This is a genomic window from Variovorax sp. BGA-UO-ETr-C22 (genome assembly GCF_059567965.1).
In genome coordinates this window covers 885807-936256 of the sequence record NZ_JCAQPA010000011.1, presented here as the reverse complement: position 1 = coordinate 936256, position 50450 = coordinate 885807, and the positions used below count along the sequence as shown (strand labels likewise).

The 50450-nt window shown below is 64.9% G+C and carries 72 protein-coding genes, 1 tRNA gene and 1 pseudogene (2 of these 74 cut by a window edge); 26 read left to right on the top strand and 48 right to left on the bottom strand.

Features of this window, described 5'->3' with window-relative positions; genetic code table 11:
- The 35 genes from AC57B8_RS24445 to AC57B8_RS24275 all read right to left on the bottom strand — a co-directional run.
- Positions 1 to 513 carry the 5' portion of a hypothetical protein gene (locus AC57B8_RS24445; RefSeq protein WP_496481020.1) on the bottom strand. 93 nt of this gene lie to the left of the window's left edge, so only the first 513 of its 606 coding nucleotides appear in the window; the start codon lies at positions 511 to 513; the stop codon falls past the left edge of the window.
- A 1-nt stretch (position 514) separates the two neighbouring features.
- Positions 515 to 997, bottom strand: a complete 483-nt coding sequence (locus tag AC57B8_RS24440; RefSeq protein ID WP_496481019.1) for a glycoside hydrolase family 108 protein — start codon at positions 995 to 997, stop codon at positions 515 to 517.
- Entirely contained in the window at positions 994 to 1335 is a 342-nt protein-coding gene (locus AC57B8_RS24435; protein ID WP_496481018.1) for a hypothetical protein, read from the bottom strand. The genes AC57B8_RS24440 and AC57B8_RS24435 overlap by 4 nt, the downstream gene beginning before the upstream one ends.
- 2 nt (positions 1336 to 1337) lie before the next feature.
- Positions 1338 to 2381, bottom strand: a complete 1044-nt coding sequence (locus AC57B8_RS24430; protein ID WP_496481017.1) for a hypothetical protein — start codon at positions 2379 to 2381, stop codon at positions 1338 to 1340.
- Positions 2382 to 2516: 135 nt separating this feature from the next.
- On the bottom strand, positions 2517 to 4535 hold the full coding sequence (locus AC57B8_RS24425) for a hypothetical protein (RefSeq protein ID WP_496481016.1): 2019 nt from the start codon (positions 4533 to 4535) through the stop codon (positions 2517 to 2519).
- 3 nt (positions 4536 to 4538) lie between these two features.
- A complete protein-coding gene (locus AC57B8_RS24420; RefSeq protein ID WP_496481015.1) occupies positions 4539 to 6611 on the bottom strand; it encodes a hypothetical protein in 2073 nt (690 codons plus the stop codon).
- Complete coding sequence (locus AC57B8_RS24415; protein ID WP_496481014.1) at positions 6611 to 6928, bottom strand: hypothetical protein; 318 nt, start codon at positions 6926 to 6928, stop codon at positions 6611 to 6613. Before AC57B8_RS24415 ends, AC57B8_RS24420 begins: the two co-directional genes overlap by 1 nt.
- Positions 6928 to 7410: a hypothetical protein gene (locus AC57B8_RS24410; protein WP_496481013.1), complete on the bottom strand. Its 483-nt coding sequence runs from the start codon at positions 7408 to 7410 to the stop codon at positions 6928 to 6930. Before AC57B8_RS24410 ends, AC57B8_RS24415 begins: the two co-directional genes overlap by 1 nt.
- A gap of 5 nt (positions 7411 to 7415) precedes the next feature.
- Entirely contained in the window at positions 7416 to 8405 is a 990-nt protein-coding gene (locus AC57B8_RS24405) for a hypothetical protein (protein WP_496481012.1), read from the bottom strand.
- Positions 8395 to 8808, bottom strand: a complete 414-nt coding sequence (locus AC57B8_RS24400; protein WP_496481011.1) for an N-acetyltransferase — start codon at positions 8806 to 8808, stop codon at positions 8395 to 8397. The genes AC57B8_RS24405 and AC57B8_RS24400 overlap by 11 nt, the downstream gene beginning before the upstream one ends.
- On the bottom strand, positions 8805 to 10307 hold the full coding sequence (locus AC57B8_RS24395; protein ID WP_496481010.1) for a hypothetical protein: 1503 nt from the start codon (positions 10305 to 10307) through the stop codon (positions 8805 to 8807). The genes AC57B8_RS24400 and AC57B8_RS24395 overlap by 4 nt, the downstream gene beginning before the upstream one ends.
- Positions 10307 to 11203, bottom strand: a complete 897-nt coding sequence (locus AC57B8_RS24390; RefSeq protein ID WP_496481009.1) for a hypothetical protein — start codon at positions 11201 to 11203, stop codon at positions 10307 to 10309. The genes AC57B8_RS24395 and AC57B8_RS24390 overlap by 1 nt, the downstream gene beginning before the upstream one ends.
- A 3-nt stretch (positions 11204 to 11206) precedes the next feature.
- Positions 11207 to 11767 carry a hypothetical protein gene (locus AC57B8_RS24385; protein ID WP_496481008.1) on the bottom strand — a complete coding sequence of 187 codons (561 nt, stop codon included), beginning with the start codon at positions 11765 to 11767 and terminating at the stop codon, positions 11207 to 11209.
- Between the two features lie 65 nt (positions 11768 to 11832).
- Positions 11833 to 12180, bottom strand: coding sequence for a hypothetical protein (locus AC57B8_RS24380; RefSeq protein ID WP_496481007.1), 348 nt, complete (start codon positions 12178 to 12180; stop codon positions 11833 to 11835).
- A gap of 30 nt (positions 12181 to 12210) precedes the next feature.
- Positions 12211 to 12510 (bottom strand): hypothetical protein, encoded by a 300-nt coding sequence (locus AC57B8_RS24375; RefSeq protein ID WP_496481006.1) that lies wholly within the window; start codon positions 12508 to 12510, stop codon positions 12211 to 12213.
- Between the two features lie 21 nt (positions 12511 to 12531).
- Positions 12532 to 13521 (bottom strand): phage major capsid protein, encoded by a 990-nt coding sequence (locus AC57B8_RS24370; RefSeq protein ID WP_496481005.1) that lies wholly within the window; start codon positions 13519 to 13521, stop codon positions 12532 to 12534.
- 15 nt (positions 13522 to 13536) lie between these two features.
- Positions 13537 to 14601 carry a hypothetical protein gene (locus AC57B8_RS24365; protein ID WP_496481004.1) on the bottom strand — a complete coding sequence of 355 codons (1065 nt, stop codon included), beginning with the start codon at positions 14599 to 14601 and terminating at the stop codon, positions 13537 to 13539.
- An 18-nt stretch (positions 14602 to 14619) separates the two neighbouring features.
- Positions 14620 to 14949, bottom strand: coding sequence for an FmdB family zinc ribbon protein (locus AC57B8_RS24360; protein ID WP_496481003.1), 330 nt, complete (start codon positions 14947 to 14949; stop codon positions 14620 to 14622).
- A complete protein-coding gene (locus tag AC57B8_RS24355) occupies positions 14949 to 17168 on the bottom strand; it encodes a hypothetical protein (RefSeq protein ID WP_496481002.1) in 2220 nt (739 codons plus the stop codon). The genes AC57B8_RS24360 and AC57B8_RS24355 overlap by 1 nt, the downstream gene beginning before the upstream one ends.
- Complete coding sequence (locus tag AC57B8_RS24350; RefSeq protein WP_496481001.1) at positions 17165 to 17512, bottom strand: hypothetical protein; 348 nt, start codon at positions 17510 to 17512, stop codon at positions 17165 to 17167. The genes AC57B8_RS24355 and AC57B8_RS24350 overlap by 4 nt, the downstream gene beginning before the upstream one ends.
- Entirely contained in the window at positions 17509 to 18588 is a 1080-nt protein-coding gene (locus AC57B8_RS24345; protein ID WP_496481000.1) for a hypothetical protein, read from the bottom strand. Before AC57B8_RS24345 ends, AC57B8_RS24350 begins: the two co-directional genes overlap by 4 nt.
- A gap of 4 nt (positions 18589 to 18592) precedes the next feature.
- Positions 18593 to 19993, bottom strand: coding sequence for a terminase large subunit domain-containing protein (locus tag AC57B8_RS24340; RefSeq protein WP_496480999.1), 1401 nt, complete (start codon positions 19991 to 19993; stop codon positions 18593 to 18595).
- Positions 19968 to 20384 carry a terminase small subunit-like protein gene (locus AC57B8_RS24335; protein WP_496480998.1) on the bottom strand — a complete coding sequence of 139 codons (417 nt, stop codon included), beginning with the start codon at positions 20382 to 20384 and terminating at the stop codon, positions 19968 to 19970. The genes AC57B8_RS24340 and AC57B8_RS24335 overlap by 26 nt, the downstream gene beginning before the upstream one ends.
- A 258-nt stretch (positions 20385 to 20642) precedes the next feature.
- Positions 20643 to 21140: a hypothetical protein gene (locus tag AC57B8_RS24330; RefSeq protein ID WP_496480997.1), complete on the bottom strand. Its 498-nt coding sequence runs from the start codon at positions 21138 to 21140 to the stop codon at positions 20643 to 20645.
- 10 nt (positions 21141 to 21150) lie between these two features.
- Positions 21151 to 21300, bottom strand: coding sequence for a hypothetical protein (locus tag AC57B8_RS24325; protein ID WP_496480996.1), 150 nt, complete (start codon positions 21298 to 21300; stop codon positions 21151 to 21153).
- A 196-nt stretch (positions 21301 to 21496) separates the two neighbouring features.
- Positions 21497 to 21673 carry a hypothetical protein gene (locus AC57B8_RS24320; protein WP_496480995.1) on the bottom strand — a complete coding sequence of 59 codons (177 nt, stop codon included), beginning with the start codon at positions 21671 to 21673 and terminating at the stop codon, positions 21497 to 21499.
- On the bottom strand, positions 21670 to 21855 hold the full coding sequence (locus tag AC57B8_RS24315; RefSeq protein WP_496480994.1) for a hypothetical protein: 186 nt from the start codon (positions 21853 to 21855) through the stop codon (positions 21670 to 21672). Before AC57B8_RS24315 ends, AC57B8_RS24320 begins: the two co-directional genes overlap by 4 nt.
- Positions 21852 to 22349 (bottom strand): hypothetical protein, encoded by a 498-nt coding sequence (locus AC57B8_RS24310; protein WP_496480993.1) that lies wholly within the window; start codon positions 22347 to 22349, stop codon positions 21852 to 21854. Before AC57B8_RS24310 ends, AC57B8_RS24315 begins: the two co-directional genes overlap by 4 nt.
- The gene (locus AC57B8_RS24305) at positions 22346 to 22834 is read right to left on the bottom strand and encodes an HNH endonuclease (RefSeq protein ID WP_496480992.1); all 489 of its coding nucleotides are present in this window, start codon (positions 22832 to 22834) and stop codon (positions 22346 to 22348) included. Before AC57B8_RS24305 ends, AC57B8_RS24310 begins: the two co-directional genes overlap by 4 nt.
- Complete coding sequence (locus tag AC57B8_RS24300; protein ID WP_496480991.1) at positions 22834 to 23328, bottom strand: endonuclease domain-containing protein; 495 nt, start codon at positions 23326 to 23328, stop codon at positions 22834 to 22836. The genes AC57B8_RS24305 and AC57B8_RS24300 overlap by 1 nt, the downstream gene beginning before the upstream one ends.
- On the bottom strand, positions 23325 to 24758 hold the full coding sequence (gene dnaB / locus AC57B8_RS24295; protein WP_496480990.1) for a replicative DNA helicase: 1434 nt from the start codon (positions 24756 to 24758) through the stop codon (positions 23325 to 23327). Before dnaB ends, AC57B8_RS24300 begins: the two co-directional genes overlap by 4 nt.
- Entirely contained in the window at positions 24755 to 25681 is a 927-nt protein-coding gene (locus tag AC57B8_RS24290; RefSeq protein ID WP_496480989.1) for a hypothetical protein, read from the bottom strand. The genes dnaB and AC57B8_RS24290 overlap by 4 nt, the downstream gene beginning before the upstream one ends.
- Entirely contained in the window at positions 25678 to 25950 is a 273-nt protein-coding gene (locus tag AC57B8_RS24285) for a hypothetical protein (RefSeq protein ID WP_496480988.1), read from the bottom strand. Before AC57B8_RS24285 ends, AC57B8_RS24290 begins: the two co-directional genes overlap by 4 nt.
- A complete protein-coding gene (locus AC57B8_RS24280; RefSeq protein WP_496480987.1) occupies positions 25947 to 26378 on the bottom strand; it encodes a transcriptional regulator in 432 nt (143 codons plus the stop codon). The genes AC57B8_RS24285 and AC57B8_RS24280 overlap by 4 nt, the downstream gene beginning before the upstream one ends.
- A gap of 66 nt (positions 26379 to 26444) precedes the next feature.
- Positions 26445 to 26576: a hypothetical protein gene (locus tag AC57B8_RS24275; protein WP_496480986.1), complete on the bottom strand. Its 132-nt coding sequence runs from the start codon at positions 26574 to 26576 to the stop codon at positions 26445 to 26447.
- A gap of 82 nt (positions 26577 to 26658) precedes the next feature.
- Here AC57B8_RS24275 and AC57B8_RS24270 point away from each other — a divergent pair, with 82 nt between their 5' ends.
- Complete coding sequence (locus AC57B8_RS24270) at positions 26659 to 26925, top strand: hypothetical protein (RefSeq protein WP_496480985.1); 267 nt, start codon at positions 26659 to 26661, stop codon at positions 26923 to 26925.
- Between the two features lie 11 nt (positions 26926 to 26936).
- Here AC57B8_RS24270 and AC57B8_RS24265 read toward each other — a convergent pair whose 3' ends face one another.
- Complete coding sequence (locus AC57B8_RS24265) at positions 26937 to 27164, bottom strand: transcriptional regulator (RefSeq protein ID WP_496480984.1); 228 nt, start codon at positions 27162 to 27164, stop codon at positions 26937 to 26939.
- Here AC57B8_RS24265 and AC57B8_RS24260 point away from each other — a divergent pair.
- The 21 genes and pseudogenes from AC57B8_RS24260 (at position 27163) to AC57B8_RS24160 (ending at position 36609) form a co-directional block, all read left to right on the top strand.
- A complete protein-coding gene (locus tag AC57B8_RS24260; RefSeq protein ID WP_496480983.1) occupies positions 27163 to 27660 on the top strand; it encodes a helix-turn-helix domain-containing protein in 498 nt (165 codons plus the stop codon). The genes AC57B8_RS24265 and AC57B8_RS24260 overlap by 2 nt on opposite strands.
- 1 nt (position 27661) lies before the next feature.
- The gene (locus tag AC57B8_RS24255) at positions 27662 to 27976 is read left to right on the top strand and encodes a hypothetical protein (protein ID WP_496480982.1); all 315 of its coding nucleotides are present in this window, start codon (positions 27662 to 27664) and stop codon (positions 27974 to 27976) included.
- A gap of 168 nt (positions 27977 to 28144) precedes the next feature.
- Positions 28145 to 28492: a hypothetical protein gene (locus tag AC57B8_RS24250; RefSeq protein ID WP_496480981.1), complete on the top strand. Its 348-nt coding sequence runs from the start codon at positions 28145 to 28147 to the stop codon at positions 28490 to 28492.
- The gene (locus AC57B8_RS24245) at positions 28489 to 28632 is read left to right on the top strand and encodes a hypothetical protein (RefSeq protein WP_496480980.1); all 144 of its coding nucleotides are present in this window, start codon (positions 28489 to 28491) and stop codon (positions 28630 to 28632) included. Before AC57B8_RS24250 ends, AC57B8_RS24245 begins: the two co-directional genes overlap by 4 nt.
- Positions 28629 to 28817 carry a hypothetical protein gene (locus AC57B8_RS24240; protein WP_496480979.1) on the top strand — a complete coding sequence of 63 codons (189 nt, stop codon included), beginning with the start codon at positions 28629 to 28631 and terminating at the stop codon, positions 28815 to 28817. The genes AC57B8_RS24245 and AC57B8_RS24240 overlap by 4 nt, the downstream gene beginning before the upstream one ends.
- Positions 28814 to 29734, top strand: coding sequence for a PD-(D/E)XK nuclease-like domain-containing protein (locus AC57B8_RS24235; protein WP_496480978.1), 921 nt, complete (start codon positions 28814 to 28816; stop codon positions 29732 to 29734). Before AC57B8_RS24240 ends, AC57B8_RS24235 begins: the two co-directional genes overlap by 4 nt.
- A complete protein-coding gene (locus tag AC57B8_RS24230; RefSeq protein ID WP_496480977.1) occupies positions 29724 to 30248 on the top strand; it encodes an NUMOD4 domain-containing protein in 525 nt (174 codons plus the stop codon). The genes AC57B8_RS24235 and AC57B8_RS24230 overlap by 11 nt, the downstream gene beginning before the upstream one ends.
- On the top strand, positions 30245 to 30871 hold the full coding sequence (locus AC57B8_RS24225; protein WP_496480976.1) for a hypothetical protein: 627 nt from the start codon (positions 30245 to 30247) through the stop codon (positions 30869 to 30871). The genes AC57B8_RS24230 and AC57B8_RS24225 overlap by 4 nt, the downstream gene beginning before the upstream one ends.
- A gap of 37 nt (positions 30872 to 30908) precedes the next feature.
- Positions 30909 to 31442 carry a hypothetical protein gene (locus AC57B8_RS24220; protein WP_496480975.1) on the top strand — a complete coding sequence of 178 codons (534 nt, stop codon included), beginning with the start codon at positions 30909 to 30911 and terminating at the stop codon, positions 31440 to 31442.
- A 53-nt stretch (positions 31443 to 31495) separates the two neighbouring features.
- Positions 31496 to 32422, top strand: a complete 927-nt coding sequence (locus AC57B8_RS24215) for a hypothetical protein (RefSeq protein WP_496480974.1) — start codon at positions 31496 to 31498, stop codon at positions 32420 to 32422.
- Entirely contained in the window at positions 32422 to 32718 is a 297-nt protein-coding gene (locus AC57B8_RS24210) for a hypothetical protein (protein WP_496480973.1), read from the top strand. The genes AC57B8_RS24215 and AC57B8_RS24210 overlap by 1 nt, the downstream gene beginning before the upstream one ends.
- On the top strand, positions 32715 to 33092 hold the full coding sequence (locus AC57B8_RS24205; protein WP_496480972.1) for a hypothetical protein: 378 nt from the start codon (positions 32715 to 32717) through the stop codon (positions 33090 to 33092). The genes AC57B8_RS24210 and AC57B8_RS24205 overlap by 4 nt, the downstream gene beginning before the upstream one ends.
- Positions 33089 to 33457 carry a hypothetical protein gene (locus tag AC57B8_RS24200; RefSeq protein ID WP_496480971.1) on the top strand — a complete coding sequence of 123 codons (369 nt, stop codon included), beginning with the start codon at positions 33089 to 33091 and terminating at the stop codon, positions 33455 to 33457. The genes AC57B8_RS24205 and AC57B8_RS24200 overlap by 4 nt, the downstream gene beginning before the upstream one ends.
- Positions 33454 to 33609 (top strand): hypothetical protein, encoded by a 156-nt coding sequence (locus AC57B8_RS24195; protein WP_496480970.1) that lies wholly within the window; start codon positions 33454 to 33456, stop codon positions 33607 to 33609. Before AC57B8_RS24200 ends, AC57B8_RS24195 begins: the two co-directional genes overlap by 4 nt.
- Positions 33606 to 33989 carry a hypothetical protein gene (locus AC57B8_RS24190; RefSeq protein ID WP_496480969.1) on the top strand — a complete coding sequence of 128 codons (384 nt, stop codon included), beginning with the start codon at positions 33606 to 33608 and terminating at the stop codon, positions 33987 to 33989. Before AC57B8_RS24195 ends, AC57B8_RS24190 begins: the two co-directional genes overlap by 4 nt.
- 188 nt (positions 33990 to 34177) lie before the next feature.
- Complete coding sequence (locus tag AC57B8_RS24185) at positions 34178 to 34381, top strand: hypothetical protein (protein ID WP_496480968.1); 204 nt, start codon at positions 34178 to 34180, stop codon at positions 34379 to 34381.
- Complete coding sequence (locus AC57B8_RS24180; RefSeq protein ID WP_496480967.1) at positions 34378 to 34869, top strand: hypothetical protein; 492 nt, start codon at positions 34378 to 34380, stop codon at positions 34867 to 34869. The genes AC57B8_RS24185 and AC57B8_RS24180 overlap by 4 nt, the downstream gene beginning before the upstream one ends.
- A complete protein-coding gene (locus AC57B8_RS24175; RefSeq protein WP_496480966.1) occupies positions 34866 to 35186 on the top strand; it encodes a hypothetical protein in 321 nt (106 codons plus the stop codon). Before AC57B8_RS24180 ends, AC57B8_RS24175 begins: the two co-directional genes overlap by 4 nt.
- A complete protein-coding gene (locus tag AC57B8_RS24170) occupies positions 35183 to 35419 on the top strand; it encodes a hypothetical protein (protein WP_496480965.1) in 237 nt (78 codons plus the stop codon). The genes AC57B8_RS24175 and AC57B8_RS24170 overlap by 4 nt, the downstream gene beginning before the upstream one ends.
- Positions 35420 to 35422: 3 nt before the next feature.
- A pseudogene (locus AC57B8_RS24165) lies at positions 35423 to 35554 on the top strand (helix-turn-helix domain-containing protein); the annotation flags it as partial.
- Between the two features lie 14 nt (positions 35555 to 35568).
- Complete coding sequence (locus AC57B8_RS24160; RefSeq protein ID WP_496480964.1) at positions 35569 to 36609, top strand: tyrosine-type recombinase/integrase; 1041 nt, start codon at positions 35569 to 35571, stop codon at positions 36607 to 36609.
- A 40-nt stretch (positions 36610 to 36649) separates the two neighbouring features.
- Here AC57B8_RS24160 and AC57B8_RS24155 read toward each other — a convergent pair.
- The 5 genes from AC57B8_RS24155 to tolB form a co-directional block, all read right to left on the bottom strand.
- Positions 36650 to 36725 (bottom strand) — tRNA-Lys (locus AC57B8_RS24155).
- 51 nt (positions 36726 to 36776) lie between these two features.
- Entirely contained in the window at positions 36777 to 37595 is an 819-nt protein-coding gene (locus AC57B8_RS24150; RefSeq protein ID WP_496480963.1) for a tRNA threonylcarbamoyladenosine dehydratase, read from the bottom strand.
- Positions 37596 to 37675: 80 nt separating this feature from the next.
- Positions 37676 to 38428, bottom strand: coding sequence for a tol-pal system protein YbgF (ybgF, locus tag AC57B8_RS24145; protein ID WP_062470144.1), 753 nt, complete (start codon positions 38426 to 38428; stop codon positions 37676 to 37678).
- Positions 38428 to 38946: a peptidoglycan-associated lipoprotein Pal gene (pal, locus tag AC57B8_RS24140; protein WP_062470142.1), complete on the bottom strand. Its 519-nt coding sequence runs from the start codon at positions 38944 to 38946 to the stop codon at positions 38428 to 38430. The genes ybgF and pal overlap by 1 nt, the downstream gene beginning before the upstream one ends.
- 36 nt (positions 38947 to 38982) lie before the next feature.
- Positions 38983 to 40299 (bottom strand): Tol-Pal system beta propeller repeat protein TolB, encoded by a 1317-nt coding sequence (tolB, locus tag AC57B8_RS24135; RefSeq protein WP_095745431.1) that lies wholly within the window; start codon positions 40297 to 40299, stop codon positions 38983 to 38985.
- 163 nt (positions 40300 to 40462) lie between these two features.
- Here tolB and msbA point away from each other — a divergent pair, with 163 nt between their 5' ends.
- The gene (gene msbA, locus AC57B8_RS24130; RefSeq protein ID WP_496480962.1) at positions 40463 to 42247 is read left to right on the top strand and encodes a lipid A export permease/ATP-binding protein MsbA; all 1785 of its coding nucleotides are present in this window, start codon (positions 40463 to 40465) and stop codon (positions 42245 to 42247) included.
- Between the two features lie 3 nt (positions 42248 to 42250).
- Here msbA and AC57B8_RS24125 read toward each other — a convergent pair whose 3' ends face one another.
- On the bottom strand, positions 42251 to 43012 hold the full coding sequence (locus tag AC57B8_RS24125; RefSeq protein ID WP_496480961.1) for a GntR family transcriptional regulator: 762 nt from the start codon (positions 43010 to 43012) through the stop codon (positions 42251 to 42253).
- Positions 43013 to 43111: 99 nt separating this feature from the next.
- On the opposite strand from AC57B8_RS24125, the gene AC57B8_RS24120 reads away from it, so the two are divergent.
- The 3 genes from AC57B8_RS24120 to AC57B8_RS24110 all read left to right on the top strand — a co-directional run bounded on the left by AC57B8_RS24120 (position 43112) and on the right by AC57B8_RS24110 (position 46327).
- Entirely contained in the window at positions 43112 to 43894 is a 783-nt protein-coding gene (locus AC57B8_RS24120; RefSeq protein ID WP_095948650.1) for an SDR family oxidoreductase, read from the top strand.
- A gap of 47 nt (positions 43895 to 43941) precedes the next feature.
- Positions 43942 to 44874: a 3,5-dioxohexanoate:acetyl-CoA acetone transferase gene (gene kce, locus AC57B8_RS24115; protein ID WP_341892456.1), complete on the top strand. Its 933-nt coding sequence runs from the start codon at positions 43942 to 43944 to the stop codon at positions 44872 to 44874.
- Positions 44875 to 44995: 121 nt separating this feature from the next.
- Complete coding sequence (locus AC57B8_RS24110) at positions 44996 to 46327, top strand: MFS transporter (RefSeq protein ID WP_492734653.1); 1332 nt, start codon at positions 44996 to 44998, stop codon at positions 46325 to 46327.
- Between the two features lie 33 nt (positions 46328 to 46360).
- Here AC57B8_RS24110 and rng read toward each other — a convergent pair whose 3' ends face one another.
- The 6 genes in view from rng to hemF are tightly spaced (at most 40 nt apart) and all read right to left on the bottom strand, a layout consistent with a single transcriptional unit that may run on beyond the window.
- Positions 46361 to 47887, bottom strand: coding sequence for a ribonuclease G (gene rng / locus AC57B8_RS24105; protein ID WP_056580445.1), 1527 nt, complete (start codon positions 47885 to 47887; stop codon positions 46361 to 46363).
- Positions 47888 to 47894: 7 nt separating this feature from the next.
- The gene (locus AC57B8_RS24100) at positions 47895 to 48497 is read right to left on the bottom strand and encodes a Maf family protein (RefSeq protein ID WP_496480960.1); all 603 of its coding nucleotides are present in this window, start codon (positions 48495 to 48497) and stop codon (positions 47895 to 47897) included.
- Between the two features lie 40 nt (positions 48498 to 48537).
- A complete protein-coding gene (gene rlmH / locus AC57B8_RS24095) occupies positions 48538 to 49005 on the bottom strand; it encodes a 23S rRNA (pseudouridine(1915)-N(3))-methyltransferase RlmH (protein ID WP_070060813.1) in 468 nt (155 codons plus the stop codon).
- Positions 49002 to 49697, bottom strand: coding sequence for a ribosome silencing factor (gene rsfS / locus AC57B8_RS24090; protein ID WP_062470113.1), 696 nt, complete (start codon positions 49695 to 49697; stop codon positions 49002 to 49004). The genes rlmH and rsfS overlap by 4 nt, the downstream gene beginning before the upstream one ends.
- Positions 49697 to 50329, bottom strand: a complete 633-nt coding sequence (gene nadD / locus AC57B8_RS24085; RefSeq protein WP_062470111.1) for a nicotinate (nicotinamide) nucleotide adenylyltransferase — start codon at positions 50327 to 50329, stop codon at positions 49697 to 49699. Before nadD ends, rsfS begins: the two co-directional genes overlap by 1 nt.
- Positions 50326 to 50450, bottom strand: partial view of an oxygen-dependent coproporphyrinogen oxidase gene (gene hemF, locus AC57B8_RS24080; RefSeq protein WP_496480959.1) — the end only. Its footprint extends 796 nt past the window's final position; 125 of the gene's 921 nt are visible here — the last part of the coding sequence; the start codon falls outside the window, past its right edge; its stop codon occupies positions 50326 to 50328. Before hemF ends, nadD begins: the two co-directional genes overlap by 4 nt.

The window sequence follows — 50450 nt, the reverse complement described above, 5'->3', positions numbered from 1 at the left end:
GCTGACGACCTGCTGCGCGTTGGCGGCCACGTAGCCCACCACCGTGCCAATAAGTCCAGAGCACACCGCCATCGTACTGGGGTCCACCTCGACCCGGCCAGTCATCAGGAAGAAGCAGCCGGTGAGCACCAACCCCATGAGAACCGCGAAGGCGCCCAGGATGATGCAGCCCAGCAGGAAGACATTCTCGTGTTCGCCGAACACATGGCGGGCATCGGCTGTGTCCGCGATCAGGGCAGCGTCGGCGGCTTCGTTGATCTTCAGCACGTCGATGTCGAGCTCCTTCATGCGGATCGCGAAGTTGTTCTCTGCTGCCTTGATGGCGACGACCTGCTCGCCAGTCAGCCGACCCGAGCTCACCGCCGCAGCGACGTCGCTCTCGCTGGCATCGCCGCCCAAGCCAAGGGCCTGACCCAGCATGGCGATTGCCTGACCCGCCAATGGGCCGCCCAGAGCGGTGCCGAGAACCGGAGCGATGCCGCCCACCAGCTTTTTCCAGTCGAAATCGGACATGTCAGGCTCCCAGGGCTTTGAGGTTAGCGGCCACGCGGCGGGCCCAGCCCTTGCCGAACGTCGCCCAGGTCGGCAGGTCGGTGTAGAACTGCAGGCGCTGGCCATTGAAGTGGGCGGGCAGTTGCGGCCCCGCGGCGCGCGCGGCGCCCACGGTCACGGCGCCGATCACGCCATCAGGCGTGGCGCCCACGGCGCGCTGCAGCCACTTGGCAGCCTGGCTGGTCCCGTGGTTCACCGCAGCGTCGAACACGTCGAAGCGCACGCTGTCGGGCAGCTCATCGGCGCGCACCGGCGCCCAGTACTTCGCACGGTAGATGTCCTTCGCCTTGGCCATCGGCAGATCACGCATCGGGCCCATGTAGCCCTCGGCGCGCGCAACGGCGACGGTGATGCCCCAGTTCGTTTCGCCGCCCGGGTCGCGCACGTCGTTGACGTAGCCGCCCTCGTGGCCCAGCAGTCGGTCGAATGCCTGGTCGAAGTTCATCGCTTGCCCCCCGTCTCGGCCGATCGCCCGCGCAAGATGGCGATGCCCTCCTTCAAGTCGCTGAGCGTCTTGCCCTGCTCTTTCATCTCGAGCTTGATTTCCGCCAGCGATTGCGCCGTCTGTGCGCGCTCGATGACGGCAACCGCCTTTGTCTGTTCGAGGTCTGCTTTCGTCGCCGCGTTTTCAGCCTTGAGGCCGTAGAAAAGAGCAACACCCGAGAGCGCGACCACGACGGTCTGCAGGATGGTGCCGGTGCTGATCGTTGGATCGAATTTCATCAGGCGCTTTCCTTCGGCGGCTTCACCTTCCAAGGTTGCAGGACGTGTTGCGCGCGTCATGGTCACACTCCAGTCGCAGCAGTCCACTGCCCAGTTGCGAAAAATTCGCCAGCTCCAGGCGTCACCGACACGCTGGCATTCCGGTCACTGATGTTTGCCGAAGAGGCCGCGTAGCTCGTCGCAGCGCCCCCAGTCGTGATCGCCACCCACTGGCTGGCAACGCCGTTGTTGCTCCACAGGAGAATCGTTGGCGCAACGCGCATCACGACCGGGAATTCGATCTTGGTGGAAATGATGCCGCCGACTGCCCCATACCCCTGATCCGCACTAATGGCCGTTGAAGCGCCCGGCACCGTCGCCAGCGCGTAGCTCTTGCAGTAGTCGCGCTGGCACAGAAGGAAGTCCAAGCCAGGCGGCCGGCGCTGCCAGGTCGACGCGGCGGTGCCGAGCTCGAACTGCACCTTGTCCACAGTCCCGCTTGCGAACTGGACGGTGATGGCGGTGTTCGCCGGCAGGCTGGTGGTGTTCCCACCGGTGAGGATCGCGACGCCGTTCACTTTCGCCGTAGCGGTTCCTGTCCACGAGAGGGTGTAGACGCCACCTGCAACCCATGCCGCCTCGATGATCTGCTCGAGGCCACCGGCCGGGCATGTCACAACACGGTCAGGAGCCGCCGCGCCGAAGGTGATGCTCTGACCCGAGGTGACGACACGCCATCGATCCAGCGTCACCTGGTTGGCGCCGGTCGTCGCCACGCCGCTGGCATAGACCCGCTGATTGATCGCGAAATTGCTGTTCACGAGCAGATTCCGATCGCCCGAGCCACCCGCCTGCCCTGCAACCCCCTGCACCAGCGCCGTCACTTGCCCGAGATTCGTCGCATCGGTGTTGGCGGTGCCAGTTGCCATCCCGGTGACCTTGTTGTTCCCCATCTGCAGATTGCCAGTCAGAGGCGCCTGGCCATCCGAAGACACTGATTGCGACAGCGCAGCCTCGATGTCGTCGAGCAGCGCATTGAAATCCGCCGTCAGCGCCGTCACCCCATTGACGCCAGGGTTCCAGGTGCTCGCTGGGGCCGCATACTGACCAGTTCCATTACGGGGCATGTTTGCTCCTTAAAATGCAAAAAGCCGGCACAGGGCCGGCTTCGGGGGTTGAATGACTTTTCTCGTCTGGGGTTTGGGGATCTGGGCCGTGGCCTATGTGGTCTCCCTGGCCATCGAATGGCTGAATTCGCGCGGCTAACGCCCTTCGGTGTTCAGCAGGTCTAGCCCGACCTCAACGCGAGGGATGGCCGCCTGCCGAGCCTGTTCCTGACCCATGAGCAGATTGACCAGCAATTGCTGCTGGACTGGGTTGTAGGAGCCGTTGGCCCGCGCGAGTTCCTGAAGCCTGCGCACTGAATCAGGCGACGCCAGTGCCTCAGACATAGCCTTTGCCGACCAGCCATTGCGCCATGCATCCGTTGCGCGGCCAGCCGCCGACAAAGGCCGTGTCAGCAAGTCGAGCGGCCGCACTGCCCCGAGCATGTTCCCTTCGGCCAGATTCGCAGCCGTTGCGGAGTTCACTGGCGGCTTCATCCCCTGCGCCTGGAAGATGTCGAGCGCGTCAGTGATGGCCTCGGGCTTCTTCCCCGATGCGCGCAGGGCTTCCACAAGATTCGCGCGTTGCGTTGGGTTGTCGGCCACCTTCTTCGCGAACTGATAGCCTCCCATGGGGTTGTTGGCGATGCCTCCGCCATTCGACTCGTTGAAGGTCGATCGCAGGTACTGCCCGATCATTTCGGGCGTGATGTTCGGGTCTACGCTGCTCAGGGTCTTGACGGTTTCCCGGATCACTTCCGGGTTCACGTCGAGCGGCTTTTCCGGCAAGAACGCTTCGGCCTGCGCCTTGAAGTCGTCCGAGCGCGAGAGCTTTCCGACTTGCCCCTGGTCCATCGGCGTGACCACATCCTGCATGTTCTTCGCCACGATCGAGCGGGCCTTGGCGTAGTCCGGGAACTGCGCGTCGACAGGCGTTGTGACCTTCCCAGTCGCACCGGTGTACATGCGCGCGGCGTTGTTCTCGCCAGTCATGCGCGCTGCGCCGCCTTTGTCGTCCATCCACTTCTTCGCCGCGTCGAGCCAGGCCACCGAGCCGGGCGCTTCGTTCGTCACGCCGTAGACAGGATCGCCCTTCACTGCGCCCAGTGCTTTTTGCACCAGCGGGTCTGCCGTCAGGGTGTTCCAGTCGGAGGACGTGACCCGCGCATTTGGGTTGCCCGTGGTGGCGTCGTAGTAGGGCTTTGCCTGGGCGTTGCCCGCCTGTCGCGCATTCGTGACGGCCTGCTTCGCCGTGTCCATGAGGCGGCCGGCCAGCGCATCGGGCCGTGCGGTTTGAGGCGCCACCTGGTCGAATGCAGCGCCGGCCAACTGCGTGTTGCGCTCTGGGCGCGCCTGCATCATCGGCGTGAGGTTCTGCGCTGCAGCGTCGGATTGCTCGGCGATGCGCTGCTGGGTCTGCATCTTCGGGTTCAGCCCAGTCTGCGCCTGGATGGCCTCATAGCCAGTGATGGGCGATCCCGCGGCGCGCGCCTTGGCTTGGAGTGCCTCGGCCAGTGCCAGTTGCTCGGGGGTGACGCCCTTCAATGCCGCAGCAGTGCGATCGCCTGCGGTGCCGCGGGAGGCCACGATGGCGCCGGGGATCGTGCCGCCGAGCAACGACCCGGTGACCTGAAGTGCAGCATTCCCGGCCTCGCTTCCGGTGTCGACGTTGCGTGCGGCCTCTGCGCCGGCACCAGCGCCGGCACCAGATGCGAGCGCCGCGGCCACATCGCGCGCGATCGGCAGAATGGCCCCGCGCGATGCGCTGCGCACCACCGCAGACGGGTTCACACCCCCGCCGCCCAAGGCCTGACCAGCCATGTCGACGACTCGCCCCATGCCAGTCGTTGGCTCGGAACCAGGCCGGATGATGCCGGCGCGCGTGAGCAGCTCCTTCGCGCGCTCGGGCGGCGCGGTCACTTCCGGGGCGAGATCCGGCCGGCCGAGCATGGTCGCCCCGGTGCCGTACGCCATCTTGCTCAGGTTCCAGATGTTCTCCGGCGTGTTGGTGATGGCGTCCGCGAACCCTGCGGCCCCTTTGGGGATGCCATTCACGAAAGAGCGCAGGAGGCTCGGAGGCTCGCCCGAAAGTACGCGCAATCCGTCTTCGGAGACTTTGGCGAGGTCGCCCGACTGCAGCGCCTGCAGGTCGGCCTCGGACAGTTTGGAAAGGTCCATCGGTCAGCCTCCGTTCTTCGCGCGGCGGCGCGCCAGTTCCTGCGCGGCGAGGGCCTTGAAGTCGGGTGCAGCCGGAGCAGTGCTGGCTGACGCCTTCTGGTCGGCGAACATCTGGTTCTGCGCGGCGAAGTCGGCCACTGCGCGATCAAAGCCCGCATCGAGCCGACCATTGGCGCGCTCGTACTCGTTGGCCATCTGGGCGATCTGCTGCTGCCGCTGAGCAACCTTTCGGGCGTTCGCGATGATGACCGCACGACCTTCGGGGGTTTTCGAAAGCCCCGGTTGCTGCGCCTTCAGGAAGTTGCGGTCGGCGTCCGACATAGCGCCTGGCATGCCGCCGCCCTCGGCCGTGGAGCGCGCATCCAGCGCCATCTTGTTCGTGATCGCCTCGATGGCCTGCTCTGTGCCCAGCCCCTTCGTTTCCACCCCGAGGGAAGCGCCGATGTTCTTCAGGCCGCTGATGCTTTCGGCCATGCCACCCTTGGCTACGTTCGGGTCGCGGTACAGCTGCTCGAGCGTGTCGAGGTTGCGCAGCGTGCCACCAGCACTTCGGGCTCGGTCCTGCAAATCGGCGGCCGTCTTGGCGAAGTCCTTGGCGCGCGCGGTGTCGTACTCCTTCGCTGCCTCGGACTGCAGCGGGATACCCTGGCCACCCCGCCCTGCGCCAGCGCCACGCGCGCCACCGGTGAGGATGCCCGAGCCATTCTCATGCAGCATGATGGCTGTTCCGAGCGCCTGGCGCACATACGGATTGCCAAGGTCGATGGGGGCCTTCGGGTCGAGGCCGAGACGCTTCGCTACCGAAGCCACGTAGGCACTCGTGTTGTTCTCGTTCGAAGGCGCCCACCGATTGATGACGCCCTCGATCGAGTTGATGCCGCGTTTGCCGTAGGCCTGCAGATTCTGGTCGAGCGCGGCGAGCCCTGCCTCTGGTGTGTCGAACTGCTGGAAGCCGGTCGACGCGCCCACAGGGCGAAGATTCCCTGGGTTGTTGTTGCGCTGGCCGAGTGTCTCGCCGGCCACTGCTGGGGTGCCTGGCACATTGCCGCCAGCGCCACCCGCCATTTGCACCGCCTGTGCGCGCGTGACCATGCGAGGGCCATCTGGCGTGTTCACGGTCACCATCGTGTTCGCCGACTCCGCGCCCTGGGTGGCGCCTGCCTTGGCGCCTGCAATCGACGCGACGCCGCGGTCATAGCCGGGAATCATCTCGGCGCCTGTGACGGCACCGGTGGGCGCGCGCACCGGCTGCATGCCGGGCTCGAGCTTCGGCTGGGTGTACAGCGACTGAACGCCACCAGCACCGTTTGGCGCGATGAAGTCGCCTTCGCGCAGAGCCACTGGCTTGCGAGCGTCCATCACCATCTTCGCCAGCTCGGCTGGGTCCTTCCGGAATGCGAGCTTCGCAATCCCGGTGGGCACCTGTCCGAACCCCTCGCCGAGGAACTTGTTGCCGCCTCCCTGCGGCGCGCCCGACATTTCCGGAGCACCGCCAGCCATGCCAGGAATACCCGCAGGCGCCGCGCCTGAACCAGAGGGGGCCCCACCGTTTGCGAAGGACTCGAATGCCGAATCCTGCATCTTCTGCTCCATGAGCTTGGCAGCCAGCGCCTGCAGCATCGGGTTGTCCGAGCGCATGCCGATGCCAAGAGCCTTGTTCGGGTCCGCAGCCATGCCCGGAATCGCGTCGGTACGCGCAACAGGCATCGGGTTGCCTTCGTCGTCGTTCGGCGTGAGCGGCTGGATGTCGCGACCTGGTTGCCCGGGTGTTCCGCTGAGCGCCGCCAAGAAGTCGTTCGACTCCCTCTCACGGCCAGCCTTGATGCGCTGGCCCATCTCCCGCTCCTGCTCATCGGCCCGGCGCGACGCCAGGTTGCCGAACAGCGCGTTGGCCAGTTGGGCGACGTACGCGCCCTTCCCCGGGGCGACGTAGTGCCCACTGACCATCTGGCCTTGTTGCGGCGTCTGCCCTTGGCGCAACAGCATGTCGGCAAGCTCGCGCTGGCGCTGTACCTGTCGCATGTCGATCGCCTGATCAGTGCCAGGCTGAAAGAAGTTGACGCTGTTCGTTGCCATCAGGAACCTCCGCCGAACCAGTTGCCCATTTTTTGGAGTGGCGAAACGAAGTTTTCGCCGGTGCCACCACCCAAGATGTCCGACGCCCGGCCGGCATCGAGTGCTTGATTCTTCTTGTAGCCATTGGCAAGCGCCTGCGCGAGTTGCTGGGCATACCCGATAGTGGGCGGTTCAACAAAGTGTCCGTCGACCATTTGCCCCTTCTGAGGAGCTTGACCGCGCCGCATCAGTGCCGCGGCCATCTCCTGTTGTCGCATGAGATCGGCGGCACCCGCACCCTGGTTCGCAGGAGCATCGAAGAATCCAACATCAGCCATCACATGCCCCCAATCAGTTGCAGCGTTTGCACACGAGTGTTTTCGACCAGTGGCGCCCATCCAGGCGGAACTGGGAAGGCCTTGAGCTCGGCGTAGTGCCCAGGGTCTTCCTCGGCATGGATGCGCAGCGTGCGCGCCGCCTGCTTGCCATGCGCGGCCTCGACGGCCTCGACGTACTCCATGGGGATGGGCTTGCCTTCGAGCGCAAGCATGTAGCCCATCAGCGCCACTGGATGCACGTGGCGGATCAAGTAGTACGCCATTCCAGCAAGCTGCGCGGCGCCGAAGTGAAGGTTGACCGGGTGGTCACCCAGATCCTCGCGCAGCCAAGTCGCATGGTTGCGCTCGTCTTCGAGGTGCTTTCGGTAGAAGGCCTTCAGGTCGCCCTCCCAACCATCGTCTTCGAGGATCGCAATGGACTCCTCGAGCAGGGGTTCACTTGCGATGATGACCTGGAACCAGAATGCAAGGTTGTCGAGCATGGTGTTCAGAAGAAGTAGGAAGCGATGGCCGCGACCGCCCCGACGCCTGCCTGGGTGTTGCTTGCGGCCCTGGCGTTGTCGGCGTTCACTTGGCCCACCTGTGCTTGGTACTGCTGATTTGTGGCACCCAGCAGATCAGGGCCACTGGTTTGCCCCTGCTGCCCTGGCGTGCTGAATGTGGGGTTCGTCACCTGCGAGCCGGTTCGCAACGCATTGAGCTCGTTCAGCGGCAGACTGCGCAGGAAGTTGCGCTGCTGCAGCGTCGCTTGATTCCCGGAGATCGCCTGGTTGAAGAACTGGTTCTGGGCCTGCAAGCCAGCCATCTGCGCGGCAATGTCGGCATCGTTGCGCGTCTTGCCGAACTGCGTCTGACCGATGCCCCAGCCTTCCGAGCCCTGTGTCAGCCCTTGATTCGCGAGCTTCGCATCGAGCGCGGCCTGTTGCCGATCGAGCTCGGGATTCTGGCGCTGCCGGATCAGGTCGGTGGCGCGGTCCCAGGCGTCCATCCCGGTTCGATCGTTGATGTCGATCAGCCCCGAAGTGTCGAACGGCTGGTCGAACGTACTGCGCACGCGATCCATGGCAGTGCCCTGGAGGTCGGCAAGGCCGAGACTCGTGCGGTTGTACGCATCGAGCAACTGCTTCCCGGTATCACTCAGTTCGATCTGCGACGACCAATGGTCGGGGTTCGTGATGAAATCGTCTCGCGTCGGCTTGGGAGGGGCCTTCCCCCCTGCAGCAACATATCGCTGCATCGCCTCGTTGGCTGGATTTCCCATCTCCATCAACGTGTCTTCGTACATCTTCACCGCGCGGTTGTAGCCCTCTTCGTCGAAGCCCTCGCCCTGCGTGTACTTGATCGAGCCATACGGCGTGACCTGGTTGACGCGGTTCGCATTGGTCTGCGAGCGAGCAGCGGCCAAGTTCCCTGCTGCTGCTGCGTTGGCCTGGCCCACATAGTCCGGTGCTGCCGGTGCGTCGCTCTTACCGCCCATGGGAGGCCTCCTTGATCCAACGGCACTGCTGCCGATTCATTGTGAGAATGACGAGATCGCCGGTCTTCCCGGCGCCCTCGATGCGGGCCTCTTCAATGAAGCCCAGATGCTTGTCGAACCGAAGTGCAGCGGCGTTCGTCGAATCGACAAGGCCGAGCACCTTGTTGACCTTCAACTGGTTGAACACGTAATCGAAGCAGATGCGCGTGAACCCGCGTGTCACTGGTACTTCGATGGCCACGTGCATGCAGATCGACCGGCCATTGAAGTTGTCGTAGAGCACTCCCGCGGTGATCACGCCATCTGACTCGAAGCCGATCGCGGCAGAAGTCGCGCCTTCGAACGTGCCGCCTGTGCGCTCGCAAACCCAAGGGCCAACCCGCTGCGTGTCGAACACGATCACGCCAGCACCCCGCCAGCCTGGTAGACGTAGTCGGTGGCGTTCCAGATGACCTGCGAACCATTGGCCTGGACCGTCAAACGAAGCGCGGCGTAGTACCCGACGCCGCCCACCGTCTCCCAGAATCCGATCTGCTGCAGACTTCCACCCCAAACCATCGTTCCCCACACCATCGTTCCCCAGACCATGGCTGCGGTCGGAGGGATGAAGGACAGCGCACCAGAAGCCGGCGTGTTCAGAAAGTCCAGGTCGAGGCCGTACAGGATCGATGGGTTGCCGTCAGCAGTGATCGATGGGCGGACCATCGTGAAGTACTTGGCGGCCGCGGGCGCGCGGAAGTTCTGGTACGCCGGAAGCGCGTCGGCCTGGATCTGCGCGCTGTTGTCGAACTGACCTGTCCACGCCTTGCACACTTGATTCGTCGATCCGAAGAAGATCGATTGCCCTGTCACCTCCCAGCACCGCGCGTTCATGTTGGTGAACTTCGTCCACGAGCCCGAGATCGTGTTCTGCACGTACTGGAAGTTGTTCAGGTTGTCGCTCGGGATGTTGAGCCACAGCTGACTTGCATCTGGGAAGAGCGTCGCTTGCCACCCGTAGTTGTTCTGGTAGGAGGTTGTGGCCGCAGTGATCAGTTCCTGGATCTTGTCGGTGATCGCAATCGACCGATCGATGGTCGAGGACTGCAGCGCGCGGCTCAACGGGTAGACACCGTCCTCGCATACCAGCAGGCAATCGCCAGCAACCTTGGTCAGGCACTTGCGCCCAATCGGCCGGCCCACCACATAGACGCCCTGCTTCGTCCAACTCGCCGGATCGACGCCCTGGTAAACGGCAACCTCGCCTTCCGACGACACGAACACAGCCATGTCGTTCATGCCATTCCCAGCGTCGACCGACCAAGTGCCCATCGCCATCAGGTAGCCACCGCGGCCGAAGATGGTCGCGAGATCGAATGCCGTCGCGGCACCCGAGATGCTCTGAACCGGGAGATACCAAACCTTCAGCGTGCCCTTCTCGACCATGAACAGCCGGTTGCCGAAGACATTCACGCCGATGATGTTGGCGGTCGAAACACCGGTGACGGCAGGCACGCTCCAGGCTGTCCCGTTGTACATCTGGGCCAGGTCAAGGCCGTTCACAATCCAGAGAAATGAGCCGCCAGGCGTGGCGATGTTGGTGTACTGCCACTGCGCGCTCGAGAGGCCGGCGACGACCGCAGCACCTACCGGACCCTGCGTCGTGGCGTCGAAGATCGAGTTGCCAGCTGCGGCAAAGAGCTTGTAGGAGCCGGTGGTTGGCGCATAGCGCATCAGCGTCTGCACAGGGTTCACATACCCGGTGCTCCACGGAATCCAGCCCTTGCGAATCTCGACGCTCGAGGGTAGCGGCCACCAGTTCTCCAGAATCACCGCATCGGTCGGCTTCATCGCCGCCAGCGGGTCCCGAGCATTCAGGCCGCCGATCGGAGCCGGGAACGAGGCGGTGCGCGCTGTCTGCATCACGAAGCCTGCCAGTTGCCGTCAGGGATGTTGGAGGTGCCGAGGTAGATGCTGCCGTTCACCGGCGACAGCGACAGCTTCGCGGCGCTCTTGTCCTGGGCCTTGATGGTGCTCAGCAGCTCGGTGAATTCCCGAAGCTCAACGCTGAAATCCAACCCCTTGGCGCGCAGCCAGCGCATCTTCAGCCCCACGACCATCAGCGAGTCGTCGAAGATGGTGGTGTCTGTGTCTGCGGAGAAGCTCTGCTTCGAAGTGCCATTGACATCGATGACCCATGCCGACGAGATGTACTCATAGGCAAAGGTGAGCGCATTCGGCGGGGGCGGGCTGATCTGCAGCAAGCCGCCCTGGATGCGGAAGCGCTCGCGCGGTCCGGCGTACACGATGCCGGACTTGAAGGACTGCCACTCTTGCGCCGACTTCGGGCCGAGCATGGGCCAGCGGTTCGTGCGGTCCCATTCCGTTTGCGGGATCTGGCTGAGCCAGTCGCTGGGCAGCGGATACGCCACCTGCGACATGGTGACCGTCTGCAGGCCCGCGATGGTCGACGGCATGTTCATCGTGAACTGGGTAGCCGAGTCCACAGACAGCACCGTGGAAAACGGCGTGGTGTTGCTGCTGTTCAGCCCGAAGTTCGTCGTGATGCCGGCCGTGGATGGCGTCGTGACGATCGGGCTGCCCAGAGTGAAAGTCGCCTGGATGTCGAAGGCCACCGTGGTGACGATGAACTCCTTGTCCAGGCGCTCCCATTCGAACTGCCGGCTGAGATCGTGCCCATGCCGATTCAGCAGGGCATAGAGCTGCCTGATCTGCGTCGAAGCAGAGCTCACGACCGCATTCGGCGGCGTGATCCCCAGTTCGTTGCAAACCTGCTGGATCAGCTGGAGCAGATTCATGGCTTAGGCCTCTTGCGCTGCAGCTTCGCGAGGCTTCGGGCCAGGCTTGGACTTGGCCGCGCGAACCTCGGCGAGCTCGGTCCGCAGCGCGTCCATTTCGTCGCTCAGGCGCTTGTTCTCGGCAGCGAAGCGCTCGGCATCGGCGCCGCCTGCTGCTGCAGTCACCGCGGCCTTGGCCTTGGTGCGCAGTTCCATCGTTCCCATGCCCACGTTCTGGCATGCCGCATCAGACATGTCAGCGAGCATCTCGACCGTGTGGACGCCCATGTGCTTGAGCGTCTTGACCTGTGCGCTGTTGACGGCCGGCCACGACTCGAGGCGCCAGCCATTGATCACTTCTGAGACGTTGCCTGCCTTGAAGCGGGCCCACTGCTCGGGGAATCGACGCTGGTACTCGAGATCAGCCACGGTGTCGATGACCGTGTTCGGCTGACCCGGGATTGCGATCATGATGAAAGGCTTTTCCACGAAGACCGGATGGCCGGCAGCCTCGCTCTGGAACTGCGAGGGAACCGAGTCCATGCGGAACTCGACGAAGACTTTCTGGGATTCAACGTATTCCATGAGGGATTTCCTTTTGGGCAAAGAAAAAGGGCCCCCGAAGGAGCCCTTTCTGGTGGAAGCGCTGGTCAGGCGCTGAGATTGGCGACCATGTTCCCCGCCGCGTCGCGCGCCGTGAACACGGCGGTCTTCAGCGTGGGGACCGAGAAGCCCGCGTTGGCAGCGGCACCTTGAATGGAGCCACCGACAACCGGGTAGACCAACAGCGCATTGGCGCCGAGGTTGGCAACCGTGATGCCGTCGCCGGCGTTCGTCGAAGGCAGTTGCACCCCCGTCGAAGCAGCGGCAGTCGTCACCACGTTGTTGACGGCAGACAGCTTCAGCGCGTTGGCCTGCGTCGTGCCTGCGGCAGTGAGGCCGTTGGCGACCTCACCGACGATGGCCTGAGCAAGCAACGGCGCGGTGCCGAATGCCATGAGGTTTTGGACCTGTGCCATCGCGTTGCCTTAGACGTTCGCCTTGCCGAACCAGCCGTAGTCGCCGGTCACCATCGCCACGGGGGGCGACGTGTACGCGCCGCCCGAAGCGGTGGCCAGGAAGGTCGCCGGGTTGACGGTGCAGACCGCGGTGCTGGCCGAGATCGACGCATTGGCCTGGGCGTACACGTAGGTACGGCCGTTGGTGGCGTTCACGAGCGTGCCCAGGATCGCATCGGGCTTGTCAGCCCCCGCAGCGATGTCAGTCGCCAGCGTGGTGCTGTTGAGATCCACGCCCATCTTCTGGTCGGTGGTATAGGGAGCAGCCATTTCGATTTCCTTTCGTTTCGATCAGGCGCCGAGAACGGCCTGGAATTGCGAGCCGCTGGTGGTGAGGTTGCCGGCCCAGCCGATCAGCTTCACGACCGCGTCTTGGTTGACCGACTGGCGATCACCGCCGATCGGCACCATGTTGCGTTCCGCGTGGGGGCGGAAGAACATGTAGTCGCTGTTGATGAAGTACATGCGGTTCGTCGGGATCGCACCGCCGATGCCGCCGTCGCAGAAGACTGTCATCTTCTTGCCCGCGCCGTAATAGGCCAGGCCGGCGAAACCACTGGTCGCGTTCTTGTCGTCGGTCACACGCTGGATGGCCTGCATGGACTCGAGGAAGAAGCGGTAGTAGTTGTTGTCGGCCACAGCCACGTCGGGAGCGTCGGCACCGCGAATGGTCTGCAGCAGCACGCGGTTCATGTAGCTCTGGATGTTGGCCGACGAAGCAGCAGCGCCGCCATCGGTGACCGACGAGAACGCCACGTTGCGCCAGAACTGCCAGGTCGCGCGGTTGATGCCGCCGTAGGTGCCGGAGGTGGGGGTGGTCGAAACAGCAGCGGCCAGGCCGGTGATGTTCTTGCCGCCGTTGCCGGTGCCATCGCCGTAGATGCCCGCGCTGAGCGAGTTCATCAGCTGCTTTTCAGCCACCGACACGCGCCCGTCGAGCAGGTCGATGATCTGCTGCTTGCCAGCGTTCTGGAGTTGTTCCAGGCCGTTGATCGTCACAGCGCCAGCGTACTGCTTGATGTCGAACTGCGCGGAGCTGATGGGGCTGTTCGGCGTGATGTCGATCACGTCGTAGCCGCTGTACGAACCCGCGTTCTGCGTGGCCGGGTCGTTGTACATGATCTCTTGCAATATCACATTGCCGCCGCTGAACGTTTTCACGTGACCGCGTTCGTTCAGCCAGTTGAGCAGGGCGTTCTGCTTCAGGGTGTTGTCCGCGAGCTTGCCGCTGCGGTTCTGGATCGTCGTGGCGACGATGTCGGAGAGGTTGGGGAAAGCCATTGAAGGCTCCTTTCGTCAAGAGTGGGCGTCGAATGCAGCGGTGATCGCGTCTCGGACGGTCCCACCTCCTGCACTTGGGGTGCCGGCTGCTGGCGAAGAACCCCGGACGCTTCCAGAGGCGGCTCGCGCGCGCTGGAGTCGGGCGTTCTCATCGGACGCGCGGCGCTGCTGATCGAGCAGGGCATTGCGGGTCTGAGGGTTCGCAAACACGGCCTGTTGATAGGCGTCTTCGAGGTCTTTCGCGACCCCCCCGGATAGCAGGGAGGCCATGTGCACACGAACATCCTCGAAATGTTCGTGGCCCGGCGCGGCGGCAAAGCGGCTCAGTTCGCTGTCGAGCGATTCACTGACACTTCGCTGCTGCGCGGATTCGTTCTGCGCGAGCTTTTCCTTCACGTCGAAAAGCTCGCGCTCGTACTTGGCGATTTCAGGGGTGAACTGCTTGCTCAGGTCGATGTTGTAGACCTGGGCCAACTCGAGCAGCTTCTGCACCTTCACCGAGTCGGGGGCGTAGCGCAGGGTGTGGTCGGCCTTGAGCAACTCGCTGACCGCGGTGACGCCATCGACGCCGAGCTTCGTCAGCGTCTCGCGATAGGGTGCGATGGCCTGTTCGTAGGCCTGCCCTGCGGTCGCATGCTGCTTCCAGCCTTGCACGCCCTTGTGGTAGTCCCCCTCGCGGCGCGCGGCCTCGTCACGGAACGTCTTGAGCTCGGCCGGCGTCACCGGCTGGCCAGCGTCGATCTTGGCCCAAACAGCAGCGGCTTCCGGCTTCCAGGACGAAGGCGCCTTCGCAGTCGATTGGCCAGCAGCGCCAGCAGCCTGGGCAGCGGCATCCAGAGCGGCATCTGCAGCAGCTGGAGAGGCGGTAGCTGCACCGCCAGTGGCAGGGTCGACTGCGGGAGCGGCCGCACGTGGCGCGAAGCGCCCTGCTTCGTCGCGCGCGCGGCCGGCATCGGCGCTGCTCGTATCGGCGGCCGCGGTCGAAGCGCTGGTGTCCACAGTCGAGGACGTGTCGGGCGCCTCGGCAGCGTCAAAGGCGCTTTCGAGGGTTTCGCGGAGGGAGTCGTTTTCAGTGGTCAAAGGGATTTCCTTCGGCGGTCACCCGCCCAGTTGTTGGATGGCTCGCGCCAGGTCTTCCTTGACCCCGGTCGGCTCGGGTCGAGCGGTCGGGATGCCAAAGTTCTTTTCGGTGCCGATCTCGACCTTCCCGTGCTGCTTGAGGTGGTCGCGGTGTTGCGATCGGCTGTTGATGATTTCGCCGGTGACCATCGAGCGGTATGGCTGGATGTCGGTGACGACGTAGGGCGCGCACATGACGCGCTCCATCTTTTCGCCGCAGCAGGACGACAGGTTGTCGTAGTCCTTCAGCGCGCGGTAGACGTCTTCCTTCTTTCCGCACTGCCGGCATTGGGTTGCGTAGATGGGCATTACTGCTTGACCTCCGTCGCGATTTCGTTGGTCGCCGTGGCTGTGGCGGCGTTGTCCACCTTCGCCTTGGAAGAAATGTTCGCCGTCTCAATCCTGGTCGCGGCCTCCAACTCGGCCTTCCACCGTTGGAACGCCTCGTTGCGCATCTGCTCGCGCTCATCGAACATCGCCTGCATCTGGTCCATGCGAGCCTTCATGTCGAGCTCGGCGGCATGCTGGCGTTCTTCCATCTGCTGGCGCATTGCATTGGTCTGCTGTTGCGCTGCAGCCTGCGCGTCAGCGATGGCTTGTTTGGCCTGTGCGCGCACCTCTTCGATCTGGATGTCAGCTTGGGCCTTGACCTGTGCTGACTGCGTGGCTGCTTGAGCCTTCGCGGCCTCTGGATCGGGCTTCGGCTGCTGCGGCTGGGCCATCTGCTGGGTGAACTTCTCGAAGGCTGCTTCGATCGGCCGCCCAGCCTTGAACGAGCGCACCGCGAACATCAGCATCTCGCCGAGAAGCGGTGCAAGCTCGGGCTGTGTCTGGCCAGCAGTCACGGCCTCCTTCAGGAAGCCGCCGACAGCCTGCAGGAACTCCATGCGGGACTGCTTTTCAGCCTGCTCATCGAGCTCCACCATCGAGTCGGCCGCGATCTCGATGCGGTAGTTGCGCATCGTCTCGTTGCGGAGCAGTTCAATGGCGGCTTGGGCGTACTGAGCATCCTCCGTCTGCTCGATACCGGACATCGCGATCAGCGTCTCAGCCCGGTACAGGCTGGACATGATCTGCGCCTTCATGTTCAGGATGTCGGTGGCGAACCGCGACACGTCCTGCTGCGTCTCCTTCAAGCGCAGGGAGGCGAAGTTGCTCTTGATGCCCTGAGCGGTGGCTGTCTCATTCGGGTCCGACGAGCCGCGGATCACATCGCTCAGGCCCGTCACCTCATAGATGACCTGCTTGCAGATCTCACGGGCCTTGTAGAGCTCGTTGAGCGTTTTCACCACCGTGTCGAGCGGCAGCATCTGGACCGCAGCAGCCAGGCCCCCAGTGGTCGCGAAAGCCGCCCAGTTCGTCACTGGAATCAGCACGTTGTCCGTGCCTTCCTGCATCAGGCGCGCGATGGAAGGCTGGCTCGCGTCGTACACGCCCACCGCCTTGACCGCCTTCACGAGCATCGAAATGCGGCTGGTCAGGTCGTCGAGCTCGCAGGCCTGGTCCTGGTACTCGTAGTAGTCGGCGACCGGGATCAGCGTGTCGGTCGTGGTCGTGGCGAACAGAGGCTTGGGGCACGGGAAGAAGCCATCGAGCTCGAGCGGGTCTTCCTTCGTGTCGAGCACGTCGTTGAAACCCTCGGCCTGCCAGATCACCATCTCCTCGGTCTTGTCCCAGATCTCCCAGACCTTGGCCTTCTTCATGTCGTCGGTGACGGTGACGTCCTTGTCAAGGCCGACAGGCTCATGGCACAGGGGCACCTGGTCGAACTTCTCGCCGAACCGCTTTTTGCCTTCCTTGCGGCCCATGTAGACCCGGCGCGCCACCCAAGTGACCTCTTCCCACGTGCGCGCCGGCGAGCACCGGAAATCCTCCCAGAACACGTAGTCAGAGGGAGTGCACTCGTAGCCCTTGGTGCTCTGCTTCACCGGCGCCGCGGGCATGCCGAGCATCTGCAACAGGTCAGGCGTGGGCGGGGCGATGTCGCCCATCAGGCCGCCAACCGACGCTGCAGGTGGAACATCCGTCAGGGGAACAGGCGCTGCGGCCGGGTTGCCGGCGATGTCGGAGGCTTCGAGGGTTTCGGCAGGCTCGACTGCTTCCGTCGCTTCGTCGCCCTCTTCCACGTCATCCGTGATCTGGTCGCCGCCGTCGAAGCGGACCCATGCCACGCCGCGGCCAGGCAGCAGGCGGTCCAAGATCACGCAGCGCAGCGACGAATCGAAGTCCGAGTAGTGGTCGATCTCGTACTGCAGCGCGCGCTCCAGGATCTGCGACGCAGTGCGGGCGACTGGGTCCTTGTCCTTGTAGCGGCGCTCGACCTGGGCCTGCGGCTTCTTGCTGTAGATCGCCGGGAACTGCGTGCGGACGTTGCTCCACAGCATGTTGTAGCGCTTCTCGGCCTCGTTCGACGAGGACGTGTCCGCAGCGCCGCGTTCGTCGCGGAAGCGCTTGACGATCTTCTTCCCGCGCTCGATGAACTTCTTCTGGTCCTTCTCGGACAACTTGAGGGCGTCGAGCCAGTTCATAGAGCTTCCTGAATCATCTTGAGGCCCAGCCGCGCCATAGCGACGAATGGAGCGTCTTCACTCACATCGCTCGAAGACAGCAGCGCGATGCAAGCGGCCAGCGTGATCGTGATCCCCGCTTGGGTGCAGGCCTCGGCCATGACGGCCGGGTCTGCGAGCACCGCAGCGAACGTGTTTTCGATCTTCCCGCTGGAGATGAAGTGCGTTGCAGGGCCGACACCTGAAGCAGACAGCCCCGTCACGAACATGCCCGCGCCAGGTGGCCCGGCAAGCTGTTCGCACAACGTGCGCGCCAGCGGTGCCTGCGCGAGCGTCACGACCATGCACCGGTGAACGTAGGTCATAGCGTGATACCCGCTTGCTGGGCCATGTACTGCTCGCACAGCGTCAACTCAGAAGGCGTCAGCAGTCGGCCGATGATGATCAGGCCGTAGAGGTTGCCGTTGAAGCGAACAGAACTGCCGCCTCGACTTCCGATGTAGAGCGGGTAGTTTCCATAAGTCCCAGTCCCCTGACTAGAAGATGAGGACGACTGAACGCCATTCACCCGCGCAATCACTATTGGGGCGGCAATATCCCCCTGACCCGAAACAACTAACGTGATTGGCGCCACGATGCCGGAAGGCGTTGAGGCCACTCCCGTCGTGCCCTTCGATTGAAACTGCAGGTTCGCGGCAGCCGAAGCTGGTGCAAGCAGTACAAACGCGCCGGTATTCGTGCTGATAACCGGGCTCAGTTCGCAAACCACCCCGGCAGACGCGTCGCTGTTCTTTCGAATTCCTGCAACCACCGTCACCTTGTCCGTGCTCGTGAAGTCAATACTGGCCGTAGCCCACGAGTCGTCCGTGCCATCGAAAGCCGCAAATGTCGTCTGCCACAGAGGCCGGCTGGTGGTCGTCGCCTGTGTAGCGTTGTTCGCCGCCCCGCTCTTGTCCATGATCCGGCCGATAGGATCGCCCGCTGCCGTCACCGGCGTGGTGCCTGCTGCGTCCTGTTGCAGCGTGGCCATGTCCCAGGGGTCGAGCCAGATCTTTGCGGGTCCAGGGAAGGACGCCATGAGGGCCGCTACGCCCGCAGCGAGCGACGTGGTTGCCGAGAGCGCGCCGTTGGCAGCGAATGGCAGCCCGTTGGAGTAGCTGACGGCCGCGTCCGAAGAGACGCACAGCGCGCCTGCTGGCGAGATCGGCAGGCCGTTGATGTACTGCGTCCCGGCAGGCAGACCGGCAGTCGCATCCACATAGACGATCTGCCCGAGCGACGTGAACAACAGTCCATTGCTCCACTGCACGCCTCCGCTCAGGGCAGCACGCGCGACCGTGTTCGGCGCATCGCGCAGGATTCCGCAGACGAACGCATCCGTGACCACCGGGGCGATGGTCGACAGTTGCACCCTGTCTGCTGAAACCGGAAGAAGCGCCATGTGGTCAGATCCTTTTGCTGGCCCGAGGGGCCGTTTTCCAAAGCTCGTCGAGCGTCACGCCCGTGGACATCTGCCCGTCCTTGGCCAGCACTGGGAAGGCTGGGGCAGGAGCGGTCACAGGGGGCTTTGTTTGTTGCATCACCAGGCAGCCGTAGGAGAAACCGTCGCCGTCATGCGATGCCCAGTCATGCTTGGGCTCGCTGCTGAAGGTTTTCGATTCGTCGTTGAACTCGTAGGACCAAGCGCGCAGGCCGTCCAAGCCGTCTTCGCATGCGTCCGAGAACTCGCATTTACCGATCAGCGTCCGGGCCGCATTCACCCGATCCGACTTCGTGCTGTCCGGCGTGATCGCCACCTTGTCGGCACCGAAGACGCTCACGAAGATCTCGACCGCTGAGCGCTTGGCCGCAAAGGTCTTGGCGCGTGCGTCGTGCGGGAGCCAGATCTTCCCGAGGTTCTTGCCCAACAGCTTGATCCGCAGCTTGTCGCACCAGTCCTCTGCGTCGATGCCCCAACCGCCGTCGTAGTCGACCAACGAATAGCCGCCCATCTTTGGCTGCCAGAACCACCACGTTGCGCGGTCACGACGCCCGATGTCGGCGCTGATCTCGATTGGCGCGCCGGCTGGGTCATAGGTCACGTGCGGGCCGATTCGGCCTGCCGTCTCAAGCTTTCCAATCGACCGCGCCAGGATCGCCCCGAGATTCGCAGCCTCGAAGCTGCACATGTACTCCTGATCGAACTTGGCCTGCCCGTACTCTTCGCCGAAGTCGTCGATGTATTGCTGACGCTCTTTCTCAAGCTGCGCCGGCGTCAAGATTCCCGTCTGCGTGGCGTTCAGCACCTGGGCGAAAGCGTCCTGATCCTTCAGCGCTGCCATGTAGGTCTTGTGCGCGTGGTTCCGGCCGCGTGGCGTCGTAATGAAGATCTGCCAGCCGTTGTTCTCCGCGATGATCGGGCGGAGGTATGCGCGGGCTGTCGGGTCGGCGAGCGCCCATTCCGAATACACGATGCCAGCGGGCGCCGAACCCACCAGGCTGTTGAAGTTGTCCGACCCAATGACCTGCCACGTCGATCCGTTCTTGAACGTGATCAGCATTTCCGTGTCGTTGGTCGAAGCCCGCAGCGCAAGCGGGAAAGCCTCGTCGATGCGCTTCTTGCCGGTGTGCGGGTTCACCGCCTTCCAGATCGCTTTCCGGGCCTGCGCGGCCTCCGGAAGCATGTGCCAGTAGCCGGCCACTCGCTCGAATGCAGCGCATGCTGTGCGGTGCAGCGCGATCTCATCCTTGCCCGACCGCCGCGACCAGATCAGCTCAGCGTGGCGCCCGCCGTTCTCGAGGTACGTCCAGGCCGGGAGCTGGTAGGCCCGCGGCTTCCAGTTATTCGGGAGCTGGACCCGAGCCATGCCGGACGATCTCCACGATCAGCGGGGAGTCCTTGTCGCCGGACAACTCGAGCTTGTCGCCGTATTCCCTCGGTGCAGCCTTCGATGCACGCCAGCGGTAGTGATGGGCCATGTCGCGAGCCTTGGCCAACTGAAACGGGTTCTTCGCCGCCTGGATGCCGGCCTCTGCCAATTCGTCGAATGCTTGGGCCGCCGCCACACGGGCTTCGTGCACCGCAACGCGCCGTTCTTCCGTCAGCGCGATCCAGCGGCGCAGTGACCCTTTGGTGACGCCGATTTCCTTGCAGATGGCCGTCTGCGTCTCACCGCTCACAAGCCGGTCGCACAGCGCGTCCAGGCCGAGTTTGTCGATGCGAGCTTCGGCCTCGCCGTTTTTCACGATGGTGGGCATGCTGTTCCCCCCGCAGGTTTGCTGCAGTCGGACCAATAAAAAAGCCCGCGGGCTGTGATGCGCGCGGGCAGGTGGCCGGTGGTCGACCAAGGAGGAGACGGGAGGGAGCGGAAACAAAAAAGCCCTCCGTTGCAGAGGGCTCTGATTGAGCTTTACCGACAGCGTCGCCTCCGTACTGGGATGGGCGAACCTTGTGCCGGCGCTCGTTCGTTGGCGCGGATTGTATGCGCGTTGGCACGCTTCTTGTCAACAAGGCCATCAGCCGAGGCGATTCACGAGCATCTGCCGGCCCTCGTCAAGCAGTGCGGCCAGGCCCTCCATGGTCACCCCGATGGACTCACAGGCCTTGCGCGGGCTCACCGGCTTGACGTAGCACCAGTTGAGCGCGCCGGCGTGCTTCTCGGGCAGCGCGGTGACGGCCTGGGCGATGCGGATAGCGTCGGCGCGGTCGAGCGCAGCCCCTGCGCGCGCATTGGCATCACGGCGCGCGGCGATGGGCGCCACCGACAGCCGGAACATCGGCGACGACGACGCGGCTTGTCGGCTGTTGCACCAGATGCCCCAGTTGCGCAGCCGGCCGTCAATGTCGCGCTGGTGTGGCGGCACGGCGTGGAAGTCGATCGGAGCGCCCTTCTCGCGCCGCGGTGGTGGCTTCTTCGCCTCCTCGACGACCTCTTCCTTGGCGCGCATGAACGCCGCTGACGCGATGGCCAGCATCATCTGCTGCAAGGTCTTGTCCGCCGTGCGCTGGGTCATGTGCATCCTCTCAAACTCGAATCTCAACCACCCGCAGCACGAGCGTGCCGAGGTGGAACACGTCGCCGCGCTTGACGGTGAACAGGTCGGCTGCCACGTCCAAGCCGATGGTGATCACGCGCCAGTTGCCGCGGCCTTTGGGGCGACAGAGCAGGGTCACGCGCGCCACTCCTTCAGCGACAGCCAGCACATGTACGCGGCTTCAGGTGTTGGGCCACTCACCCGTGCGGTTGGCGATACGCAATGCCAGCGGCCGATCGCACCGGCCAAGCTGTCGGGCGCAAGACGGATGCGTGGGCGTTCCTCAGGCGCGAACACAAGGAATGCGCCGCGGGCATTGAGGGGTGATTCGGTTGTCAAAGCAGCGCCCCCTGCGGCACGACGACCGCGACGAACTTCCCCGTGCGGCACACGTTCTGCGCGCTGGTGGTGAGCGACGCGCGTAGCTGCTCGGGCCGCGCCATGCATTGGCCGTAGCCCATCGGTGCGAGCGCGCCCTGCAGGCGCCAGTGGGTGCAGGTTCCGCAGGTCATGGCAGCGACTTCGTAACGACTCGATTGCACACCGGACACCCGCATGCCCAGAAGTTGCCGTCGCGCAGGTCGATCACCGGTTTTACTTCTTGGCGCGTGGCCTCGAAGACCGTATGACAGTTTTCGCACTCGAAGCGAATCGGCTTGAGATCGGGCGCTTGGCCCCTGCTGATGATCTTCATCCCGCGATCTCCCGCTTCAGCCAGTGCCCGATGAGGATGGCCTCGGCCCGGTTGTGGTCCTTGACGCGCTTGACCGGCGCATTGGCGTACAGGCGCACTGCGCAAGCCCGCGATGCGTCCTTGTCCGTGCCAAGCCCGAAAGCGCTCTTCCACACGCGCGGCGCCACGTATGCCATGTCGCGGCACACGGGCTCGATCAGCGCGCGCAGCACGCCGAAGCTGTCGTAGGTGGATGCCGTGGTCGTGGACGGCATGCTCGGCATGGGAATCGGGCGCTCGATCACGCCGTGCACCGCATCGCGCGCGAACTCGAAGCGGGAGGACCAGTCGCGCAGCACAGCAGCGAGCGCGCCAGCATCCACCCAGCGCTTCATCGCGCCGCTCGCCAGGCCGTTGTCGCAGGTCGGTATGTCGGCCACCTCGAGCAGCCCGCGCTCGGTGCAGATGACGGCGATGGCGCCGGTAAGGCCTGGGTCGATTCCGATGGTGATCATGCGCGTGCCCCCAGTCCAGCGAACGGCGACGGCTCGGCCCACGCCTTGCCGGTGCGCACCAGGCTGATGAGTTGCGGTGTGACCGAGAAGCGCACAGCAAGCACCTTGCCCTGCTCTTCGCTGGCCCGGATCTCGCGTGCCTTCTCCATGCTCAGCTTGCCGTACTTCTCGCGGATGTGGCGCACCGCACTCGCAGGCTGGCGCACGTTGCGCTTCTCGGACAGCCGACGGCGACGCTCGCCGATCGTGATCTGCTCCAGATGCTCCGGGTTGCAGCACAGCGTCGGCTCGCAGGTGTGCACCACCTCATAGCCGGGCTTCACCGGGCCGAACGCGGCTTCGTAGGCCACGCGGCGCACGGTCGTCGGGTTGCCGTCGATGTTGATGATCGGCGTCGTTCCGTCGTTCACGTAGCCCTGCCAGATCCAGCAGCCTGCGTCATCCCGGCACCGAGCCCGGATGCGTGTGAGCACGTCGGCGGCCATTACGATGCCTCCGCAAATGCGCGCGGGCGCGCGGGAGCGGGATGGGCAGCGCGCCCGTACTCCAGCCCATGGCGTTGCACGATCTCGCGCATGAATCGGCCAGCGGGACCGATGGCGCCAGTCTCCGGGTCGCAGTCGGTGCGGCAGAGCCAGCCGGGCGCGCGGTACACCGTCCAGCCCATGGCCACGAGGACAGCATCGCGCTCTGCGTCCTTGGCTTTGTCGGTGTGGAACGCTGCGCCGTCGCACTCGATCGCGATGCGAGCCTTGGGGTTGGCGAAGTCCACGAAGAAGCGGCCCACGGGGTACTGGGGATAGAACACGGCGCCGGTTTCGCGGATGTCAGCCCACAGCCAGGCTTCGATTGGCGTCAGGCGAACCATGCCCTTCGCGTCCCATTCGTAGGGGTCCACAGCCCAGTCGTTTTTCGGTGCCGCCAGGATCAGCGGGGTGATGGCGCGGTAGTGCGCGCGCAATGCTCTCCAGTCGTTCACAGGTCGCTCCTCGAATTGCGCGCGATCCGCGCTTTGTTGGTTGGGATTTCCATGGCCTTGGGCCAATCCTGAAAGCGCGTGTTCTCGCCGATGTACATCAGGTCCACGATCCCCGGCTCGCCGTCGCGCAGCTTCGCCACCGACACCTTGGCGTAGTGCTTCCACTCGTCCGATAGCGTTGGGTTGGCCTTGAAGGGGCGGTGCACGAACAACACGATGTCGGCGTCCTGTTCGACAGAGCCGGAATCGCGGAGATCGGATAGGACCGGCATCTGATCGACGCGCTCCTCGACCTTTCGGTTGAGCTGGCACAACAGGAAGATCGGGCAACTCAACTCCTTGGCCAAGCTCTTGAGTCCCTTCGTGATTTCCTCGATCTGGTAGACGCGCGGCATCTTCGGATCGATGCCCGCCATCAGGCCGAGGTAGTCGACGATCAGGCACGCGAGCTTTCCGTGACGCCGCCGCAGCGCGCGTGCGCTGGCGCGCACCTGGTTGACGTTCAGGTTCCCGCGGTCGCTGACGTGGAAATTCGCTGCGCGAAGCAGTTCGGTTGTCGATGTGATTGCGGGCCAGTCGTAGTCCTTCAGCCGCTCGCCGCGCTTGATGCGGCTCAGGTGAATGCGCGACAGCACGGACATCGCCCGGCTCACGACCTGGGCCTTCGGCATCTCCATCGAGAACATGCCCACCGCCTTGCGGCTTTCAATCGCCATGTGCAGGCCCATCGACAGCGCCAGCGCCGACTTACCCATGCCTGGCCGCGCGCCGATCACAACGAGCTCACCATCGCGTGGGCCGCCATCGAGCCGGTCATCGATTGCCGTCAGACCGGTGGGAGTGAAGTCGTCGACTGCTGTTCCTTCAGCCTGCGCGGCGATGCGGTCCAGTAGATGGACGACCCCGGTTTCCATGGACTGCCAGTCGTCGCGCGCCACGTCAGGGCTGATAGCCATGACCTGCTGCATGGCGCTGTCGAGCACCGCATCGACCGCCTTGCCTTGCAGGTTGAAGGCGGTCGAGGAGATCTCGTCGCAAGCGGAAATCAACTTCCTCAGCACCGCGCGCTCGCGCACGATCTCGGCGTAGCGACGGATGCTTCCAGGGCTGAACGAGGTCTGAGCCAAGGCGTTGAGGTACGTCAATCCTCCGACCTGTTCGGCCCTGCCGGCGGACTCCAACGCGGCAAAAACGGTGATCACGTCGGCCGGCTTACTGGCGTTCACCAGCCCTGAGATCGCGCTGAACACCAGTTTGTGCTCGTGCCGGTAGAAGTCGCTTTCGGCGAGCAAATCGCCTACTCGGTCCCATCCGCCGTTGTCCAGCAGCAGGCTCCCCAGCACACTCGATTCAGCCTCGATCGAATGGGGCGGCACGCGCAGCGCAGCGATGTCTGCATCGAGCAACGAATGGTCGACAAAGGCGTTCATGCGGCCTCCCGAGATTTGTTGAGGTAGTTGCCCTGCACGACCTTGGCGAAGTTTTCCTTGCCCATCAGCCAAGTGAGATCGCAGCCAGTCCATGCCCCGTTTCGACCGGTCAGGAAGTCCGATGCGGCCACCTGATCGAAGAAGCGACGGAACCATTCCAGGCCCTCGGCAGTGGTCGTGGCGTAGCGCTCGCCGTTCGTGCTGCGCCTCGCGGTCAGCAGCCATTTCCAGCGCTGGCGCATGGCGTCGGCACCCTTCCCGCCCTCCCACATCTCGCGTCGGGGCTGCGGCAACGTCGGTACGGTCTCGGCGAAAAGGCTCAGCAGCTGCTGGTGCGGACACAACGGCGTTTGCCCGGTCGTCGGCTCGGCCGGCGACAAGCCTTCGATAGAAGGCTGTATTTCCAGAGTAGTAGGAGAAGGAGAAGAACGTCCGCCCGCGTAGGGACCAATGTCGGGGTTTGGTGCTGCACCAATGGGGGGGTTGGGTGAAGGCTTTGGTGAGGGCTTTGGTGCTGGGTTGGGTGCTTCCGCAGAACCATCGCCATCACCTCTCACGACACGCTTGTGCTCGTCCGTGAGCATGCGGCTGGAGTACCAGATAGGCCCCGCCTGAGGTTCGATCAGCGTGACAGGTGTCCCATCCTTTCGGCCGCTGCGAGGGATGTAGACATAGGGCTCACAGTCGCCTTTATCGCAGCCCTTCAGGACACCCTTGTCCACCAGCTCCTTGAGTGGTGCTGCGGTGCAGCCAAGGGCCTGGGCGATCTCCTTGAGCGGCCATTCGAGCACGCCGTAGCGGTCCGAGTCGTGCATCAGGCACATGACCTCGAGCCACACGCCGCGGGCGGTCCACGAGCACCGGCGCAGGTTGGCGTTGTTGCGCCAGTTGTCGGGGTAGAACTGGAAGGAGGGGCGCTTCATGTCGTGGCGCCCCTCGCGCGCGCGGCCAGGCGAGCCCGCTCGCCCTCCTCGCTGAAGTAATCGCGCTCCATGGCCGCAACCTGCACAGGGCTGCGGCTCTTCACCGCCTGGGTCTGCAGGTCCAGCCACTGGCGCGCGGCCACGTGGTTGCCGCGGGCATAGGCGGCGTTGACCTGGCGCCCGCATTCGGCGATGTGCTTCTCGCGGATGGCGTCCTCGGACGTGTCGTCCATGGCGGCCACCATCTCGTCTGTGAGGAGGGGTGTCATGCCGCGGCCCTCACGCGGAAGGTTTCCATCAGGACGGACAGCTTCAGCTCAGCCTCATCAGCACGGCGCTTCTCGGCGTCGGCTCGGCGTTCGGCTTCAGTCTGGATCTCGACGAGCGTGCGTCCAAGTTGGAACGCGCACCACTCGGGATAGATGGTGTTGTTGACGGCGTAGCAGAACTTCGGCCAGTCCTCTGCTTGCAGGGTGGCCAGGCCCTTCTTCATCTTCGAGAAGGTTCCGGCATCGATGCCGACAAACTCGTAGATGGTCTGGTCAGCCAGCCCGCACGAGCTCACTGCGAGGGTGAAAGCAGCGCCAGAACTCACCTGCTTGCGGATCATTTCCAGCGGCGCGGTGTTCGCGTCCGGCTGGCGAAACAGGTCCAACTCCCGTTGTGCTGCAACCTGGTTCAATTCTTTTGATTTCACTTGGCTATCCCCTTGGGGTCCAAAAAAAGCACCATCTGGTGCATGAAAAACGCCTACGACCTCGCCCTACTCTTCCTCGTCGAACGGGTCGATCAGGAGGGTGATGAACCAGTCACCGACGACGGCAATGCAGACAGCGCCCACGGCGTACAGCAGGAGCTGCTGCCAGAGGGGGAAGGTGTCCCAGAGGGTTGGCATGGGTCAGGCTCCGAGAGGTGCCAACCCCGTGCGGGGCAGAATCCAGGTCACCACAACTTGGACCCCGCACGGGGCAGACAAAATGAATTCCAAGGACGAGCTTTTGCAGGCACTCGCCAGTGCGACGAGCGAGATCACCGGGCGGATGTTGGTCATGGGGATGGCCATGGAAGAGGTCATGAGAAGCCTCCCAAGCGCGGCACGGTCGACCATTGCTGCAAACCTGCGGACGAACGTGGGCCAGGTGCTCGAGGAGCAAGAAGACCCGACGAATCACGACATGGAGAGTTCTGCAACGCTTCAACTGGCAGCGTTGCTGGAGGCTCTAGGCCAGCCCCCGAAGATGTAGCGGCGGCCATCTCAGGCCCCTTGCTCAACGGGAGCGGCCTTGCGCAGCACAGCCCAGTTCACATCTGGCCGGAGTTCTTCGCAACGCACGCCGGTCAGCAGTTCGATCTCGGGGCAGAATTCCGCGGGCACCCGCTCCTTCTTCCAGCGAGAGATCGAAGCCTTCTGTTTTCCCAGCGCGTCGGCCAACTTGGTGGAGCCGCCAGCAATGGAACAAGCTCGCTCGAGAGGGGATTGCATGCGTGATCCTGAAGTTTCGGATAACTATACCGCTCAGTATCGGGATACGAAACAACACAAATGCAATATCGATCCGCGCGCTTATGCTTTTTCGATGGGGTTCACCGATCGATTGAAAGAAGCACGCAAGAGCGCGGGCATGACTGGCCAGCAGTTGGGCGACGCCATCGGCTGCTCGAAGCAAAACATCTCTCACTGGGAGGCTGGCCGCTTCGAGCCCAACCTGTCCTACATCGTCAAGCTTTGTGAGACGCTTGATGTGTCGAGCGACTGGCTACTGCTGGGGAAAGCTCCAGACTCCCTTTCAGCCGGCGCACTCAAGCAGGCACGCTTCTATGACGCACTGACGCCCGACGCGAAGCGCCGATGGGAAACGCTCAAGATGATCTTGGTAGGAGGCGCATCTGACGCGACCGTCGAGCGCAGGATGCCCATCACCGCCAGGCCGCCCGCGGAGCCCGCCACAACCAACACCCACAAGAAAACTGAGGAGTGATATGCGCCTGCCTTTCGTTCTGTTCGCCGCCGTCCTGGCCACCGCCTGTACGTTCGCAAGCCAGACTCATGGACCCAACGGCAAACCAGCTCACAGCATCAGTTGCCACGGTGGCGCGAACAGTTGGGGGTCGTGCTACGAAAAGGCCGGGAGCGTCTGCGGTGTGGCCGGCTACGACGTCGTGATGCAGAACGGCTCGGTGACGCCATTCGGGATGGCCAATGGATATGCCAATTCGGCCGGTGGCAGCTTCTCTGGTTTCGGCGGTGGAATGGTCAGCCGGAGCCTTCTGGTGCAATGCCGCGCACCAGCCTAGTCTGCTCATGCTCCAAGCCAAGCCCGCCTCGAGCGGGCTTTCTTATGCCCGTCGAGTATCGGTTTCTTTGACTGCATATTGCGACTCTGTATAACGAAAGAGTTTCGCTTTCCTTGACCGATTAGTTTCGGTTCACGATACTACGTCCATCCCAAACAGGAGATGGACATGCAGACAGCAACCCCGCGCAGGCCGTACGGCCGAGACTTCCGTCAGATGCCGGAGAGCATGCCGGCGCTGACGTTGGCGCCCCTCGAGCCGCATGGCTGGAAGATCGGCCGCGTCGCTCCCATCGACAAGACCTCTGACGCTGGCGACCGTGAGTACGCCGCGCGCTGCAACGACATCCGCACCCGCCACTGGCGCGACCTGGACGCATGCACGGTGGGCGATGTTGCGCACGACGAGCGCTTGGCTGAAGTTGTGCGCAAGGGTGGCGCGCCGGCTGAGGTGGGCAAGGTGCTGCTGCAGCTGGTGCACGAGCGGGTCGAAGCGATTGTTCGGAGCGCAGCATGATCACCGCGCACGACATCATCCGCGCGTGGTGTGCGTCGATGGGGATGCCTGCGCCGTCGAAGGGTGACTGCGCTGCGTTGCTGGCGCTGCTGTTTCCGTCGGCGTCGGTGGAAGAGCTGCTGGGAGAGACGGCATCGTGAGCCCCCGCCGCACCATCACCCAGCATGTCGTCGACTGGACCCTCGGCGCGCTCGCGTGCTTCGTCCTGTTGCTGCTCATGGCCTGGATGGACAGCAAGCAGTCGGAGACGGACGCGATGCGCATCACGGCGCAGGTGGTCAGGGACCGCGCGGCTGAGCACGCTGCGATGCGGGGGCCGCGATGAATCCGGGCATCTACTACGACCTGCCGATCGAGCAGTACCACGGCAACAGCCTGAGCGTGTCGAAGTCTGGGCTGGACGATCTGGCGCTGTGCCCTGCGATGTTCTACGCGCTGCACCTGGACCCGGATCGCCCGGCGCGCAGCGAGAAGGCTGGGCAGCTCGAAGGCAACCTTGCGCATACAGCGCTGCTCGAGCCCGACGAGTTCAGCAAGCGCTACGCCGTGCTGCCCAAGGACGCGCCCAGCAGGCCCACGCCGGCGCAGTGGAAGGCCGTGAACAGCAACGAGTCGAGCTCCGCGGCGAAGGAGTGGTGGACGGCTTGGAACAAGGCGAACGGCGGTGCGCGGATCATCACTGCAGACCAAGGCCATGCGGCGCGCTGCCAAGCGCACAGCATGCGCTCCCTGACGAACGTATGGGGCGGTCTGTCGATGGCCGACATGCTCAAGCGCGGCAAGGCCGAGGTTTCAGCGTACTGGACCGACCCCATCACCGGTGTCCTGTGCCGCTGCAGGCCCGACCTCGTAGTGCCGATCAACGCGCGCCAGGTCGTGCTCGTCGACGTGAAGACCTTCAGCGATGCCACGCCGCGCGAGTTCATGCGGCAGGTGGTGCGCAAGCGCTACTTCATGCAGGACAGCTTTTACAGCGAAGGCTACGCGCGCGCATCGGGCCTCGAGGTCGTTGGCTTCGTGTTCGTCGTCGTGGAGGACAAGTGGCCCTTCCTCGCTGCGTCCTATCAGCTGGGCGACGAGAGCCGCCACGAAGGCGCGCTGCAGCACCGCGACCTGCTGGACACCTACGCCGAGTGCGTGCGCACGAACACGTGGCCCGGCTACACGGCGGCGACGGAAACGCTCGACCTGCCACCGTATGCCCTCTCTTCACAAGAAATCGAGCTGAGCTATGCAGCTTGAAGAATGGCGGCCGGTGCCCGGCTTCGAATCGCTCTACTCCGTCTCGTCACTGGGCAGGGTTCGCTCGGAGCGCCGTGAGGTCGTGTACGTGACCAACAAAAAACAGACCGTGCGCGAGCGAATCATGTCGCAGGCGAAGAAGAAAAGCGGCCACTGCTCCGTGATGTTTTACGGCGCGCAGAGAAAACGGCTGCACGTGCACCGACTCGTTCTTTTCGCCTTCGTCGGAGAGCCGCCGACGCCATTGCATGAGGCCGCACACAACGACGGTGATCCCAGCAACAACACGCTGGAGAACCTCCGCTGGGCAACGCGCGCCAGCAACCACGCCGACAAGGTCGCACATGGCACCCACAACCGTGGCGAACGCCACCCGAACAGCAAGTTGACGAACGCACAAGCCGAGGCCATACGACAAGACCCGAGGTTGTGCAAAGCCATCGCGTCCGAGTACGGCATCACCTTTCAAACGGTTTGGCAAATCAAGGCCGGCAAGAGCCGGAAGACATCATGAACATCTCCGACCTTTCATCAACGATCGTCCCCCGCTCGGACCAAAAGAACGCCGAGGAATTGCTGAGCGGCCCGCAAACCATCACTGTGGCCGACGTACGCATCGGCACCGATGAGCAGCCCGTGGTCATCCACTACGACGGCGAAGACGGACGGCCGTACAAGCCCGGCAAGACCTGCCGAAAGATCCTGATCTTTGCTTGGGGCGAAGACGGCCGGAACTGGATCGGGAAGTCGATGACCCTGTTCAACGACACGGCTGTGCGGTTCGGTGGAATGGCTGTTGGTGGTATCCGCATCAGCCATCTCAGCGACATCGAAGGCCCGATCAATGTGTCGCTGACGGCCACCAAAGGCAAGAAGGCCCAGCACACGATTCAGCCGCTCGAGGTGATGCACCTCGGCGACGTCATCAAGGCGATCCGCGCGGCGAACAACCGCGACGGCATGGCAGCGGCCAAGGCGATGGCACAAAAGCTCACAGCGCCCGGCGACATCGAAGCCGCTCTGCAGGCCTACAAGGAGCGCGCCGCCGAGCTCAAGGCCAAGCCCGAGGCCGCCAAGCAGCCCGAGCCCGAGCCGGCACTCACGCCCGGCCCCGACGACGACTCGAACCCCTTCTGATCCCAGCCCTTTTTTCAACCACCTGGAGCCCTGACCCATGTTCTCTCTCGAAACGTTCACCAAGCTGAAGCTCTCCGAAGTCGCCGTGCTGTCGTCGAAGAACCGCGAGCCCAGCGACTTGCCCGGCGCGCAACTGTCGTTCAGCGGCCTCGTGTCGAACGAGCTGCTGACCGAGTTCAACGGATCGCTGCGCAGCTTCCTGTACACGAAGACGGCGGCCAGCTCCGACGCTGATCAGGGCCGGCTCGACGTCGACGTGAACGAACTGCCGAACCTCTCGACGCTGGGCCTGCTGCTAGAGAAGCTGGAGCTGAAGAAGGTCGAGCTCACCGGCTACAGCCTGGTGATCGATCACGGCATGGGCGGCAAGTCGAATCTCGAGCTCGAAGACTGCGTGTGCTCCGACTTCGTGCTGCACCCGAAAGAAGGCGGCTCTGTGCTGCTGACGTTCAAAGTCGAATCGCAGAGCGTGTCCGAGAAGGTGTTCGGCAAACTCGCGACGCTCAAGAGCCTCGAAGTGCAGATCACGCTGACGCCGCCCGACGTCGACCAGCAGCAGATCGAAGACTGATGTTCCCACCCGAGGGCGTCAGCACGACGCCCTGCCCACTTCACGAGGTAGCCATGCCCACCAACAGCATCAAAGAAACGATCTCTGCGCACGACGAGGGAGAGGACTTGCCCCGGATGGGCGCAGCCTTCAATCCCGATGTGGACAACGAGACGACATTTGAAGTCGCAGCAGACATTCAGAAGCTGATCGCCAGTGCGCCGGATCGCATCTGGCTGGACCTCGGCGAGAACCTCGAATCGCTGAGTGATGACGCCACGTTTCGCGACCTCCGCGAGGTGACGTGGAGCGAGGACAACGCCACCGGCTGTGGCATCAAGTACGTTCGCGCCCCACTGGCGCCCTTCCTGAGCATCGACTTCAAGCAGGCTGACGCACTGCTGTCGATGTTCGGCGGCGAGCCGTGCGAAGTCACCCTCAGCATCGCAGAAGGCCGCAGCGGACGCGGCCTCTATGCGCACTACACCGAATACCCGGAAGAAGGTGCCGAGTTCCTGGGCGTCACAGATGGGGAAGCTGCACCTGCTGCCGCCCTCGCCCAGCCCGCGCCCGTGCAGTCCGGTTGGCAAGTGGTTCCGGTCGAGCCGACCGACGACATGCTCTACGAAATTCAGGAGAACGCTCACATCCTGCCGCCGCGTGGAAAGCGCATTTGGAAGATGCTGCTCAAGGCCGCGCCCGTGCAGCAGGACGCCCCTGCACCCTCGATGGCGTGCAAGGGCAAGAACTGCGGCACGACGACGGGCGACCACTCGCCTGAGTGCGTCGCGGAACACGAGGCCGCCTATAGCTCCGGCGGCCAGCTCGACACTCCCGGCAACCGCAATCCGGAAAGCCGGTACAGAGGCTACAAGGGCGAACCTCTCGGCGACAGCGCATCTGACGACCAACGTGCTGCATGGGATGAGGGGCGCCGGGCGGCTGTGCCGGCTACCTCCCCTGCACCCTCGATGGTGGGTGATGCGAAGGGAGGTGCGTGATGGAAGCGCAGCACATAGCGGGGCTGCTTGTCCTCGACCGTCACGGCACCATCAAGGCAGGCCCAGTGCATCAGTTCGCGCGCGGCAGCGGGCAGAGCCAGTTTGCGATGCTCACATCCAGCTGCATTGAAACGGATTCGAATGTGGATGTGATCGTCCAACAGAACGCCCGCCGCGTGGTCGCTTGCTGGAATGCCTTTGACGGCATGAGCACCGAAGAAATCGAAGCGCTCGGTGCGGGCGGGGCGAGCGCCGCCATCTCGGGCCAGAAGCCGGCCGAGGGAGAAAAGGTATGAGCGCGCAACACACGCCAGGCAACTACGACGATCAGACGCGGAACGTGCAGCTGATCATGTCCAAAGGCTTTCGGCTCATTGGCGGACCAATCCCAGCGCAGGTTCGCAAGGAATTGCGCGCGGCCGTAAAGAGCGGCGTTCTGGGCCACATGAAAAAGGACGGCCTTCTGCCCGAGGTCTTCTTCCACAACATCCACCCGCATTGCTACACAGCTGTTGACGCTCGCAAGCGAGAGGCAGCAGATGCCGTCAAAGCACTCGCCAGCGTGATGGTGAGCCCTGCCGAGTACCGCGCGGGCATAGAAGCCATGGGGGGTGATGTTGAAGAGCAATTGCTCGCACGCGCCAAAGCCACGGAAGGCCCCGCACCATGAACACCCCCGAGCTATCCACTGCCTCCGCTGGAGAGGCGATTGCGTGGCTGCACGAAAGCGATCCGGCACGCTGCATCACCAACCTGCAAAAGGCATCGGCACTGCGTGACGGCGGCGCCTCCGCGAGCAGCGTCACGCCCTACAACATCGCCCTCTATGCATCACCAGCGCCAGGGCGGGCGCCGCTGACGGATGAGCAGATTGCAGTGCTGCAGTTCCTCTATGGACTGGGCAACCTGGACGGATGCGGATGCGGATTCGGCGACCGGCCACACGGCGAGCGCGGTATGTACTGGTGGCGCAAGCACCTGCGCGCAGCCTTCCCGGGCATCGCTCCTGCTGGCGGGATTGGAGGCGAGCTGTGAGCAACTGGCAAGCCTTCTGGTGCGTCATCGCCATCTTCATCGTGTGCGAGGTTGTGCTGACCCTGCACGGCATCGATACCTTGCTGTGGCGCTTCAAGACGCCTGCCGAGAAGGTCATCCAACAAAAGCTGAGCGGAGATTGCAAGCCATGACATCCCACCCCACAGAAGTGAAGCTGCCCGAGAGCCTGGAGGTGATGCCCGAGTTGGACGCGGCGCACATTCTTCCCTACTCAGCGATCCGCTACGTGAATGGCTATCCAGAGTCCTACGTCAAAGCCTACGCACGCTCCTTCGCCGAATCCGCCCTCAAGGCACGCGACGCGGAGATCGAGCGGCTGAGGGGCGATGCTGAGCGCTATCGCTGGCTGCGCGATGAAGCTCATCCCGACCGAGACGACACCGGAATATCGGTGAGTGAGGCGGACTTCAACGACTGGGGCAACCGCTTCACGCGCTACTTTTCTGGCAACGCACTCGACGCCGCCATCGATCAGGCCCGAGCTACGGGCGGGGAGAAGGCAAATGGTTGACGAAACACCAGAGCAGCGCGCTCGCCGTCTTGGCGTGCCCTTCGTCGCTCCACTCAAGTTCTATGGTCGCCCTCTCAACTCGAACCCGGTTGTGGCGGTCTGCGGCGGCTGTGGCCGCGACGTTCACCGCATGGAGGGCTATTCGTGTCCTCTGTCGCAGTGCCCGATTCAACCAAAGGCGTACTGACATGAAAACACTAAATCTCAGCATCGACATTTTGGACGGCGAACAAGATGACATCGTCGTGGTCATCGCGGATGGCAAGCGGGTCAGCGGGGAGGTGCATCGCGAACCCTACGTTGAGGAACGCTGGGGTCGCTACCACAACGCCAAATCTGCAGCACGCCGCATCGTGTCCGACACCCTTCTGCGCTGGGACTTTCCATCATGACCACCACCGAAGCCTTCGAGGCGAGCCTGCGCGCTGAGTTTGAGGCGCTCCCTGAGTTTCTCGCAGACCCGCTCCTGCTGCAGCGCCAGTTGAACCGGGAAAGCTACGTCTACACCCTCGTGCAAGGCATGTGGGAGGGCTACCAAGCCGGAGACAAGGCCGCGCGGGCAACTATCAAGCAATCCTTAACAGTTGCCGAGGCGCTGATGCCGGAGCCCTTCGGCTATGTGCCCTTCCCCGGAGAGTTCTATCCGCCTGACCAGCTCGATGCAGAGGTCAAGGACGATCCGTTCACCACGCGCGTCTACACCGCCGCCCAGATGCGCGCGATGTTCGACGCCGCAACAGAGCGCGCCGCAAAGCAATGCGAGGAGCGGGCCGACGAACTGTCCAAGCAATGGCGCGCGGGCCACAAGACCAACGCCCACCTTGAAGGCCAGTCTGATGGCGCATTCGACTGTGCCGCTGCAATCAGGGGAACACCATGAGCGCCGATGAAATCGTGGACCGCTTCTACGTCGAGCACGGCCCCTGCTGCGCCGGCTGCGACTGGTGGGCACCGGCAAACAGCTGCGTAGGCGAGTGCCGCCGTTCAGCGCCCGTGTCCGGCGCGCAGCGAATCTCCATGCTCGGCATGCGAAGCCCCAGCATCCAGCCCGAGGCCGGCCACATCATGACGCCACGCGAACACCACTGCGGCGAGTTCAAGGACGACTTCGACTGGAGCACCTTGCCGCCGCAATACCTGCGACGGATCGGCCATGCCGCTGCAATCAGAGCGCGAGACGAGGGGGTGAGGGGATGAGCACGCTTCAATTCCAAATCGGCGACCGTGTGCACGCCTGCAAGTCGATCTATGAAGGCCCCGACGATCACCACCCGGGCGGCTATCTCTGCCGCAAGGGCGATCTGCTCATCGTGCGCAAGGTGGTGCCGGGATCGGGCCGCCCGCTCAGGGTCTCCCACGAAGACGTGCTGGACATGACTTTCGCAGTCGCGCCCGACGAGATCGGCCGGGCTGAGGATGGGAGGGGTTAGGCCATGCTCGATGCAACCGAAGCGGCTGCGTTTTTGGGGGTGTCCCGGAGCAAGATATACGATCTGGCCGCGCGCGGGCGCCTCACCAGCTATCGGATTGATAGCGCGCTTCGCTTTGAGCGCGAAGACCTGGAGACCTTCAAAACATCATGTCGATCAGCTTCGACGCCCCCAACAAGCGGTGGCGGTATCAATTTGACAAGCGCATTGCCGGCAAGCGGGTCCGCGCTAGCCAACTACTTCCGAAAGGCTGGACTCGCTCCCAAGCGGACGCGTTTGACCAGAAAGAAACCGGGCGCCTCTACGCCGTTGCAACTGGTGTCATCAAGCCCGAGCCGCTGATCGACGAGGCGGTGCTGCTCTACCTTCAGCACCGCGGCCCCAAGCTCAAGAGCCTCGAGAACATCAAGCGCGAGCTCAACGAGTGCGCCGACATCTACGCCGGCCGCCCCTTCTCACACCTTCCCGACATCGCCCTCGAGTACAAGCCGGTGCGGGTGTCCATCGTCAACGGCGAGGAAGTCGAGACGCCGCTGGCGCCGGCCACCGTCAAGAACCGCCTGGCCTACATCCGGGCCGCATGCCGCTACGCCTGGAAGAAGCACAAGAAGGGCGACCACGATCCGGCCGAGCGCATGGAAATGCCGAAGGTGCAGAACGAGCGGCACGTCTACCTCAACCGTCGCCAGTTCATCGAGGTGTGCCAGCAGATGAAGCCCGGGGCCGACCGGGCCGCGGTGCGCATCGCGTTCTACAGCGGCATGCGTGCGGGCGAGGTGGGGCTGTGCGATCTGTACGGCGACGAGCGCGTGCAGGCGTTCCTGCTACCGCCCGAGGTCACGAAGAATGGCCGGCCGCGCGCGGTGCCGATCCATCCGAAGCTCGCGCACATCGTGCGCAACCCGGATCTGTGGCCGATGCAGCGCACGCGCTGGACCGTGAGCAAGGCTTTCAAGAAGGCAGCGCGCGCCGCGGGCTACGGCCACGCCAGGCTGCACGACATGCGGCACAGCACCGCGAGCGAGATGCTGAACGGCGGCGCACACCTCAACACCGTGGGCGGCGTGCTGGGCCATCTGTCCGCCGTGAGCACGCGCCGCTACGCGCACCTGGTGGTCGACACGCTGGCAACGGCCGTGAACCTCGTGGGCAAAAACTCCCCCACAGCGGCAAAGAAAAAGGCCGCTTGAGGGCGGCCTTAGACGGGGTGTTTTCAGAGGGAAATGGTGCTGGTAGGACGTACTGGATTCGAACCAGTGACCAACGGATTAAAAGTCCGCTGCTCTACCAACTGAGCTAACGTCCCGGAACCATTTTTCTTGCTTCTTGCCGACGTTGAATCCAGCAAAGCCTTGGATTATAGCGTGGTGTTTCTCGCAATTTCGTCGAGCACCCACCCTGCCGCACATTGACCGAAGGTGGCGGTCACGCTGACCACCGATCCGTAGCCGTGGCAGTTGAGCGAACCGTCGCCCGCATCGATCTGGCAGGACGCATCGGGCGGTGCCACGCTCTCGCGGCTGAACACGCAGGCCAGGCCGATCTTGCGGCCTTCGCGCGGCGCGCCGTGCAGCTTGCGCAGGCGCTGGCGAAGCTGGGCCAGCAACGGGTCGTGGGTGACGAGCGACAGGTCTTCGATGTCGACCTTGTGCGCCTGCCGCTTGCCGCCCGCCGCACCGACCGTGATGAACGCGGTGCTGCGCGACACGGTGCGCGCCCAGGCGGCCATGGCGAGCTTGGCCTTCACCTGGTCGCAGGCATCGATGACCGCATGGACCGGCCCGTGGGCGGCCTGCGCGGTCTCGAGCAGCGAAGCCCAGTTGTCGGGCTCGACGAACTCGTCGATGGCGAGCACCTGGCACTCGGGGTTGATCTGCGCGATGCGCTCGCGCATGGCTTCGACCTTGGCCTGCCCGACGGTCGAGTCGAGCGCGTGGATCTGGCGGTTGATGTTCGATTCCGACACGTGGTCGAGGTCGATGAGCGTCAGGCGCCCCACCCCACTGCGTGCCAGCGCCTCCACGGCCCACGAGCCCACGCCACCGATGCCGACGACGAGCACATGCGCGTGGCGGATGCGCGCGGCACCGGCCACGCCGTACAGGCGCTCGAGGCCGCCGAAGCGGCGCGCAAAGTCAGGCGCCGCGGTGTCGGTGAGGACATCCGCGGCGGCCATGGGGAGGGAAGAGGCTTCTTCAGCCGAAGGCATCATCGAAGCACTCTCAAGCGGAACACTCCGCCGAAACGGTCATTGCATCAACGCAGGCGCGACAGACGCTCGCGGCCCGCCTGTGCGGCTTCCGACTGCGGGTAGGCCTTGGTCAGGTCTTCCAGCGTGCGGCGTGCGGCGCGCGTGTCCTTCAGTTCGATCTGGCAGTTCGCGATCGACAGCACGGCTTCGGGCGCCTTGGCATGGTCGGGCGCGAGCGAGAGCATCGAGCGGAAATTGGCGATGGCTTCGTTGTAGTTGCGCGTGGCGTACTGCGCATTGCCGAGCCAGAACAGCGCGGACGCGTTGTAGCCGCTTTGCGGGTAGCGCTTCACGAACTCGGCGAAGGCGGTCTGGGCCTGCGCGAACTGCCCCGAGCGGAAGACGCCCAGGGCTGCTTCGAAGTCGGCCTTTTCCTTCGGATCGGCGTTGAACTCGCGGCCGTCGATCGAGACCTTGGACGGCTCGTTCTGCTTGAGCTTGTCGTCGATGGTGGTCTGGCGCGACTGCATTTCGCTCAGCGTGCGCGTGAGCTGCTCGTTCTGGCCGGTCATGCGTGCCAGTTCGCCGCGCATCTGCTCGATCTGGCTTTGCAGGTCGAGCAGGCTGCGACGCAGCTGGCCGTTTTCGTCGGCCAGGCGCTGGTCGGTCTGCTGGCGCATGGCTTCGACGCGCTGGCGCAGGTCGAGGATGGCGCGGCGCGCCTCGTCGTCCTCGAACAGCGCCGCCTGCGAGCCGGCCGACGCGCAGAACAAGGCGGCGGCGAGGGCCGCGCCTCGCCACAGGGCACGTGGTTGCATCACCGGGTGTAGCGGATTTCAGCGCGGCGGTTCTGCGCCCACACTTCTTCACCCGAGCCTTGGGCCGCGGGCTTTTCCTTGCCGAAGCTCACGGCTTCAATCTGGCTGTCATTCACGCCCAGTAGCGTGAGCGCACGGCGCACGGCTTCGGAACGCTTCTGGCCGAGGGCCAGGTTGTACTCGCGGCCGCCGCGCTCGTCGGTGTGGCCTTCGATCGAGATGCGACGTTGCGTGGCGCCCTTGAGGAAGCGCGCGTGGCCGTCGATCACCGACTGGAACTCGGGCTTGACCGTGTAGCTGTCGTAGTCGAAGTACACGATGCGTGCCACGCCGACCGGACCTTGCGCCGTGTTGGCGTTCGGGTCGATGGTCACCGGGGCCACGGCGGTTGCGCCGCCTTGCTGGCCGCCGGCCGTGCCGCTGCGGTCGGTGACCGGCGTTTCGTTGAGCTTGGTGCCCGACGAGCAACCGGCGATGAGCGCCACGATGGCGAGCGAATAGATCGTACGTTTCAACATTTGCGAACTCCTCAAGTAAATTTATCTGGTCAATGCTTATTGCTTTTGAAACGGACCCCAGTCCGGTTCACGGATGTCTCCCGCCTGGCCCGCGAGGCGGGCCTTGATCTTTCCGTCCAGCGTGGTCGTCATGAGCGCCTCGCGACCCTGCAGGTGCGTGGCATAGACGATCAGCTTGCTGTTGGGTGCGAAGCTCGGGCTCTCGTCGGCCGTGGTGTCGGTGATCGCGGCGACATTGCCGCTGGCCAACTCCATCACGTGGAGTTTGAACGCACCGCCGACCCGCGAGATGTAGGCCAACCACCGGCCATCGCCGCTGACAGATGGAGAAATGTTGTAGGTGCCGCTGAAGGTGACCCGCGTCGGGTTGCCGCCGCTGGCACTCATCTTGTAGATCTGGGGCGCACCGCCGCGGTCGCTCACGAAGTAGATCGTGCTGCCGTCGGCCGAGTACACGGGCTCGGTGTCGATGCTCGAGCTCTGGGTGAGGCGGCGCGGTTCGCCGCCGCTGGCCGGGATGGTGTACAGCTGCGAGCCGCCATCGCGGCTGAGCGTGACGGCCAGCGAACCGCCGTCGGGCGCCCAGGCCGGGGCGCTGTTGGAGCCCTTGAAGTTGGCGAGCAGACGGCGCTGGCCGCTGGCCACGTTGTGCACGTAGACCACGGGCTTGCGCGACTCGAAGGACACATACGCCAGCTGCTGGCCGTTGGACGACCAGCAGGGCGAGATGATCGGCTCGGGGCTGGCGAGCGCGGCCTGTGCGTTCTCGCCGTCGGCATCGGCCACCCACAGCGAGTAGCGGCTGCCACCCTTGGTGACGTAGGCGATGCGGGTCGAGAAGATGCCCTTCTCGCCGGTCAGCTTCTCGTACACGTAGTCGGCGATGCGGTGCGCTGCCAGGCGCAGGTCGCCCTGCGGCACGGTGTAGCTCTGGCCGCCGAGGTCGCGGTCTTTCACGACGTCCCACAGGCGGAAGCGCACGTCGTAGCGGCCGTCGCCGAGCCGGCTGACGCTGCCCACCACGAGCGAGTCGGCGGTGCGCTGGCGCCACAGGGCGAGGTCGGGGCGCGAGGATTCGTCGAGCGCCTGGCCCGAGGCATCGACGCCGCGGAACTGGCCGCTGCGTTCGAGGTCGGCCTGGACGATGTCGGAAATCTTCTGGGGCGAGGCGTCCTGCCCCCGGAAAGGCACGAGCGCGATCGGCAACTGCGTCAGCCCCACGCCCGACACCTCGACCCGGAACTGGGCCATGGCGGGAAGCATGGGAGAGGCAGCAAGGGCCGCGATGAGGCTGCGGCGTGCAATCAACGATGAAGAAGGAGTTGGGGAAAGATCTGGCAACGGCTTGTTCATGCGGTTCGGAGAGGTTTCCGGGTAAAAAGTTTCTCCCCGGCGTTTCACGGGCCACATGTTACACACTGGTTTGGACACGCCGTCACAAAACGTTTATCCGGCGAAATGGTCCTACAGGCCTCTCGAAAGGCGGTCGGAGCCGCCCCGTAAAATCCGCCGCCATATGCAAGCATCCCCCGGCAGCGAGAGCGCCCGCCCTCCCCTCATGCGCCGGCTGGCGCGACTCATGACCTGGTTCGGCAGTTCGCGCCAATGGTGGGCCGTGGGGCTGATCGGCGCCCTGCTGGCCGCGCTCACCGAGCCGCTCATGGCCGCCCTGCTCAAGCCGCTGCTCGACCGGGGCTTCACGCGCGGCGAGATGCCGCTGTGGTTCATTCCGGCCGCCGTGCTGCTGCTGTTCGCGGTGCGCGGCATCGCGCAATTCATTTCGCAGTACGCGCTCTCGCGCATCGCCAACGAAGGCATGCAGAAGCTGCGCCGCGTGCTGTTCGAACGGCTGCTCGGCGCCGAGCTGGCGCTGTTCGCACGGCAGTCGGCCAGCGCGCTGTCGAACACCGTCGTGTACGAGGTGCAGACCGGCGCCATGCTGCTGGTGCAGGCGCTGCTCGGGCTCTCACGCGACGGCTTCACGCTCATTGCGCTGCTGGGCTACCTGGTCTACCTGAACTGGAAACTCACGCTCATCGTCGCCTTCCTGGTGCCCAGCATCTCCTGGATCATGAAGGTGTTCTCCAAGCGCCTGTACAAGCTCACGCAGCAAGGCCAGCAAGCCACCGACGAGCTGGCCTACGTGGTCGAGGAAAACGTGCTGGCCCACCGCGTGGTGCGGCTGCACGGCGCGGAACAGGCGCAGGAGCGCCGCTTCGAGCAGCTGAGCCAGCGCCTCAACCGCCTGGCCGTGAAATCGACCATCGCCCAGGCCGCCACCACGCCGCTGACGCAGATGATGGCTTCGCTGGCGCTGTCGGTGGTGGTGATGATCGCGCTGTGGCAAAGCGGCAAGCAGGGCTTCACGGTGGGGGGCTTCGTTGCCTACATCACGGCCATGCTGATGCTGATCGCGCCGATCCGCCGCCTCGCAGAAGTGGCCGGGCCGATCACGCGCGGACTGGCAGCGCTGGAGCGCGGCTTGATCCTCATCGACGAGGTGGCGCCGGAATCGCAGGGCACCTTCAGCATCGCGCACGCGCAAGGCCACATCGAGCTACGCAACGTGCAGGTCAGCTACCGCGGCGACGACGAACAGCGCGCGCTCGACGGCGTGAACCTCGTCATCGAGCCCGGCCAGGTAGTGGCCTTCGTCGGCCCCTCGGGCTCGGGCAAGACCACGCTGGTCAACCTGCTGCCGCGCTTCGTGCAGCCCAGCGGCGGCCAGGTGCTGCTCGACGGCCACGACACCAGCGAGTGGCAGCTCAAGAGCCTGCGCGCCCAGTTCGCGATGGTGAGCCAGGACGTGGTGATGCTCAACGACACACTCGCCGCCAACGTGGCGCTGGGCGGCGACATCGACATCGCGCGCGTGCAGTCCTGCCTCGAGGCGGCCAACCTGAGCGCGCATGTCGAGACGCTGCCGCAGGGCATCGAGACCGTGCTCGGCCACAACGCCACGCAGCTGTCGGGCGGCCAGCGCCAACGGCTGGCCATTGCCCGCGCGCTCTACAAGAACGCGCCCGTGCTACTGCTCGACGAAGCCACGTCGGCCCTCGACACCGAATCGGAACGGCTGGTGCAGGACGCCCTGCAGCGCCTGATGCAGGGTCGCACCACGCTGATCGTGGCGCACCGCCTGTCGACCATCCAGCATGCCGACCGCATCATCGTGATGGAGCAAGGCCGCATCGCCGAGCAAGGCAGCCACGAGCAGCTCATGGCGAGCGACGGACTCTATGCGCGGCTGCAGACGCTGGCGGTGCGCAGCGCGGCGCCGGGGCAGGACCCGACGCTCTGACCCTCAGCGCGCGGTGCCTGCCGCGCCACGCGCCTTCTTCGCCGCCGGCGCAGCGTTCTGCGGCGGCAGCGTGCCATCGGACACCAGCACGCCCGTCGACAGGATGAATTCCGCGGCGCTTTCGATGTCGCCCTGCAGCGCGGCACGGGCCTTGGCGCCGTCGCGGCGCTTCAGCGCGGCCAGCAGCGCCGCATGGTGCGACATCGCCACCTTGTCCCCGACGCGGCGCGAGCCGGCCCGCAGGTCGTAGTTGAGGATGGGGCCGATGCGCAGCCACAGCGCTTCGATCATCTGCAACAACACCGGCATGTCGGCCGCGGCGTAGACCGCGAAGTGGAACTCCTTGTTGAAGGTGACGAGCTTCGAGCCGTCGGGGCTCGCCGCATTCATCTCGGCCGCGAACTCGTCGTGCCAGCGCGTGATGTCGCGCAGCGCCACCGCGCCCGACGCCGAGGCCGCCAGCTCCGTGGCCAAACCTTCGAGGTTGGTGCGGATGGTGGTGATTTCCTTGAACTGCGCCGCCGTCATCCGGGGCACGCGCAAGGTGCGGCTGGGCGTGAGTTCGAGCGCCTGCTCGGCCACCAGGCGCTGCATCGCCTCGCGCACCGGCATCACGCTCACGCCCAGCGCCTCGGCCGCGCTGCGCAATGAAATCTGCTCGCCCGGCATCATCTGCCCGCTCATCACGAGGTCGCGCAACTGGTCGTAGACGTTGGCGCTGAGCGTCTGGCGCTTCAGGGGGGTGACGAGATCGGTGAGGCTCATGCGTCGAAGTATATGGCCGGGGTATTCCCTATGAATTATCTGTGATCACAGATATACGATCCCCTTCATTCCGAAATCGACCTCAAGGATCTCTTCAGCATGTGGAACAACAACTCCCTCGCCGGCCGGCGCGTGCTCGTCACCGCCGGTGCCAACGGCATCGGCCTGGACATCGTGCGCAGCTTCGCCGCGGCGGGCGCCAAGGTCTTCGTCTGCGATGTGCAGGCTGCCAGCCTCGACCAGCTGGCGCGTGAACTGCCCGAGGTGGGCCGCTGCGTCGCCGACGTGTCCAACGAGGACGACGTGGCCCGCCTCTTCGAGGCCGTCGACCGCGAGCTCGGCGGCCTCGACGTGCTGGTGAACAACGCCGGCGTGGCCGGCCCCACCGGCCCGGTCGAGACCGTCTCGCTCGCCGACTGGGAGCGCACGATGGCCGTCAACGTCACCGGCCAGTTCCTCTGCGTGCGGCTGGCCGTGCCGCGGCTGCGCAAGGGCCGCCTGCCCGCCATCATCAACCTGTCCTCGGCCGCCGGGCACCTGGGCATGCCGGGGCGCTCGCCCTACTCCGCCTCGAAGTGGGCCGTCATCGGCTTCACGAAAACGCTGGCGCTCGAGCTCGGGGCAGACGGCATCCGCGTCAACGCGATCCTGCCGGGCGCGGTCGACGGTCCGCGCATCCGCGCCGTGATCGCCGCCAAGGCCGAAGCGCTGGGCAAGCCGCTCGACGAAGTGACGCGCGCCTACACCGCGCAGGCCGCGCTGGGCCGCATGGTCACGGCCACGGACATCGCGAACATGGTGCTGTTCGCCGCCAGCGACCTGGCCGCCAGCGTCACGGGCCAGGAGCTCGTGGTGGACGGCCACACGCAAGCACTGAGCTGATCCGCTCGCACGCCCTTTCTTTCCATCTTCTTCTTTCCGGACACCTCATGGCCCAACGCCCCAAAGCCATCATTACCTGCGCCCCCACGGGTGCCATCCACACGCCCAGCATGTCGCCGCACCTTCCCGTGACGGCCGACGAGATTGCGCAAGCTTCGATCGAAGCCGCCCGCGCGGGCGCCGCGATCCTGCACCTGCATGCGCGCGACCCGAAGGACGGCCGCCCCTCGCAGGACCCGGACCTGTTCCGCCCCTTCCTCTCGAAGATCAAGGCCGCGACCGATGCGGTGATCAACATCACCACCGGCGGCAGCCCGCACATGAGCGTCGAGGAGCGCATGCGCCCGGCCACCACCTTCAAGCCCGAGCTCGCGTCGCTCAACATGGGCTCGATGAACTTCGGTCTCTTTCCGATGCTGGAGCGCTTCAAGTCCTTCGAGCATGAATGGGAGCGCGAGCACCTGGAGAACAGCCGCAACCTGATCTTCAAGAACACCTTTGCCGACATCGAGAACATCCTGAAGCTCGGCAACGCCAACGGCACGCGCTTCGAGTTCGAGTGCTACGACGTGAGCCACCTCAACAACCTGCGGCACTTCCTGGACCGCGGGCTGGTGCAGGCCCCGGTCTTCGTGCAGACGGTCTTTGGCATCCTGGGCGGCATCGGCGCCGATCCCGAAGACCTGATGCACATGCGCCGCACCGCCGCGCGGCTGTTCGGCGACCGCTTCGAGTGGTCGATCCTCGGCACCGGCCGCAACCAGCTGCCGCTGGCCACCATCGGCGCGGCCATGGGCTCGCACGTGCGCGTCGGGCTCGAAGACTCGCTGTGGATCGGCCCGGGCCGGCTCGCCGCGTCGAGCGCCGAGCAGGTGCTGCGCATCCGCGCCGTGCTGGAGGCACTGAACATCGACATCGCGACACCCGCCGAGGCGCGCGAGATCCTCGGCCTCAAGGGCGCGGCGAACGTCGACTTCTAGCCCTGCGCCAGAACCTCTGACCCGACTCGGCCCGGCCCATGACCGGGCCGCATCTGCACGCCCGCCGGCGCCCGCCGACGACCTTCCGCCAGAACACGACAGGACAGGAGAGAGACATCCCATGCAACACCCATCCATCCCCGCCACGCCGCCGGGCCTGCGCGCCCGCCAGGCCGTCGACGAGCAGGCCTCGCTCAATGCGCTGATCTTCCGCAAGCTCATGCCGCTGCTGGTGCTGGCCTATGTGATCAGCTTCATCGACCGCACCAACATCGCGCTGGCCAAGAGCCACATGGCCGTGGACATCGGCATCTCGGCGGCCGCCTACGGGCTGGGCGCCGGGCTGTTCTTCCTGAGCTACGCGCTGCTCGAAGTGCCCAGCAATCTGGTGATGCACCGCGTGGGCGCCCGCTGGTGGATCGCCCGCATCATGATCACCTGGGGGCTGCTGTCGGCGGGCATGGCCTTCGTCACGGGCGAGACCTCGTTCTACGTGATGCGCATCCTGCTCGGCGCGGCGGAAGCCGGCCTGTTCCCGGGCGTGATGCTGTACCTGAACTACTGGTTCGGCCGCAAGGACCGCGCACGCGCCACGGGCTACTTCCTGCTCGGCGTGTGCATCGCGAACATCCTCAGCGGCCCGGTCGGCGGCGCGCTGCTGCAGATGGACGGCCTGTGGGGCTGGCACGGCTGGCAATGGATGTTCGTGCTCGAAGGCCTGCCCGCCGTGGCGCTGGCCTTCGTGGTCTGGCGCAAGCTGCCCGACGGCCCCTCCAGCGCCAGCTGGCTCACGCGCCCGCAGGCACAGGCCATCGAACGCCAGCTCGCCGCCGAACGCGCCGAGGACGTGGCCAACGGCCAGGTCGGCGAGTCGTTCCGCGCCTGCCTGGTCGACCGGCAGATCTGGCTGGCGATCTTTGTCTACTTCTGCCACCAGATCAGCATCTACACGGTGATCTTCTTCCTGCCGAGCATCATCGGCACCTACGGCAAGCTCTCGCCGCTGGAAATCGGCGCGCTCAACTCGCTGCCCTGGGTGGCCGCCGCCGTCGGCGCCATTGCGCTGCCGCGGCTCGCGGTCACGCCGCAGCGCGGTCGGCTCCTGCTGCTGGTCGGGCTGGTCTCGATGGCGGTGGGCCTGCTGATCGCCGCCTTCGCGAGCCCGGCCATTGCGCTTGCCGGCTTCTGCCTCACGGGCTCGATGTTCTTCGTGGTGCAGTCCGTGATCTTCCTGTTCGCGTCCTCACGGCTGGCTGGCGTGGCGCTGGCAGGCGGACTCGCGTTGGTCAACACCTGCGGCCTCGTGGGCGGCTTCATCGGCCCGTCGGTGATGGGCTGGATCGAGCAGAGCACGGGCAGCACGAAGAACGGGCTGTTGCTGATCGCCGGGATGCTGGTGGCCGCCGCGCTGGCCAGCGTCTGGATGCGGCAAGGCCAGGAGTCGAAGCGCTGACCCGTCGCTGCAACGGGCCGCGCACTCCTGTCGTCAGAGCAACACGATGTCGTACTGCCCCTGCCCGATCGCCGGCTCCGACTGCAGCGAGATCGGCTTGCCGATGAAGTCGCTCAGCCCCGCGAGGTGCTGGCTCTCCTCGTCGAGGAACAGCTCGATCACCTGCGGCGACGAGACGATGCGGAACTCGCGCGGCGTGAACTGCCGCGCCTCGCGCAGGATCTCGCGCATCACGTCGTAGGCCACGCTGCGCGCGGTCTTCACGATGCCTTGCCCGCCGCAGGCCACGCAGGGTTCGCACAGCATGTGGGCCAGCGATTCGCGCGTGCGCTTGCGCGTCATCTCGACGAGGCCGAGCTGCGAGAAGCCGCCGGCCGTGGTCTTCACGCGGTCGCGCGCGAGCTGCTTGCGGAACTCGGCCAGCACCTGCTCGCGGTGGTCGTCGCGGGCCATGTCGATGAAGTCGACGATGATGATCCCGCCCAGGTTGCGCAGGCGCAGCTGCCGCGCAATGGCCTGCGCGGCCTCCAGGTTGGTCTTGAAGATGGTGTCGTCGAAGTTGCGCGCACCGACGAAGCCGCCGGTGTTCACATCGACGGTGGTCAGCGCCTCGGTCTGGTCGACCACGAGGTAGCCGCCCGATTTCAGGTCGACGCGCCGGCCCAGCGCCTTCGCGATTTCCTCGTCCACCGAATACAGGTCGAAGATCGGCCGCTCGCCCTTGTAGTGCTGCAGCTTGCCCGCGGCCTGCGGCATGAATTCGAGGCCGAATTTCAGCAGCACCTCGAACTGCTCGCGCGAATCGATGCGGATGGTCTGCGTGTCTTCGCTCGTCATGTCGCGCAGCACGCGCTGCAGCAGGCTCAGGTCCTGGTGCAGCAGCGACATGGCCGGCATGCGGCTCGAGGCCTCGCGGATGCGCGTCCAGGTCTTGCGCAGGTAGGCGATGTCTTCGGCCAGTTCGGCATCGGCCGCGTCTTCGCCGTTGGTGCGCAGGATGAAGCCGCCCGTGTTCACCGGTACCACGCCGCCGCTCTCGGCGGCCGCGGCCGCTTCGATGAGCGCCAGCATGCGGTTGCGCAGCGACTCGCGCTGGTCGGGCGGAATCTTCTGCGACACGCCGATGTGGTTGTCCTGCGGCAGGAACACCAGCAGCCGGCCCGCGATGCTGATCTGCGTGGACAGCCGCGCGCCCTTGGTGCCGATCGGGTCCTTGATGACCTGCACCAGCAGCGACTGGCCCTCGAACACCTGCTTCTCGATGGGCACCATCGGCCCGCCGTTGCGGTGGTCGCGTTCGGGCGGCGTGGCGCTCGGGCGCGAGCCCGGCGTAAACGGCGAGACGATGTCGGCCACGTGCAGGAAGGCGGTGCGCTCCAGGCCGATGTCGATGAAGGCCGACTGCATGCCCGGCAGCACGCGCGAGACCTTGCCCAGGTAGATGTTGCCGACCAGCCCGCGCTCGAGCGTGCGCTCGACGTGCAGCTCTTGCACCGCGCCGTGCTCGACCAGCGCCACACGGGTCTCCTGCGGAGACCAGTTGATCAGGATGTCTTGCATGGATGTCTTAAGTATTGAAACCGACGCCTCGAAGCAGCTGCGCGGTCTCGAACATGGGGAGTCCCATGATGCCCGAATAGGAGCCGCTGATGTGCTCGACGAACGCCGCCGCGGCGCCCTGGATGGCGTAGGCGCCGGCCTTGCCGAGCGGCTCGCCGCTGGCAGCGTAGGCCGTGACCTGCTTCTTCGTGAGCGTGGCGAAGCGCACGCGCGACACGCTGAGCGCCGCATGGCGTCGACGGCCGTTCTGCAGCGCGACCGCCGTGAGCACGCGGTGCGTGGCGCCGGACAAGTGCGCGAGCATGCGTTCGGCATCGCGTGCGTCCTCGGGCTTGCCGAGGATGGTGCGGCCGAGCGCGACCGTGGTGTCGGCGCAGAGCACGGGCGCATCGGCCAGGACCAGGCGCTTGCGGCGCGCGACGGCGGCATCGAGCTTGAGGGCGGTGACGCGCTGCACGTAGGCGGTCGGCGATTCGTTCGGCAGCAAGGCCTCGAGCGCCTCGGCGTCTTCGTCGGCGCCGGCCAGCAGCAGTTCGTGGCGCACGCCGAGCTGGCCGAGCAATTGGGCGCGGCGCGGGCTTTGCGACGCGAGGTAGATGAAGTCAGGCAAGTTCAGGTCTCCGAGGTGGGCCCCACCGCCGGCCCTGTGGTCATTCCCGGTGGTACGGATGGCCCGCGTTGACCGACCACGCCCGGTAGAGCTGCTCGACCAGCAGCACGCGCGCCATGGCATGCGGCAGGGTCAGGTCGGACAGGCGGATGCGTTCATGCGCCGCGGCCTTGAAGGCCGGGTCGAGCCCGTCGGGGCCGCCGATGACCAGCGCCACGTCGTCGCCCTCGCCCTGCCAGGTCTGCAGCCGTGCGGCCAGCGCCTTGGTGGTGAGTGCGGTGCCGCGCTCGTCGAGCACGACGATGCGCATGCCGCGGGCGATGGCACCCTCGATGCGCTCTCGCTCGGCGGCATACAGCGTTTCGAGTGTCTTGGAGCCGCGCGGCTCGGTCTTGACGGCGCGCAGCTCGAGCTTGAGTTCGGGCGGGAAGCGCTTGGCGTAGTCGTCCCAGGCAGTCTGTGCCCAGTCGGGCATGCGCTGCCCGACGGCGACCACCAGCAGCTTCATGCGCGGCGGGCTGGCGCCTTCTTGGCCGGCGCCTTCTTCGCAGCGGTCTTCTTGGCGGCCGGCTTGCCGACGACCTTCACCGGCACGCGTGCGGTGCCCGTGGCTGACTTCTTCGCAGGCGCCTTCTTGGCGGCAGTCTTGCCCGCGGTCTTCGATGCGGCCTTCTTCGCCGGGGCCTTGGCGGCCTTGGCTTCCTGCTCGGCCGCGCGGATCGCGGTCTTGGCGGCGCTCGAACGGCGCAGGCTCGGCGTCTTGGCGGCGGCCGTCTTCTTCTCTTCGGCGCCCTTGACGACGGACGAGGCGGTGGCCAGCGCGGGCTTGGTGGCGCCGAGCTTGGCGCGCACCGGCTTGTCGCCCCAGATCTCTTCGAGGTGGTAGTACTGGCGGATGGCGGGCTGCATGATGTGCGCCACGGCCGCGCCGCAGTCCACGATGATCCACTCGCCGTTTTCCTCGCCCTCGGTGCGCGGCTTGGCAAAGCCGGCTTCACGCACGGCGTCGCGCACGCTCGAAGCGAGTGCCTTGGTCTGGCGGTTGGAGGTGCCCGACGCCACGATCACGCGCTCGAACAGCGGCGAGAGGTGCTCCGTGTCGAATACCTGGATGTCCTGCGCCTTGACGTCTTCGAGACCATCGATGATGGCTCGCTGGAGTTTTTGGATGTCTTTTTTGGCGGCGGCTTCAGTGGTCATCAGGCAGAGCGGTAGAGGTGGTGTTGGTCAATATAGCGTGCAACCGTGGGCGGAACCAGCGAGGAAATGTCCACACCCGACGCCACACGCCGCCGGATATCGGTGGCGCTGGTGTCCATGGCGGCAGGCAGTTCAAGCGCCTCGAAACGCGCGCCAGCCGGGAGGCCGGGCAGCTGTTTCGGATCAAAACGAGTGACGTCACCCGTCGATAGTGCGCGATACGCTACAGAAACGATAGCAATGCCGAGTATATCCTGCCAGCCGTGCCAGGTCGGCAAGGCCGCCGCCTGGTCCGCGCCCATCACCAGCACGAGCTGTGCGCCGGGCTGCTCTTTCTGCAATTCATGCAGCGTGTCGAGCGTGTAGGTCGGGCCGTCGCGCAACACCTCGCGGCTGTCGATGACGACCTTGCCTTGCAGGTTGCCGAAGGCCAGTTGCGCCATCGCGAGGCGGTCTTCCTTCGGCGTGAGCGTGCGGCTCTTGTGCCAGGCCTGCCCCGTGGGAATGACGTGCAACTCCGTCAGGTCGAGCTGCGCCAATGCGGCTTCGGCCAGGGCGACGTGCGCGTTGTGCGGCGGGTCGAAGGCCCCGCCGAAGACGCCGATGCGCAAAGCGGAACCGGTGGGGCTCACACCCAGTCCCGGCGCACGATGAAGTCGCTGTACAGCGCGGCTTCGGGGCTGCCCGCTGCGGGCTGTTGCCGGTAGGCCCAGCTCGCGAGCGGCGGCATCGACAACAGGATCGATTCGGTGC

Excerpts from the sequence above, each read along its gene's own strand:
- AC57B8_RS24440 (WP_496481019.1), bottom strand. The coding sequence starts at position 997 with ATGAACTTCGACCAGGCATTCGACCGACTGCTGGGCCACGAGGGCGGC.
- AC57B8_RS24435 (WP_496481018.1), bottom strand. The coding sequence starts at position 1,335 with ATGACGCGCGCAACACGTCCTGCAACCTTGGAAGGTGAAGCCGCCGAA.
- AC57B8_RS24430 (WP_496481017.1), bottom strand. The coding sequence starts at position 2,381 with ATGCCCCGTAATGGAACTGGTCAGTATGCGGCCCCAGCGAGCACCTGG.
- AC57B8_RS24425 (WP_496481016.1), bottom strand. The coding sequence starts at position 4,535 with ATGGACCTTTCCAAACTGTCCGAGGCCGACCTGCAGGCGCTGCAGTCG.
- AC57B8_RS24420 (WP_496481015.1), bottom strand. The coding sequence starts at position 6,611 with ATGGCAACGAACAGCGTCAACTTCTTTCAGCCTGGCACTGATCAGGCG.
- AC57B8_RS24415 (WP_496481014.1), bottom strand. The coding sequence starts at position 6,928 with ATGGCTGATGTTGGATTCTTCGATGCTCCTGCGAACCAGGGTGCGGGT.
- AC57B8_RS24410 (WP_496481013.1), bottom strand. The coding sequence starts at position 7,410 with ATGCTCGACAACCTTGCATTCTGGTTCCAGGTCATCATCGCAAGTGAA.
- AC57B8_RS24405 (WP_496481012.1), bottom strand. The coding sequence starts at position 8,405 with ATGGGCGGTAAGAGCGACGCACCGGCAGCACCGGACTATGTGGGCCAG.
- AC57B8_RS24395 (WP_496481010.1), bottom strand. The coding sequence starts at position 10,307 with ATGCAGACAGCGCGCACCGCCTCGTTCCCGGCTCCGATCGGCGGCCTG.
- AC57B8_RS24390 (WP_496481009.1), bottom strand. The coding sequence starts at position 11,203 with ATGAATCTGCTCCAGCTGATCCAGCAGGTTTGCAACGAACTGGGGATC.
- AC57B8_RS24385 (WP_496481008.1), bottom strand. The coding sequence starts at position 11,767 with ATGGAATACGTTGAATCCCAGAAAGTCTTCGTCGAGTTCCGCATGGAC.
- AC57B8_RS24380 (WP_496481007.1), bottom strand. The coding sequence starts at position 12,180 with ATGGCATTCGGCACCGCGCCGTTGCTTGCTCAGGCCATCGTCGGTGAG.
- AC57B8_RS24375 (WP_496481006.1), bottom strand. The coding sequence starts at position 12,510 with ATGGCTGCTCCCTATACCACCGACCAGAAGATGGGCGTGGATCTCAAC.
- AC57B8_RS24370 (WP_496481005.1), bottom strand. The coding sequence starts at position 13,521 with ATGGCTTTCCCCAACCTCTCCGACATCGTCGCCACGACGATCCAGAAC.
- AC57B8_RS24360 (WP_496481003.1), bottom strand. The coding sequence starts at position 14,949 with ATGCCCATCTACGCAACCCAATGCCGGCAGTGCGGAAAGAAGGAAGAC.
- AC57B8_RS24355 (WP_496481002.1), bottom strand. The coding sequence starts at position 17,168 with ATGAACTGGCTCGACGCCCTCAAGTTGTCCGAGAAGGACCAGAAGAAG.
- AC57B8_RS24350 (WP_496481001.1), bottom strand. The coding sequence starts at position 17,512 with ATGACCTACGTTCACCGGTGCATGGTCGTGACGCTCGCGCAGGCACCG.
- AC57B8_RS24345 (WP_496481000.1), bottom strand. The coding sequence starts at position 18,588 with ATGGCGCTTCTTCCGGTTTCAGCAGACAGGGTGCAACTGTCGACCATC.
- AC57B8_RS24340 (WP_496480999.1), bottom strand. The coding sequence starts at position 19,993 with ATGGCTCGGGTCCAGCTCCCGAATAACTGGAAGCCGCGGGCCTACCAG.
- AC57B8_RS24335 (WP_496480998.1), bottom strand. The coding sequence starts at position 20,384 with ATGCCCACCATCGTGAAAAACGGCGAGGCCGAAGCTCGCATCGACAAA.
- AC57B8_RS24330 (WP_496480997.1), bottom strand. The coding sequence starts at position 21,140 with ATGACCCAGCGCACGGCGGACAAGACCTTGCAGCAGATGATGCTGGCC.
- AC57B8_RS24320 (WP_496480995.1), bottom strand. The coding sequence starts at position 21,673 with ATGACCTGCGGAACCTGCACCCACTGGCGCCTGCAGGGCGCGCTCGCA.
- AC57B8_RS24315 (WP_496480994.1), bottom strand. The coding sequence starts at position 21,855 with ATGAAGATCATCAGCAGGGGCCAAGCGCCCGATCTCAAGCCGATTCGC.
- AC57B8_RS24310 (WP_496480993.1), bottom strand. The coding sequence starts at position 22,349 with ATGATCACCATCGGAATCGACCCAGGCCTTACCGGCGCCATCGCCGTC.
- AC57B8_RS24305 (WP_496480992.1), bottom strand. The coding sequence starts at position 22,834 with ATGGCCGCCGACGTGCTCACACGCATCCGGGCTCGGTGCCGGGATGAC.
- dnaB (WP_496480990.1), bottom strand. The coding sequence starts at position 24,758 with ATGAACGCCTTTGTCGACCATTCGTTGCTCGATGCAGACATCGCTGCG.
- AC57B8_RS24290 (WP_496480989.1), bottom strand. The coding sequence starts at position 25,681 with ATGAAGCGCCCCTCCTTCCAGTTCTACCCCGACAACTGGCGCAACAAC.
- AC57B8_RS24285 (WP_496480988.1), bottom strand. The coding sequence starts at position 25,950 with ATGACACCCCTCCTCACAGACGAGATGGTGGCCGCCATGGACGACACG.
- AC57B8_RS24275 (WP_496480986.1), bottom strand. The coding sequence starts at position 26,576 with ATGCCAACCCTCTGGGACACCTTCCCCCTCTGGCAGCAGCTCCTGCTG.
- AC57B8_RS24270 (WP_496480985.1), top strand. The coding sequence starts at position 26,659 with ATGAATTCCAAGGACGAGCTTTTGCAGGCACTCGCCAGTGCGACGAGC.
- AC57B8_RS24260 (WP_496480983.1), top strand. The coding sequence starts at position 27,163 with ATGCGTGATCCTGAAGTTTCGGATAACTATACCGCTCAGTATCGGGAT.
- AC57B8_RS24265 (WP_496480984.1), bottom strand. The coding sequence starts at position 27,164 with ATGCAATCCCCTCTCGAGCGAGCTTGTTCCATTGCTGGCGGCTCCACC.
- AC57B8_RS24255 (WP_496480982.1), top strand. The coding sequence starts at position 27,662 with ATGCGCCTGCCTTTCGTTCTGTTCGCCGCCGTCCTGGCCACCGCCTGT.
- AC57B8_RS24250 (WP_496480981.1), top strand. The coding sequence starts at position 28,145 with ATGCAGACAGCAACCCCGCGCAGGCCGTACGGCCGAGACTTCCGTCAG.
- AC57B8_RS24245 (WP_496480980.1), top strand. The coding sequence starts at position 28,489 with ATGATCACCGCGCACGACATCATCCGCGCGTGGTGTGCGTCGATGGGG.
- AC57B8_RS24235 (WP_496480978.1), top strand. The coding sequence starts at position 28,814 with ATGAATCCGGGCATCTACTACGACCTGCCGATCGAGCAGTACCACGGC.
- AC57B8_RS24230 (WP_496480977.1), top strand. The coding sequence starts at position 29,724 with ATGCAGCTTGAAGAATGGCGGCCGGTGCCCGGCTTCGAATCGCTCTAC.
- AC57B8_RS24225 (WP_496480976.1), top strand. The coding sequence starts at position 30,245 with ATGAACATCTCCGACCTTTCATCAACGATCGTCCCCCGCTCGGACCAA.
- AC57B8_RS24220 (WP_496480975.1), top strand. The coding sequence starts at position 30,909 with ATGTTCTCTCTCGAAACGTTCACCAAGCTGAAGCTCTCCGAAGTCGCC.
- AC57B8_RS24215 (WP_496480974.1), top strand. The coding sequence starts at position 31,496 with ATGCCCACCAACAGCATCAAAGAAACGATCTCTGCGCACGACGAGGGA.
- AC57B8_RS24210 (WP_496480973.1), top strand. The coding sequence starts at position 32,422 with ATGGAAGCGCAGCACATAGCGGGGCTGCTTGTCCTCGACCGTCACGGC.
- AC57B8_RS24205 (WP_496480972.1), top strand. The coding sequence starts at position 32,715 with ATGAGCGCGCAACACACGCCAGGCAACTACGACGATCAGACGCGGAAC.
- AC57B8_RS24200 (WP_496480971.1), top strand. The coding sequence starts at position 33,089 with ATGAACACCCCCGAGCTATCCACTGCCTCCGCTGGAGAGGCGATTGCG.
- AC57B8_RS24190 (WP_496480969.1), top strand. The coding sequence starts at position 33,606 with ATGACATCCCACCCCACAGAAGTGAAGCTGCCCGAGAGCCTGGAGGTG.
- AC57B8_RS24185 (WP_496480968.1), top strand. The coding sequence starts at position 34,178 with ATGAAAACACTAAATCTCAGCATCGACATTTTGGACGGCGAACAAGAT.
- AC57B8_RS24180 (WP_496480967.1), top strand. The coding sequence starts at position 34,378 with ATGACCACCACCGAAGCCTTCGAGGCGAGCCTGCGCGCTGAGTTTGAG.
- AC57B8_RS24175 (WP_496480966.1), top strand. The coding sequence starts at position 34,866 with ATGAGCGCCGATGAAATCGTGGACCGCTTCTACGTCGAGCACGGCCCC.
- AC57B8_RS24170 (WP_496480965.1), top strand. The coding sequence starts at position 35,183 with ATGAGCACGCTTCAATTCCAAATCGGCGACCGTGTGCACGCCTGCAAG.
- AC57B8_RS24160 (WP_496480964.1), top strand. The coding sequence starts at position 35,569 with ATGTCGATCAGCTTCGACGCCCCCAACAAGCGGTGGCGGTATCAATTT.
- AC57B8_RS24150 (WP_496480963.1), bottom strand. The coding sequence starts at position 37,595 with ATGGCCGCCGCGGATGTCCTCACCGACACCGCGGCGCCTGACTTTGCG.
- ybgF (WP_062470144.1), bottom strand. The coding sequence starts at position 38,428 with ATGCAACCACGTGCCCTGTGGCGAGGCGCGGCCCTCGCCGCCGCCTTG.
- pal (WP_062470142.1), bottom strand. The coding sequence starts at position 38,946 with ATGTTGAAACGTACGATCTATTCGCTCGCCATCGTGGCGCTCATCGCC.
- tolB (WP_095745431.1), bottom strand. The coding sequence starts at position 40,299 with ATGAACAAGCCGTTGCCAGATCTTTCCCCAACTCCTTCTTCATCGTTG.
- msbA (WP_496480962.1), top strand. The coding sequence starts at position 40,463 with ATGCAAGCATCCCCCGGCAGCGAGAGCGCCCGCCCTCCCCTCATGCGC.
- AC57B8_RS24125 (WP_496480961.1), bottom strand. The coding sequence starts at position 43,012 with ATGAGCCTCACCGATCTCGTCACCCCCCTGAAGCGCCAGACGCTCAGC.
- AC57B8_RS24120 (WP_095948650.1), top strand. The coding sequence starts at position 43,112 with ATGTGGAACAACAACTCCCTCGCCGGCCGGCGCGTGCTCGTCACCGCC.
- kce (WP_341892456.1), top strand. The coding sequence starts at position 43,942 with ATGGCCCAACGCCCCAAAGCCATCATTACCTGCGCCCCCACGGGTGCC.
- AC57B8_RS24110 (WP_492734653.1), top strand. The coding sequence starts at position 44,996 with ATGCAACACCCATCCATCCCCGCCACGCCGCCGGGCCTGCGCGCCCGC.
- rng (WP_056580445.1), bottom strand. The coding sequence starts at position 47,887 with ATGCAAGACATCCTGATCAACTGGTCTCCGCAGGAGACCCGTGTGGCG.
- rlmH (WP_070060813.1), bottom strand. The coding sequence starts at position 49,005 with ATGAAGCTGCTGGTGGTCGCCGTCGGGCAGCGCATGCCCGACTGGGCA.
- rsfS (WP_062470113.1), bottom strand. The coding sequence starts at position 49,697 with ATGACCACTGAAGCCGCCGCCAAAAAAGACATCCAAAAACTCCAGCGA.